The organism is Streptomyces sp. CB00316 (assembly GCF_001905595.1).
Classification (GTDB): Bacteria; Actinomycetota; Actinomycetes; order Streptomycetales; family Streptomycetaceae; genus Streptomyces.
Genome location: NZ_LIXI01000014.1, coordinates 57672 through 112764 on the forward strand (window position 1 = coordinate 57672; position 55093 = coordinate 112764).

At 72.8% G+C, this 55093-nt stretch carries 55 protein-coding genes and 3 pseudogenes (1 of these 58 running past the window's edge); 37 read left to right on the top strand and 21 right to left on the bottom strand.

All coding sequences use genetic code 11. The features are described 5' to 3' along the window. The 5 genes from AMK21_RS30730 to AMK21_RS30750 all read left to right on the top strand — a co-directional run. Window positions 1-356: the final stretch of a class I SAM-dependent methyltransferase gene (locus tag AMK21_RS30730; RefSeq protein ID WP_073882433.1), read on the top strand. Its footprint begins 556 nt before the window's first position; the window shows 356 of its 912 coding nt (coding positions 557-912); its start codon lies off the left edge, out of view; the stop codon is at window positions 354-356. Window positions 357-863: 507 nt separating this feature from the next. Next, entirely contained in the window at window positions 864-2123 is a 1260-nt protein-coding gene (locus AMK21_RS30735) for a polyprenyl synthetase family protein (protein WP_079181280.1), read from the top strand. After that, window positions 2120-3625, top strand: coding sequence for a phytoene desaturase (locus AMK21_RS30740; RefSeq protein WP_073882434.1), 1506 nt, complete (start codon window positions 2120-2122; stop codon window positions 3623-3625). The genes AMK21_RS30735 and AMK21_RS30740 overlap by 4 nt, the downstream gene beginning before the upstream one ends. Next, window positions 3622-4644, top strand: a complete 1023-nt coding sequence (locus tag AMK21_RS30745; protein ID WP_073882435.1) for a phytoene/squalene synthase family protein — start codon at window positions 3622-3624, stop codon at window positions 4642-4644. Before AMK21_RS30740 ends, AMK21_RS30745 begins: the two co-directional genes overlap by 4 nt. Beyond that, window positions 4641-5651: a DUF5914 domain-containing protein gene (locus AMK21_RS30750; RefSeq protein WP_073882436.1), complete on the top strand. Its 1011-nt coding sequence runs from the start codon at window positions 4641-4643 to the stop codon at window positions 5649-5651. The genes AMK21_RS30745 and AMK21_RS30750 overlap by 4 nt, the downstream gene beginning before the upstream one ends. A 17-nt stretch (window positions 5652-5668) precedes the next feature. On the opposite strand, the gene AMK21_RS30755 is transcribed toward AMK21_RS30750, so the two are convergent. The 4 genes from AMK21_RS30755 to AMK21_RS30770 form a co-directional block, all read right to left on the bottom strand. After that, window positions 5669-7240, bottom strand: coding sequence for an FAD-dependent oxidoreductase (locus AMK21_RS30755; protein ID WP_073882437.1), 1572 nt, complete (start codon window positions 7238-7240; stop codon window positions 5669-5671). Then, complete coding sequence (locus AMK21_RS30760) at window positions 7240-7956, bottom strand: class I SAM-dependent methyltransferase (RefSeq protein ID WP_073882438.1); 717 nt, start codon at window positions 7954-7956, stop codon at window positions 7240-7242. The genes AMK21_RS30755 and AMK21_RS30760 overlap by 1 nt, the downstream gene beginning before the upstream one ends. Next, window positions 7953-9164, bottom strand: coding sequence for a lycopene cyclase family protein (locus AMK21_RS30765; protein ID WP_073882439.1), 1212 nt, complete (start codon window positions 9162-9164; stop codon window positions 7953-7955). The genes AMK21_RS30760 and AMK21_RS30765 overlap by 4 nt, the downstream gene beginning before the upstream one ends. Window positions 9165-9271: 107 nt before the next feature. Beyond that, the gene (locus AMK21_RS30770) at window positions 9272-9706 is read right to left on the bottom strand and encodes a hypothetical protein (RefSeq protein ID WP_073882440.1); all 435 of its coding nucleotides are present in this window, start codon (window positions 9704-9706) and stop codon (window positions 9272-9274) included. Window positions 9707-9884: 178 nt separating this feature from the next. Here AMK21_RS30770 and AMK21_RS30775 point away from each other — a divergent pair, with 178 nt between their 5' ends. Both AMK21_RS30775 and AMK21_RS30780 read left to right on the top strand, forming a co-directional pair. Further along, window positions 9885-10391: a helix-turn-helix domain-containing protein gene (locus tag AMK21_RS30775; protein WP_073882441.1), complete on the top strand. Its 507-nt coding sequence runs from the start codon at window positions 9885-9887 to the stop codon at window positions 10389-10391. Further along, window positions 10384-10749 carry a DUF4180 domain-containing protein gene (locus AMK21_RS30780; RefSeq protein WP_073882442.1) on the top strand — a complete coding sequence of 122 codons (366 nt, stop codon included), beginning with the start codon at window positions 10384-10386 and terminating at the stop codon, window positions 10747-10749. The genes AMK21_RS30775 and AMK21_RS30780 overlap by 8 nt, the downstream gene beginning before the upstream one ends. Window positions 10750-10820: 71 nt before the next feature. On the opposite strand, the gene AMK21_RS30785 is transcribed toward AMK21_RS30780, so the two are convergent. Next, a complete protein-coding gene (locus tag AMK21_RS30785) occupies window positions 10821-11804 on the bottom strand; it encodes a sporulation protein (RefSeq protein ID WP_073882443.1) in 984 nt (327 codons plus the stop codon). Window positions 11805-12049: 245 nt separating this feature from the next. On the opposite strand from AMK21_RS30785, the gene AMK21_RS30790 reads away from it, so the two are divergent. The 5 genes from AMK21_RS30790 (at window position 12050) to AMK21_RS30810 (ending at window position 16101) form a co-directional block, all read left to right on the top strand. Then, window positions 12050-13387 (top strand): hemolysin family protein, encoded by a 1338-nt coding sequence (locus AMK21_RS30790; protein ID WP_073882444.1) that lies wholly within the window; start codon window positions 12050-12052, stop codon window positions 13385-13387. Then, window positions 13384-14400: a hemolysin family protein gene (locus tag AMK21_RS30795; protein ID WP_073882445.1), complete on the top strand. Its 1017-nt coding sequence runs from the start codon at window positions 13384-13386 to the stop codon at window positions 14398-14400. The genes AMK21_RS30790 and AMK21_RS30795 overlap by 4 nt, the downstream gene beginning before the upstream one ends. A gap of 104 nt (window positions 14401-14504) precedes the next feature. Then, window positions 14505-15125, top strand: coding sequence for an L-threonylcarbamoyladenylate synthase (locus AMK21_RS30800; protein ID WP_018512796.1), 621 nt, complete (start codon window positions 14505-14507; stop codon window positions 15123-15125). A 6-nt stretch (window positions 15126-15131) separates the two neighbouring features. Beyond that, entirely contained in the window at window positions 15132-15764 is a 633-nt protein-coding gene (locus AMK21_RS30805) for a hypothetical protein (protein ID WP_073882446.1), read from the top strand. A gap of 112 nt (window positions 15765-15876) precedes the next feature. Then, window positions 15877-16101, top strand: a complete 225-nt coding sequence (locus AMK21_RS30810) for a hypothetical protein (protein ID WP_030080623.1) — start codon at window positions 15877-15879, stop codon at window positions 16099-16101. Between the two features lie 29 nt (window positions 16102-16130). Here AMK21_RS30810 and AMK21_RS30815 read toward each other — a convergent pair whose 3' ends face one another. From AMK21_RS30815 to AMK21_RS30825, 3 genes are all read right to left on the bottom strand, one after another. Continuing rightward, window positions 16131-16706 carry an ATP-binding cassette domain-containing protein gene (locus AMK21_RS30815; RefSeq protein WP_383849664.1) on the bottom strand — a complete coding sequence of 192 codons (576 nt, stop codon included), beginning with the start codon at window positions 16704-16706 and terminating at the stop codon, window positions 16131-16133. Between the two features lie 180 nt (window positions 16707-16886). After that, window positions 16887-18365: a polyprenol phosphomannose-dependent alpha 1,6 mannosyltransferase MptB gene (mptB, locus tag AMK21_RS30820; protein WP_073882447.1), complete on the bottom strand. Its 1479-nt coding sequence runs from the start codon at window positions 18363-18365 to the stop codon at window positions 16887-16889. 214 nt (window positions 18366-18579) lie between these two features. Further along, entirely contained in the window at window positions 18580-18849 is a 270-nt protein-coding gene (locus tag AMK21_RS30825) for a hypothetical protein (RefSeq protein ID WP_073882448.1), read from the bottom strand. Window positions 18850-19042: 193 nt separating this feature from the next. Here AMK21_RS30825 and AMK21_RS30830 point away from each other — a divergent pair, with 193 nt between their 5' ends. The 5 genes from AMK21_RS30830 (at window position 19043) to AMK21_RS30850 (ending at window position 25390) form a co-directional block, all read left to right on the top strand. Continuing rightward, window positions 19043-19870, top strand: coding sequence for a PP2C family protein-serine/threonine phosphatase (locus tag AMK21_RS30830; protein WP_073882449.1), 828 nt, complete (start codon window positions 19043-19045; stop codon window positions 19868-19870). A 66-nt stretch (window positions 19871-19936) separates the two neighbouring features. Then, the gene (locus tag AMK21_RS30835; RefSeq protein WP_199863313.1) at window positions 19937-20932 is read left to right on the top strand and encodes an MASE1 domain-containing protein; all 996 of its coding nucleotides are present in this window, start codon (window positions 19937-19939) and stop codon (window positions 20930-20932) included. Window positions 20933-21202: 270 nt separating this feature from the next. Then, the gene (locus AMK21_RS30840; protein ID WP_073882451.1) at window positions 21203-21397 is read left to right on the top strand and encodes an antitoxin; all 195 of its coding nucleotides are present in this window, start codon (window positions 21203-21205) and stop codon (window positions 21395-21397) included. Window positions 21398-21615: 218 nt separating this feature from the next. Further along, window positions 21616-23226: a sigma-70 family RNA polymerase sigma factor gene (locus tag AMK21_RS30845; RefSeq protein ID WP_073882452.1), complete on the top strand. Its 1611-nt coding sequence runs from the start codon at window positions 21616-21618 to the stop codon at window positions 23224-23226. A 253-nt stretch (window positions 23227-23479) separates the two neighbouring features. Next, complete coding sequence (locus tag AMK21_RS30850) at window positions 23480-25390, top strand: FUSC family protein (RefSeq protein ID WP_420712531.1); 1911 nt, start codon at window positions 23480-23482, stop codon at window positions 25388-25390. Here AMK21_RS30850 and AMK21_RS30855 read toward each other — a convergent pair. Both AMK21_RS30855 and ctaD read right to left on the bottom strand, forming a co-directional pair. Continuing rightward, on the bottom strand, window positions 25294-25635 hold the full coding sequence (locus AMK21_RS30855) for a hypothetical protein (RefSeq protein WP_073882453.1): 342 nt from the start codon (window positions 25633-25635) through the stop codon (window positions 25294-25296). The two genes, AMK21_RS30850 and AMK21_RS30855, sit on opposite strands and share 97 nt — an antisense overlap. 44 nt (window positions 25636-25679) lie before the next feature. Continuing rightward, entirely contained in the window at window positions 25680-27410 is a 1731-nt protein-coding gene (gene ctaD, locus AMK21_RS30860; protein WP_073882454.1) for a cytochrome c oxidase subunit I, read from the bottom strand. A gap of 161 nt (window positions 27411-27571) precedes the next feature. Here ctaD and AMK21_RS30865 point away from each other — a divergent pair, with 161 nt between their 5' ends. Beyond that, window positions 27572-28285, top strand: coding sequence for an NADPH-dependent F420 reductase (locus tag AMK21_RS30865; protein WP_267893944.1), 714 nt, complete (start codon window positions 27572-27574; stop codon window positions 28283-28285). Window positions 28286-28401: 116 nt separating this feature from the next. Here the strand turns inward: AMK21_RS30865 and AMK21_RS30870 are convergent, their stop codons facing one another. The 3 genes from AMK21_RS30870 to AMK21_RS30880 are packed head-to-tail and all read right to left on the bottom strand — an operon-like array spanning window position 28402 to window position 29992. Then, complete coding sequence (locus AMK21_RS30870) at window positions 28402-28752, bottom strand: hypothetical protein (protein ID WP_073882456.1); 351 nt, start codon at window positions 28750-28752, stop codon at window positions 28402-28404. Then, the gene (locus AMK21_RS30875; RefSeq protein ID WP_073882457.1) at window positions 28749-29435 is read right to left on the bottom strand and encodes a hypothetical protein; all 687 of its coding nucleotides are present in this window, start codon (window positions 29433-29435) and stop codon (window positions 28749-28751) included. The genes AMK21_RS30870 and AMK21_RS30875 overlap by 4 nt, the downstream gene beginning before the upstream one ends. After that, entirely contained in the window at window positions 29426-29992 is a 567-nt protein-coding gene (locus tag AMK21_RS30880) for an RNA polymerase sigma factor (RefSeq protein WP_073882485.1), read from the bottom strand. The genes AMK21_RS30875 and AMK21_RS30880 overlap by 10 nt, the downstream gene beginning before the upstream one ends. 276 nt (window positions 29993-30268) lie before the next feature. Between AMK21_RS30880 and AMK21_RS30885 the strand changes: the two genes are divergently transcribed. From AMK21_RS30885 to AMK21_RS30915, 7 genes are all read left to right on the top strand, one after another. Further along, entirely contained in the window at window positions 30269-30793 is a 525-nt protein-coding gene (locus AMK21_RS30885; protein WP_073882458.1) for an Asp23/Gls24 family envelope stress response protein, read from the top strand. 4 nt (window positions 30794-30797) lie between these two features. After that, complete coding sequence (locus AMK21_RS30890) at window positions 30798-31025, top strand: hypothetical protein (protein WP_073882459.1); 228 nt, start codon at window positions 30798-30800, stop codon at window positions 31023-31025. Then, window positions 31022-32032 (top strand): DUF6286 domain-containing protein, encoded by a 1011-nt coding sequence (locus AMK21_RS30895; protein WP_073882460.1) that lies wholly within the window; start codon window positions 31022-31024, stop codon window positions 32030-32032. Before AMK21_RS30890 ends, AMK21_RS30895 begins: the two co-directional genes overlap by 4 nt. 37 nt (window positions 32033-32069) lie before the next feature. Further along, on the top strand, window positions 32070-32663 hold the full coding sequence (locus tag AMK21_RS30900) for a hypothetical protein (RefSeq protein ID WP_073882461.1): 594 nt from the start codon (window positions 32070-32072) through the stop codon (window positions 32661-32663). A gap of 193 nt (window positions 32664-32856) precedes the next feature. Next, window positions 32857-33372, top strand: a complete 516-nt coding sequence (locus tag AMK21_RS30905; protein WP_073882462.1) for an SRPBCC family protein — start codon at window positions 32857-32859, stop codon at window positions 33370-33372. A 118-nt stretch (window positions 33373-33490) separates the two neighbouring features. Further along, window positions 33491-33979, top strand: coding sequence for a hypothetical protein (locus AMK21_RS30910; protein ID WP_073882463.1), 489 nt, complete (start codon window positions 33491-33493; stop codon window positions 33977-33979). 73 nt (window positions 33980-34052) lie between these two features. Continuing rightward, entirely contained in the window at window positions 34053-34280 is a 228-nt protein-coding gene (locus AMK21_RS30915) for a hypothetical protein (RefSeq protein ID WP_073882464.1), read from the top strand. A 50-nt stretch (window positions 34281-34330) separates the two neighbouring features. Here the strand turns inward: AMK21_RS30915 and AMK21_RS30920 are convergent, their stop codons facing one another. Next, window positions 34331-35416 carry an enoyl-CoA hydratase/isomerase family protein gene (locus tag AMK21_RS30920; RefSeq protein WP_073882465.1) on the bottom strand — a complete coding sequence of 362 codons (1086 nt, stop codon included), beginning with the start codon at window positions 35414-35416 and terminating at the stop codon, window positions 34331-34333. A gap of 254 nt (window positions 35417-35670) precedes the next feature. Here AMK21_RS30920 and AMK21_RS30925 point away from each other — a divergent pair, with 254 nt between their 5' ends. Then, the gene (locus tag AMK21_RS30925) at window positions 35671-37824 is read left to right on the top strand and encodes a SpoIIE family protein phosphatase (protein WP_073882466.1); all 2154 of its coding nucleotides are present in this window, start codon (window positions 35671-35673) and stop codon (window positions 37822-37824) included. A 414-nt stretch (window positions 37825-38238) separates the two neighbouring features. On the opposite strand, the gene AMK21_RS30930 is transcribed toward AMK21_RS30925, so the two are convergent. The 3 genes from AMK21_RS30930 to AMK21_RS30940 form a co-directional block, all read right to left on the bottom strand. Continuing rightward, complete coding sequence (locus tag AMK21_RS30930) at window positions 38239-38727, bottom strand: GNAT family N-acetyltransferase (protein WP_073882467.1); 489 nt, start codon at window positions 38725-38727, stop codon at window positions 38239-38241. A gap of 40 nt (window positions 38728-38767) precedes the next feature. After that, window positions 38768-39811 (bottom strand): DUF6397 family protein, encoded by a 1044-nt coding sequence (locus tag AMK21_RS30935; RefSeq protein WP_073882468.1) that lies wholly within the window; start codon window positions 39809-39811, stop codon window positions 38768-38770. 128 nt (window positions 39812-39939) lie between these two features. Next, window positions 39940-40353: a roadblock/LC7 domain-containing protein gene (locus tag AMK21_RS30940; RefSeq protein WP_030565389.1), complete on the bottom strand. Its 414-nt coding sequence runs from the start codon at window positions 40351-40353 to the stop codon at window positions 39940-39942. Window positions 40354-40493: 140 nt separating this feature from the next. On the opposite strand from AMK21_RS30940, the gene AMK21_RS30945 reads away from it, so the two are divergent. Then, window positions 40494-40922, top strand: a complete 429-nt coding sequence (locus tag AMK21_RS30945; protein ID WP_073882469.1) for a PPOX class F420-dependent oxidoreductase — start codon at window positions 40494-40496, stop codon at window positions 40920-40922. Window positions 40923-40947: 25 nt separating this feature from the next. Here AMK21_RS30945 and AMK21_RS30950 read toward each other — a convergent pair whose 3' ends face one another. Then, complete coding sequence (locus AMK21_RS30950; RefSeq protein ID WP_073882470.1) at window positions 40948-41571, bottom strand: GTP-binding protein; 624 nt, start codon at window positions 41569-41571, stop codon at window positions 40948-40950. A 235-nt stretch (window positions 41572-41806) separates the two neighbouring features. Here AMK21_RS30950 and AMK21_RS30955 point away from each other — a divergent pair, with 235 nt between their 5' ends. The 6 genes and pseudogenes from AMK21_RS30955 to AMK21_RS30985 all read left to right on the top strand — a co-directional run. Then, complete coding sequence (locus tag AMK21_RS30955; RefSeq protein WP_073882471.1) at window positions 41807-42172, top strand: ArsR/SmtB family transcription factor; 366 nt, start codon at window positions 41807-41809, stop codon at window positions 42170-42172. 60 nt (window positions 42173-42232) lie between these two features. Further along, window positions 42233-44124: pseudogene (locus AMK21_RS30960) on the top strand (HAD-IC family P-type ATPase); the annotation flags it as partial. A 91-nt stretch (window positions 44125-44215) separates the two neighbouring features. Beyond that, entirely contained in the window at window positions 44216-44380 is a 165-nt protein-coding gene (tatA, locus tag AMK21_RS30965) for a Sec-independent protein translocase subunit TatA (protein WP_073882486.1), read from the top strand. Window positions 44381-44588: 208 nt separating this feature from the next. Next, window positions 44589-45164: a TerD family protein gene (locus AMK21_RS30970; RefSeq protein WP_018512829.1), complete on the top strand. Its 576-nt coding sequence runs from the start codon at window positions 44589-44591 to the stop codon at window positions 45162-45164. Between the two features lie 167 nt (window positions 45165-45331). Beyond that, window positions 45332-45931 (top strand): class I SAM-dependent methyltransferase, encoded by a 600-nt coding sequence (locus tag AMK21_RS30975; RefSeq protein WP_073882472.1) that lies wholly within the window; start codon window positions 45332-45334, stop codon window positions 45929-45931. A 199-nt stretch (window positions 45932-46130) separates the two neighbouring features. Next, window positions 46131-46475, top strand: a pseudogene (locus tag AMK21_RS30985) (PadR family transcriptional regulator); the annotation flags it as partial. On the opposite strand, the gene AMK21_RS30990 reads toward AMK21_RS30985, so the two are convergent. Continuing rightward, window positions 46455-47363 carry an oxygenase MpaB family protein gene (locus AMK21_RS30990; protein WP_073882473.1) on the bottom strand — a complete coding sequence of 303 codons (909 nt, stop codon included), beginning with the start codon at window positions 47361-47363 and terminating at the stop codon, window positions 46455-46457. The pseudogene AMK21_RS30985 and the gene AMK21_RS30990 sit on opposite strands and share 21 nt — an antisense overlap. Before the next feature lie 229 nt (window positions 47364-47592). Between AMK21_RS30990 and AMK21_RS30995 the strand changes: the two genes are divergently transcribed. Continuing rightward, complete coding sequence (locus tag AMK21_RS30995) at window positions 47593-48456, top strand: hypothetical protein (RefSeq protein ID WP_079181281.1); 864 nt, start codon at window positions 47593-47595, stop codon at window positions 48454-48456. A 66-nt stretch (window positions 48457-48522) separates the two neighbouring features. Here AMK21_RS30995 and AMK21_RS31000 read toward each other — a convergent pair whose 3' ends face one another. Together AMK21_RS31000 and AMK21_RS31005 are read right to left on the bottom strand one after the other, a co-directional pair. Next, the gene (locus tag AMK21_RS31000) at window positions 48523-48705 is read right to left on the bottom strand and encodes a hypothetical protein (RefSeq protein WP_073882474.1); all 183 of its coding nucleotides are present in this window, start codon (window positions 48703-48705) and stop codon (window positions 48523-48525) included. A 117-nt stretch (window positions 48706-48822) separates the two neighbouring features. After that, window positions 48823-49884 carry a fatty acid desaturase family protein gene (locus tag AMK21_RS31005; protein ID WP_073882475.1) on the bottom strand — a complete coding sequence of 354 codons (1062 nt, stop codon included), beginning with the start codon at window positions 49882-49884 and terminating at the stop codon, window positions 48823-48825. A gap of 257 nt (window positions 49885-50141) precedes the next feature. On the opposite strand from AMK21_RS31005, the gene AMK21_RS31010 reads away from it, so the two are divergent. The 3 genes and pseudogenes from AMK21_RS31010 (at window position 50142) to AMK21_RS31020 (ending at window position 55069) form a co-directional block, all read left to right on the top strand. After that, window positions 50142-53051 (top strand): DEAD/DEAH box helicase, encoded by a 2910-nt coding sequence (locus AMK21_RS31010; RefSeq protein WP_073882476.1) that lies wholly within the window; start codon window positions 50142-50144, stop codon window positions 53049-53051. Next, window positions 53048-54362 (top strand): annotated as a pseudogene (locus tag AMK21_RS31015) (SWF or SNF family helicase). Before AMK21_RS31010 ends, AMK21_RS31015 begins: the two are co-directional and overlap by 4 nt. Window positions 54363-54487: 125 nt before the next feature. After that, on the top strand, window positions 54488-55069 hold the full coding sequence (locus AMK21_RS31020) for an N-acetylmuramoyl-L-alanine amidase (RefSeq protein WP_073882477.1): 582 nt from the start codon (window positions 54488-54490) through the stop codon (window positions 55067-55069). Window positions 55070-55093: the final 24 nt, after the last annotated feature.

The following is a 55093-nucleotide window of genomic DNA, read 5'->3' on the forward strand; positions in this document are numbered from 1 at the left end:
TGCTGTTCTATCTGCCCCCCGCCGCCGAGAGCTACCTCATCGATACGGTGGACCGGCTGAGCACGGGGGGAAGCGCGCTGGCCTTCGAGGTCAAGCTCGACAAGGACCTGCTGGAGTACCGCGACAGCCCGCTCTACACGTCGACGCACCGCCAGCTCGGCATCGACCTGCTGGACCTGTTCGACAGGGAGCCACGGCCCGACTCCGCCGGGGATCTGGTGGACAAGGGCTGGTCCACCGCGGTCCACACCCCGTTCGACTTCACCCGTCGGCACGGCCGCGGTCCGCTGCCCGAGCAGAACGACGCGCTGGCGGGCAACCGGTGGGTGTTCGCGGACAAGCCGCTGCGGACGTAGACGCGGACCGCGGCACCCGGGGAGGTCCGTCACCGTCGTGCGTCGCGCAGGCGGAGAAGGTACGTGGCCGTCAGCGCGACGGCACGGTCCCAAGGACGGCAAGCTCGGGACCGGCACCCACTACGTCGACGTACGCTGACCCGCGTCGGCCCGTACACCCTCCCCGGACGGCCGGTCACCGCAGGCAACTCGCCCCCAGGTGACCGGCCGTCCGGCCGTTCGCCCCGCCTCGCGCCGTCAGGCCCCTACGAGAGCCACGAGCCCGCTCCCCCGGTTCGCACAGGCCGCTTCCCGTAGGCCGAACGGGCGGGCCGACACCTCCCGGGCCAGCTTCCCGGGTGTTTCTCCGCCGGAAGCATGCCGCTGTCGTGATCGTCTCTGACCACCGCTCTCCTTCCCCGCTCGGCCCACGCGCCCGATCAGTCCTGCCTCACCGCATCCGAACGGGGTACGTGTGCGGAAGGAGTGGCGAACGGTTCGCCGCCCACCTGACCGGAAGGACGTGAGATGGCCCGCATCCCGGCCGTGGAACACTCCTTCGCCGCCTGCCCGCTCCCGGCGGCCCCCGGAGCGTCGGCCACGGCGGCAGGGGCCGTCGACGCGGACGTGGCAGGCGCCGTCCTGCGCACCGCACGAGCGGTCCTCGCGGAACGGGTCGCCCAGGCGTCCGAGATCGACGCCTCGTTCTCCGGGGACCTGGCCGGGCGGGTCGCCGACTTCACGCTGGACGGGGGCAAGCGGATGCGCCCCCGGCTCCTGTGGTGGGGGATGCGGGCCTGCGGTTCGGCGGACCCCGGTGCCACCGCGGCCGCGCTGCGACTGGGGGTCGCGCTGGAGCTCATCCAGACCTGCGCGCTCATCCACGACGACGTGATGGACCGCTCGCGCCTGCGCCGGGGCAAACCCGCCGTGCACATCGGCCTCGCGGGCCGGGCGGGTCTGTCCCCGGACTCGGAGCGGGGCTCCGCGTTCGGCACCTCCGCCGCCGTACTGGCCGGGGACCTCGCACTGGCCTGGGCCGACGACACCGTCGCGGAGACTGCGCTGCCCACCCCCGTACGACAGCGGATCGGAGCCATCTGGCGCTCCCTGCGGACCGAGATGGTCGCGGGTCAGTACCTGGACCTGCACGGCCAGGCCACCGGTGGCTCCTCGGCGGCGCGGGCGATACGGACCGCCTGTCTCAAGAGCGCCCTGTACTCCGTCGAGCGGCCCTTGGCGATCGGGGCCGCCCTGGCCGACGCCGATGAGCGCACCACGGCCGCACTGCGTTCGGCCGGCCGGTGCGCCGGGATCGCCTTCCAGCTCCGGGACGATCTGCTCGGGGTCTTCGGAGACCCGGCGCGGACCGGGAAACCGTCCGGCGACGACATCCGTGAGGGCAAGCCGACCTACCTCCTCGCCGTCGCCCGGGAGCGGGCCGAGGCCACAGGCGACGAAAGGGCGCTGGCCGTCCTCGGCCAGGCCGTGGGCAACGCCGGCGTCACCGAGGGGGGCCTCGCCGACGTACGCGGAGTCTTCGAGGCGACCGGCGCACGCGCCCATGTGGAGCGGAAGGCGGAGCGCCTCCGCGACCACGCCGTACACCGTCTGGGCGAGGCCGTCGACGTGGACGCACACGGCGGCCGGCAGCTGCTCAGCCTGCTGCGCACCGTCTCCGGAGACCCGTCCGGGCACGGCTCCGCCACCCCCGACGACCCGGGCGGGCACGACAGCCCGGCAGCAGCCCGGGCCCTGTCCGCGACCGAAGGAGGAGGTGTCCGGTGATCACGGTCAAGGGGCCCGTCGACCACGTGGTGGTGGTCGGCGCCGGTCTGGCGGGGCTCGCCGCGACGCTCCACCTCCTCGGCGCGGGCCGCCGGGTCACGGTGGTCGAGCGGGACTCCGGGCCCGGTGGCCGGGCCGGGCTGCTGGAGTCGGGCGGCTTCCGCATCGACACCGGTCCGACCGTGCTGACCATGCCGGACCTGGTGGATGAGGCCTTCGCCGCGGTCGGGGACCGGCTGGCCGACCGGCTGGAGCTGATCCCGCTGGACCCCGCCTACCGGGCCAGGTTCGCCGACGGGTCCCAGCTCGACGTGCACACCGACGGGGCCGCGATGGAGGCCGCGGTCGAGCAGTTCGCGGGGGCCCGGCAGGCGGTCGGCTACCGGCGGCTGAGGGTCTGGCTGGAGCGCCTCTACCGGGTGCAGATGCGCCGTTTCATCGACGCCAACTTCGACTCACCGCTCCAGCTCGCCCACCCCGACCTCGCGCGGCTCGCCGCCCTCGGCGGTTTCGGCCGACTCGACGCCCGGATCGGGCACTTCGTCTCGGACGAACGGCTGCGCAGGGTCTTCTCGTTCCAGGCGCTGTACGCGGGTGTCCCGCCGGCCCGGGCGCTCGCCGCGTACGCGGTCATCGCGTACATGGACACGATCGCCGGGGTGTACTTCCCGAAGGGCGGCATGCACGCGCTGCCCCGGGCGATGGCCTACTCGGCCGCCGACGCAGGGGCCTCGTTCCGGTACGGGCAGACCGTGACCCGGCTGGAGCGTTCGGGTGAACGCGTCACCGCCGTCGTCACCGACCAGGAGCGCATCCCCTGCGACGCGGTGGTCCTCACCCCCGACCTCCCCGTCACCTACCGGCTCCTCGGCCGCAGCCCGCACCGGCCCCTCAGCCTGCGCCATTCACCGTCGGCGGTGATCCTGCACGCGGGCACGGACCGCACCTGGCCGGATCTGGCGCACCACACCATCTCGTTCGGCGCGGCCTGGAAGAGCACCTTCCGCGAACTCACCCGGACCGGGGAGCTGATGTCGGACCCTTCCCTCCTCATCACCCGGCCCACCGCCACCGACCCCTCCCTCGCCCCGCCCGGCAAACACCTCCACTACGTGCTGGCGCCCTGCCCGAACACCGAGGTCGGGCCGGGCGTACGGGAGTGGCGGGAGCTGGGGCCCCGCTACCGGGACGAGCTCCTGGCCGAGCTGGAGCGCCGCGAGATGCCCGGGCTCGGCGCGGCGATCGAGGAGGAGGGGCTGGTCACGCCGGTCGACTGGACCGCCCAGGGGCATGCGGCGGGCACCCCGTTCTCCGTGGCCCACACGTTTCCGCAGACCGGCCCGTTCCGCCCGCGCAACCTGGTGCGGGGCACGGTCAACGCCGTCCTCGCGGGATGCGGCACCACGCCCGGCGTAGGCGTGCCGACCGTCCTGATCTCCGGAAAGCTGGCCGCTCAGAGGATCACCGGCCCCCGTACCGACTGGAGAGGCACTGCTGCATGACCGTCCGTGAACTCGACGCCGCCGGCATCCACGATCCCGCCCTCCGCGCGGCGTACGCCCGCTGCCGCGAGCTCAACGCGCGCCACGGCAAGACGTACTTCCTCGCGACACGGCTCCTGCCCGTCGACCGGCGCCCGGCCGTCCACGCCCTGTACGGCTTCGCCCGCTGGGCCGACGACATCGTGGACGATCTCGACTCCACGGCCACCCCCGGGGAGCGTGGCCGCGCCCTGCTCGCTCTGGAGGCCCAGCTGGAGGCAGGGCCGCGGCGGGGCCAGGCCACCGAGCCGGTGATCCGCGCGCTCGCCGACACCGCGCGGCGCTACGGCATCGACCGGCGGCACTTCACCGACTTCCTGGCCTCCATGCGCAGCGATCTGACGGTCGGCGGGTACGCCTCGTACGAGGAGCTCGGCCGGTACATGCACGGCTCCGCCGCCGTGATCGGCCTCCAGATGCTGCCGGTGCTCGGGACGGTGGGGCCACGCGAGGAGGCCGCTCCGCACGCGGCCGCGCTCGGGGTCGCCTTCCAGCTGACCAACTTCCTGCGGGACGTGGGCGAGGACCTGGACCGGGGCCGGCTCTATCTGCCGGCCGAGCTGCTGGCCTCGCACGGGGTGGACCGGGAGCGCTTCGAGTGGAGCCGGAGGACCGGGGCCCGGGACGCGCGGATCACCGACGTCCTGCGGGCCGCGGCCGCCCGCAACCGGGCCGTGTACCTCGATGCCCTGCCCGGGATCGCGATGCTCGCCCCGGTGTCGCGGCCCTGCATCCGTACGGCGTTCGTGCTGTACAGCGGCATCCTCGACGCGATCGAATCCGACGGGTACGCGGTCCTGCACCGCCGGTCGGTCGTGCCGCGCCGACGGCGGGCGGTGGTGGCGCTGGACGGGCTGGTGCGGGCGGTCGCCGCACGCGCGGTGAGCCGCACTGGCGGGGAAGTACCGGTCGCGGGACCCTCCTGTTCCTCACCGTCGTCCCGGCCGCGCGAGGCCCCTGTACGGGAGGAGGCGGTATGAGCCCCGCGGCGGGACGCCCCGGCCGTATTCCGTTGCGGCTGCGGCGCGCGCCCGTCCCGTGGGAGCGGCAGGCGCCGACGTGGCGGGAGGCGAAGCCGGGGCTGATCGCGGACGCCCTCAAGCGGGCGCAGGCCCGGCCGTCCGGCAACTGGTACGTCATCGGCGCCTCGCGCGACCTTCCTCCGGGCCGGACCCTCGGCGTCACGGTCGGCTCCACCGAGGTGGTCGCGTGGCGGGACGGCGAGGGGAAGCTCCGCACCGGACCGGGAGCGTGCCCGCACCTGGGGGCGCCACTGCGCGACAGCCCCGTCCGCTGCGGCACGCTGGTCTGCCACTGGCACGGGCTGGCCCTGGACGGCGGGCCGTTCGCCGGGTGGGAGCCCTACCCGGCCTTCGACGACGGGGTCCTGCTCTGGGTGCGGCTGGACCGGGTGGGCGGCGAGACGCCTTCGGAGCGGCCGTACGTTCCGGTCCGGCCGAGGGTCCGGGACGCCGTGGAGGCGGTCTACGCGGGCGTAGGCGGCTGCGAGCCGGAGGACGTGGTGGCCAACCGCCTCGACCCGTGGCACGGGGCGTGGTTCCACCCGTACTCCTTCGTGGATCTGACGGTCACCGGGACGCCCGCCGACTCCCCGGATGACGACGACGGGTTCATGGTCGACGTCTCCTTCAAGGTGGCCGGGCGCCTGGTCGTCCCGGTCAGGGCGCGGTTCACGGCGCCCGAGCCCCGTACGGTCGTCATGCACATCGTCGAGGGCGAGGGTGCGGGGTCCGTGGTGGAGACGCACGCCACTCCCCTGGCCCCGGACGAGCGGGGGCGGCCCCGCACCGCCGTGACGGAGGCGCTGGTCGCGGCGTCGGACCGTCGCGGGTTCGCCGTGGCCCGGGCGGCCGCGCCGCTGCTGCGCCCGCTGATGCGTGCCTCGGCCGGCCGGTTGTGGCGGGACGACCTGGCGTACGCGGAGAGGCGTTGGGAGCTCCGCGCCGACGGACGTTTCCCGGGCTGAGGTCCGCGGCCCTTACGTCAGTCGGCCCCCAGCGCCGCCAGTCGGCGCATCGCCGCCGAGCGCCCCGCACGCGGGACGGTCCAGAGCGTCTGCCCGCGTACGCCCCACCGCTCCAACAAGGCGTTCGCGGCGAGGAATCCGCTGGTGGCCGCGCGTTCCATCAACGCCACCGGCAGCCCGGTGCGGACCATGTCCCCGGCCACCATGACGGCGGGGTCGGGGCTGCGCACGCCCGGCCGGTCCCGGTAGCCGCCCACGGGGAACATCGGGCAGTCCGCCCGCCATTCGTGCCGCTCGTCGACGATGCGGGCGCTCTGCGTCTCCGGGTAGATGCGGTGCAGTTGCCGAAGGGCCTCGGTCTGTACGGCTCCCCGGTCGGCGTCCGGTGCGACGGCGTACGCGTGCAGTTCGACGACCGAGCCCTTGGTGCGCCGGGCCCAACGGGCGGCCTCGCCCTCCCAGCGTTCCAGGACACTGACGTTGTCCAGGGGGCCGTAGCCGCTGGTGCCCAGGAAGCCCGGCCGGTCGTACGCCACCGGCCGGTCGAGCCAGAGCCGGGACACCAGGAACGGCGGTGCGGTGCGCAGCCGTTCGATCCTGGCCCGCCACTCGGCGTCGCCCAGCTCCGGCGAGGCGCCGACGACGCGGCGCAGGCCGCCGCTGTCCAGGGCCAGGACGAGGGCGTCGTACCGCGTGGTGCGGTCGTCCGTGGTGACGTCCAGCCCGCCGTCGGGCAGCGGCCGCACCCGGCGGACCGGTGTCCGTGTCCGTACGTCGACGCCGTGGCCTTCCAGGTAGCGGTGGAGCGGGTCCCACAGGGCGGAGGGGAACGGCTCGTCGGGGACGTCGAAGAGCAGGCCCTCGCTGGAGCCGAGGAAGTAGATGTGGAACATCAGTACCAGTTCCGCCGCCGACAGTTCGCGCGGGTCGGCGAAGAAGCTGCGGGAGAACACCTCGAACGCCAGGTGGTGGGCGGCTTCCGGGAAGCGGATGCGGGTGAGGAAGTCATGGGCGCTGACGCCGTCGAGGCGGTCGTAGACCTCGGGCACACGGACGTCCAGCAGCGGGAGGGCGGCGCGCGGGTTCATCCGGGCCAGGTCGCGCAGGCCGAAGGTGGGGCTGAGGGCGACGAAGCCCAGGGCGCTGAGGGGAGGGGTGCGCGGCACCCGGGCGAAGCTGTCGTGGAGGCCGGAGCTGTGGCGCAGGGGGTAGTCGGGGAGCCGGGTCAGCGAGTCGAGGCCCGGGTCGACCCGGCGCAGCAGGCCGCGCAGGTTGTAGTACTGCCGGAAGAAGGCGTGGAAGCCCCGGCTCATGGTGACGTCCGTGCCGTCGGCGAGCTCGGTGGGCCAGCCGGCCAGCCGTCCGCCCAGGCTCGGTTCGCGCTCGTGGAGGGTGACGCGTACGCCGCGCTCAGCCAGCAGGGTCGCCGCCGCGAGTCCGGCGATGCCGCCGCCGACGACCGCCGCGGTGGGGGCGGCCTGTCCCGTGAAGCGGGCGCGGCCTCCGGGGGCGGGTACCACGGCCGCCTGCCGGTCCCGGCCGCGCCGGTGGCCTGTGCCGCTGTCGCTGTCGCTGTCGCGCAGGAACATCACGCCTCCTCCCCCGCGCGGCCCACGAAGGTGTGGGTGATCCCTCTCTGCCAGCCGGGCAGCGGGAGGACGCGTACGTCGGTGAACCCGGCGCGGCGCAGCCGCCTGGCGAACGCGGGTGCCGTGTCGAACTCGACGACACTGCGCCGGAGATGGCGGTAGAGCTCGGCGTCCCCGGCGAGGCGCCCGGCGGGCTGGATGACCGTGGCGCAGACGGTGTTCCACACGGCGCGGTGGACGGGCGATCCCCCGAGCGTGTACTCGTGCACGGCGAGGCGGCCGCCCGGGGCGAGGAGGCCGCGTACCAGGTCGAGGGCCTTGTACGGGTCGGCGAGGTTGCGGAAGAGGTAGCCCGCGAACACCGCGTCGAAGGAGCCGGGGTGCAGCCGCGCAGCCAACTCCTCGACGGGGGCGTGCACGAAGTCGACGTCCTCCGGCCAGCTCTTCGCCGCGGCCCGGTCCAACATGCCGGCGGAGGCGTCGACGCCGGTGATCCGGGCGTACGGGGCGGCGGCGAGGAGCGCGGCCGTGGAGGCACCCGTACCGCACCCCAGGTCCAGCACGCGCAGCCCGCGCCCGCCGTCGGGCAGCCCCAACCGGCGGGCGGAGCGGCGCAGGTGGGCATGGTAGCCGGGGCTCGCCGCGACGAGGCGGTCGTAGGCGGCGGAGCCGTGGTCGAAGGCCGCGGACAGTTCGTCGTCGCGCAACAGGGTCATGGGGTGCTCTTCTCGTGGCCGGTCGGCGGGGGCGGGGGTGGTTCGCGTCTGGTCAGGAAAGGGAGTTCGACGACGGTCCGCAGCATGGGGGCGACCGGGGTCCGCAGGCCGATCAGCAGGTCCTCGTGAAAGTGTGAGCCGCCGTCCAGGAAGCGGAGCAGCCGTTCGCCGGGGACACCGCTGAAGAGCCGGGTGAAGAAGTCGGAGCCGTCCACCCGGCCGCTGTCCAGCGCCCGCAGCATGACCGCGTCCATCGCGCGGGGCCGGACCCCGTACGGCGCGGGCATCCTCAGCCCGCGGCCGGCTCGGAGCCGGTCGGCGACGGACCGGCTCTGCCGCTGCACGGCCGCGAAGGTGTACCCGGTGGAAGGTCGGGTCGCGCCTCCGGCGGTGCCGATGCGGTGCACGGAGCGCCCGGCGCGGCGCGGGAAGTGACCGTCCGTCATGGGGATGACACCGCGCTCCTGCGCGGTGACCTGGAACTCCCCCAGTTTCAGGACCTCCTGGGTGTAGTGGCGCAGAGCCCGCCGGTAGCCCTCGGTGTCCAGCGGGGCGGGCGAGAACTCGGTGTACTCGACCAGGGCGGTCTGCGGGTCGAGCGGCAGGACGTAACCGAACGAGAGACCTCGTGCGGGCTGCGGCGTACGGAAGTCCATCAGGTCGGCGGTCGTGGGGTCGAAGGAGGGGCGCTCGGTTCGGACGAACCAGCCCATGAAGTGCTGGAGCAGGGTGGTGCGGGCGGGCGGCAGACGGCGGAGCGGGCGGGAGTCGAAGACCCGGCGGCCGCGTACGAGAACCCGGCCGTCCTGCGCCAGGACTTCGCCGCCGTTGGGTGCGTCGCGTACGGCGGTCACCGTGGCCTCGATCCGGCGGAAGGACGCGGCACCGGAGAGCCGCCTGCCTACCAGGGCCTCGAAGGCGTCCGACCGCAGCATCTTGTAGCGGTAGGGGGACGGGTCGGCCACCGTGGCGGTCCCGTCGGCCGCCCGCACCCGCAGCCGCGGCCAGGAGGCGGCGAGCGCGGATTCGTAGGTGCCGCCCGGCGGCTCCCAGTAGCACCAGGTGCGCGGCGGGGGCCTCAGGGGCCCCGGCGGGGCGTCGACGAGCACGACCGACAGCGGGACGGCGGCGCCCGGCGCGCACAGGTGGTACGCCAGACTCAGCCCGGCCGCTCCGGCGCCCACGATGACGACGTCGGGGTCAGGCACGGCTCCCCTCTCGGTTGGACGGGCACGGATCCCTCCGGCTGGACAGGTACGGAATCCTTCCGCACCGAGGGGCCGGACGGATGCGTGCGACGCGCCGTGACTCGGCCTCAGGTGGCGCTGTGGTCCGGGTGCCCCCGGGTGCGCCGGGCTTCCTTCATCTCGGCCTCGTACAGGTGGTCACGGCCCTCGGCGAGTTCGCGCCGGATCTCCTGCTCGGCCGTCCGGAACACGTCGTAGTACGTGGTGTCGTACTCCTCGACGATCTGGAAGGTCCAGTGGCCGGGGATGACGTTGCGGCCGAGGATCTCCCGCTGGACCCGGTCGGCCTGCTCCCCGTGCCCCGCCTCGCGGAGCAGCCGTACCGCGTCGTCGAGGCCGAGGTCGGCGCTGCCGGTGAGCTGATGGAACGTGTAAAGGGCGCCGCGGGCCCGTTCGGTGGTCTCCAGCGCCTTCGAAAGGGCGCCGAGGGCCTCGACGGTCGTGTCGGTGACTCCGTCGGGGCGTTGGTGCCGGGGGTCGGGGGGCCGGGTTTCGGCGTTCATGGATCTCCTCGTCGACGTCGACGTCCGAGCGGCGGGTCACCTCCCACCTTCCTCATCAAGGGCTCACCACACCTGCCGTGAGCTCCACCCGGACCAAGAGGTCCCTCTTTTCCTCTATCACTCCTCATAGCTCCCTTAAAGTTCCTCAGAAGGGACGTTTGAGGTAGTCTTCGGAAGCATGGAGAGTGAGGAACGCGAGCTGTACTCGATCGGCGAAGTGGCCGAACGGCTGGGTCTGCATGTGCGGACCGTCCGGAACTACGTGCGCGACGGGCGACTCAAGGCTGTCCGGATCGGCAAGCAGTACCGGATCAGCCGGGCGGACTTCGAGGCTCTGACCAGCAGTTCGAGCGCCGCATCAGCAGACGCGGCACCCGGTGCGACGGCCTCCGGTGCCGGCGCCGGGCGGGGACACCTGGAGGTGTCGAGCATCGTGCAGATCGACGCGATCGGCCCCGCGGCCGCGCACCGGCTGAGCACCTTCGTCACCGCGAGCGCGCAATCCCCCCGGGACGCACCGGATCCCCTGCGCGTCCAGACGGTCCACGACAGGGAACGAGCCCGGATGAAAATCGTGATTCTCGGCGGCGCTGCGGCCACCGCCGAACTGCTGCACCTGATCGACGGCGTACTCGGCCCGGAGAACGGGCTGCTCGACGGCGGAGACGAGGCGCACCGTGCCTGACCTCCTGATGGACCACCACGGCACACCGGTGCTGGCCTGTTCCACGGACGGCCCCTCCATCTCCACCGCGCAGGACGCGCTCGACCAGCTGATCGGGCCCGCCTTTCAGGGCGCCGAAGTGGTCGCGGTCCCGGTGGAGCGGCTGGACGACCGCTTCTTCGACCTGAGCACCGGGGTCGCCGGCGCGATCCTCCAGAAGTTCGCCAACTACCGGCTCCGGCTGGTCGTCGTCGGGGACATCACCCGCCATCTGGCGGCGAGCTCGGCCCTGCCCGACCTCGTGCGCGAGGCCAACCAGGGCCGGGACATCTGGTTCGTGACCGACCTGGAAGCCCTGGCCGCCCGCCTGGCCGGGTAGCGCGCCCGGGCGGTGCGGCCCCGCGCGGACCGGCGCGCCTGTGGGCCGTCAGCGCGGGGCCGCACCAGGAATCACTCCTCCTCGCCGCCCTCCCCGTCGTCGTCGCCCTCGAAGGCGTCGCCGATCTCGTCGATCACCTCGGCGGCGACCATTGCGCCGACGACACCGACGGCGGCGCCCGCCGCGACTCCGGCCACCACCGCCCCGGTGCCGGGGCCGGAGCGGAGGTGGTCGTCGTGGTGGCCGCTGCCTTGGGCGTACGGGTACGGCGCCGCGTGAGTCGCGTGGGCGCCGATCACCTGCTGCAGCCAGGCGTCGACCTCGGCGTTGCGGTCGGCCTGCGGCACGGCGTGGTGCGAGGTCGTGAAGCGGTGCACCGTGTCATGGCCCTCGGAGAAGAGCCCGGCCCGCTTGTCCGCCTCGATCACGACCTCCAGGCCGTCCGGCGCGGCGAGGAACGTCACCTCGATCTCGTTCACCGCGTGGGCCTCGCCGGCGGGCGGCACGATCTCGATCTCCTGGTAGCAGGGCAGCCGCTGACCGGTCCCCCGGATGTGGCCGAGCTCCAGATCGGCCGACCTGAAGCCGTATCCGAGCTGCCCGAACGCCTCCAGGACCGCCTCCTGGGCGGGCAGCGGGCCCACCGCGAGCGCGTCGAGGTCGCCCTTGTCCCGCGCTCCGGCCACCTCCAGCTCCGTACGGATCCCGAGAACGGGGCCCAGCGGCTGGCCGTGGAGCTGTGTGACCGGGGTCTCCCAGGGCAGCGTGACGGTGAACGGCACGGCGTGTTCGGCGTCCTGCGCGAGCCGGAATCCACCGCCGACGGTGAACCGTTCGAGGACGACCGTGGAGTCGCGCTCCTCGTCGTGGCCCTCCACCTCGACCCGGGCGACCAGGAGGAGGGAGATCCGTTCGACCGTCACATCCGCCCCGCCGCCGCGCAGTCGGACCTCGCCGGAGAGCGGTCCGCCGGGAACGGCGGGGGCGGGCTGCAGAACGGTGTCGACCGAGGGACCGCCGACTCCCAGGGCTCCGAGCAACTTCTTGAACACCATGTCCGGCGTCCACTCCTTCTTCGTGTGGCGAAAACACCTCTCTACCCAGCCGACCCCTCCTGTGATGCGCGCCACTCCCCATTGCTTTGCGCCCCCTTTACTATCTACAGGGCGGGTTTTCCTCCGCCCCGACGTCGAGCCCGACGACCCGAACAGAGAAGGAGCTGCGGTACCGCAATGGGTGAGCCTCCCAGTACGAACCGTGTCATCCCCGCCCCGGCACACCAGGGGACGGAGGTGACACGGTGAGCGAAGTACTCCTGCTCCTTCTCGCCCTCGGTCTGACTCTGGCGTGCGCGGTGTTCGTCGCGGCAGAGTTCTCGCTGACCACCATCGAGCGCAGTGAGCTCGAACGAGCCGCGCAAGCCGGTGAACGCGGCGCCGAAAGCGCGCTCAAGGCCGCCAAGCGGCTCACGTTCCAGCTGTCCGGCGCCCAGCTCGGCATCACTGTGACCTCCCTGGTCATCGGCATGCTGGCCGAGCCGTCGCTGGCCGTGCTCCTGCGCTCGCCGCTGGAGTCCGTCGGCCTCCCGGCCGGCGCGGTGCCCACGGTCGCGACCCTGCTCGGCGTGGCGCTGTCCACCGTCGTCCTCATGGTCGTCGGTGAGCTCGTCCCGAAGAACTGGGCGATCTCCAGCCCGCTCGCCGTCGCCAAGGTCGTGTCCGGCCCGCAGCGCGCGTTCACGGCCTGCTTCGCCCCGCTGATCCGCCACCTCAACGACACGGCGAACCGCGCGCTGCGCCGGTTCGGCCTGGAGCCGGCCGAGGAGCTGGCCTCGGCCCGTACCCCGCAGGAGCTCATCGCCCTCGCCCAGCACTCGGCCCGCCAGGGCGCCATCGAGCAGGACTCGGCCGAGCTCTTCGTCCGCACCCTGCACCTGGCGGAGCTGTCCGCCGAGAACGTGATGACGCCCCGCGTGGACGTGCGGGCCCTGGAGTCCCACGCCACCGCGGCCGACGCCGCCAACCTCACCCTGGCCACCGGCCTGTCCCGCTTCCCGGTCTACCGCGACAGCCTGGACCACGTCATCGGTACGGTGCACATCCGCGACGTGCTGGCCCTGGAGGAGTCCGAGCGCGCCCGGACCCCGGTCACCGCCCTGGCCACCGAGCCCCTCCTCGTACCGGACTCGCTGCCCGTGGACCGGCTGCTGGCGCAGATGCGCCGGCACCGGACCATGGCCGTCGTCATCGACGAGTACGGAGGTACGGCGGGGGTCGCCACCGTCGAGGACATCGTCGAGGAGGTCGTCGGAGAGGTCCGCGACGAGCACGACCCGCACGAGCGCCCCGACCTGGCACCCGCCGAGCCGCTCGGCGACGGCCGCCAGGTCTGGGAGGCCGAGGGCAGCATCCGGCTGGACCAGCTCGACCGGATCGGCTTCCGGGCACCGGACGGCCCGTACGAGACGCTCGCCGGGCTGCTGGCCAACCAGCTCGCCCGCATCCCGGCCCGCACGGACCGGGTGGAGGTCGACGGCTGGCAGTTCGACGTCCTCGACATCGAACACCACCGGGCCGACCGGGTGCGGATCACCGCGCCCGCCCCGGCCCTGACCCTCGTGGAGGAGGACGCCCGATGACCACCGTTCAGCTTCTCATCGGCGCGCTCACGCTCCTCACGAACGCGTTCTTCGTCGGCGCGGAGTTCGCCCTGATCTCCGTGCGCCGCAGCCAGATCGAACCGGAGGCCCGGCGCGGCAGCCGGAGGGCCAAGAGCACCCTGTGGGGCATCGAGCACCTGTCGGCCGCCATGGCCACGGCCCAGCTCGGCATCACGATCTCCTCGCTGGTGCTGGGCGCGGTCGCCGAACCGGCCATCGCCCATCTGCTGGAGCCGCCGTTCGACGCGATCGGCGTGCCGGACGCGCTGGTCCACCCGATCGCCTTCGTCATCGCGCTGACCCTGGCGACCTATCTCCACATGCTCGTCGGCGAGATGATCCCGAAGAACATCGCGCTCGCCGCGCCCGTCGCGACGGCCCTGGCGCTGGGCCCGTCCCTGGTGGCCCTGACCCGGGCGCTGCGCCCGGTCATCTTCGGGATCAACGCGTTCGCCAACATGCTGCTGAGGCTGCTGAAGGTGGAGCCGAAGGACGAGGTCGCCTCGGTCTTCACCGACGACGAGCTGGTCCGTCTGGTGAAGGACTCCAGCGACGCCGGTCTTCTCGCCCCGGCCGACGGCGAGCGGCTGCGGGACGCCCTGGAGCTGGGCACCCGGCCGGTCGGCGAGGTGCTGGTCCCGCTGAACCGGACCGTCACCGTCAACCTCGGCATCACCCCGCAGCAGTTGGAGCGGGCCGCGGTCGCCTCGGGCTTCTCCCGGCTGCCGGTGACCGGGCCGGACGACGGAGTGCTGGGCTACCTGCACATCAAGGACGCCCTGGGGGTCGCGGAGCGCACCAAGCCGCTGCCCAGGAGCGCGATCCACCCGGTCATCCGGGTCGAGATCGACACCCCCCTCGACGACACCCTGACGGCGATGCGCGCGGCCGGTACGCACCTCGCCGCCGTCGCCGGTGACAAGGGGACGGTCATCGGCTTCGTGACGATGGAGGACGTCCTGGAGGAGCTCGTCGGCCCCGCCACGGTCTGACCGTACGAGAGCCCACGGGGGAGGCGGTCCGGTGTTCCGGGCCGCCTCCCCCTCGCGGTGCCCACCGTCCGGACGGGCCGCTTCCGAACACGTAAGCTCGGCGGATGGCCAAGTACTTCGACGTGCACCCCGAGAATCCCCAGCCGCGCACCATCAGCACGGTGGTCGACAGCATCCGTTCCGGTGCGCTCGTCGCGTATCCGACCGATTCCTGCTACGCGCTGGGCTGTCAGCTGGGCAACCGCGACGGCATCGCCCGGATCAGGTCCATCCGCAACCTCGACGACCGCCACCACTTCACGCTGGTGTGCCACGACTTCGCACAGCTCGCGCAGTTCGTCCGCGTCGACAACGACGTGTTCCGCGCGGTCAAGGCGGCCACACCCGGCAGCTACACCTTCATCCTCCCTGCGACGAAGGAGGTGCCCCGCCAGCTGCTGCACCCGAAGAAGAAGACGGTCGGCGTCCGTATCCCCGACCACGTCGTGACCCAGGCGCTGGTCGCCGAGCTGGGTGAGCCGCTGCTGTCCAGCACCCTGCTGCTGCCGGACGAGGAGGAACCGCTGACGCAGGGCTGGGAGATCAAGGAGCGGCTCGACCACGAGGTGGACGCCGTCATCGACTCGGGCGACTGCGGCACCGAGCCGACCACGGTGATCGACTTCTCCGGTGACGAGCCGGAGATCGTACGCCGTGGCGCCGGCGACCCGTCGCGCTTCGAGTAGGCGGCCGTGGCGGGCGAGCGGTTGCGGTTCGACGGCTGGATCGCCGGTGTGGGGACGTCTTCGGGCACCCGGCTGGTGGTGGGGCACTGGCCGCGTTCGCCGTTCGGGGCGTTCAGCGACGTCATGGTCGAGCATCCCGGCGGCGAGCGGGTCCTGCTGGCGCCGTCCCGGCCGGTCGCGGACTTCGTCGCCGCCACGTACCGCTTCGACCGGATCGAGGTGGTTCCGGTCTCCGTCACCGGCTCCGTCTCCCGCAGCGGGCACGTCTGGCTCGTCGAGGCGGGGCCGCTGCGCCTGCTGCTGCGGGCGGGACGCCGGACCGCCCTCGGCCGGCTGCTCTGCGCCGTACCGGCCCCGCTTGTCCGCAGCCCGCTCTGGGCCGCGCTGTGCGACGTACCGGCCCGGCTGCTGATGCCCGGCGTACGCACCCTGGGCCGGGCGGGCCCGGGACGGCGGGAGTGGTACGGGGCACGGGACCTGCGGCCGGTCCAGGCCGCCGACGCGGTCCTGGACGGCGTGGGCCTGGGTCCTCTCGCCCCGCTCGATCCGCCCGTCGCCTTCGGGTTCGGCTCCGCCCCTCGCACCCCCGCCCTGGTGCGCGTCACCACAACGGTGGAAATCGGGGCCGCCCTGCGGTGAGGGCCTCCCCCGGGCCCCGGCAGGGCCCGGCCGCTCCCCGACGGTCCGCTGCCGCTCGCGGAGCGGTCGGGCAGCGGATGCGAGGGGGCAGGGCGCGTCGCAGGGTGGACCCATGGCAAATCCCCCGATCGTCATCCACCGGCCGACCCCCTCGGGCGGCCGCCGGGTGACCGTGCACTACGAAGGCCGGGACGAGATACTCGGGCTGGCCCACAGCGACCACGACGTGATCGTGTTCCTGAGCGAGGCCGGCCTCGAAGAGGCGGACCGGCTCCTCGACAACCCGGTCTGGGTGGAATGGCGAGGCGGGCGGGCCCACCGCTACGAAGCGGCCTGACGCAGCACTCCCAAGGCGCCGCGCCCGCGTCACGCCGGTGCGGGATCGGAGCTGTTGAACAGCTCGCGGACCTCCTCGGCGTCGGTCTCCCGCAGCTCGTCGTCCAGCAGGATCCAGCGCGTGATGCCCACGGACTCCAGGAACGGCAGATCGTGGCCGGCGATGACGAGGGCGCCCTCGTAGGACTCCAGGGCGCTCGTCAGCTGCAGCACGCCGACCAGGTCGAGGTTGTTCGTCGGCTCGTCCAGCAGCAGCTGCGGGGCGGGGGCGGCGAGCATCGTCGCCGCGAGCGCTGCCCGGAAGCGTTCACCGCCCGAGAGGGTGCCCGCCTGCTGCTCCGCGCGGGCGCCCTTGAAGAGGAACCGGGCGAGCTGGGAGCGGATCTGGTTGTCGGTCGAGCCGGTCCTCGTGCAGCCCGCGCAGCCGGTCCCCCGACTCCTGGGCGGAGCGCTTGCGCTCCCCGGCGACGATGCGCGGGGCTTCCGCTGACCGTCGAGCTTCTTGTCGTGGCGCCGCCGGCGGGCGACCTTCGTCCGGGTCTCCTCCAGCTCGCGCCGTGACTGACGACGAGTCAGTCCTGCGAAGGTGAGGGACGGCTCAGCAATGAGGTCGCATCCACGCGGAAGTCACGGGCGGCAGACATGCCGGCAGCGTCGTGACCGGTGTACGGGCCAGGCCGCACCGCGTGATGATCGCGGACCTCAGATGCGCAACGTCCACCTCTATAGGAGACAACAGGATGTGATGAGCGTAACGGAGGCCCGCGTGGGGCGTCGAGGGATTGGCTACGCGGTGGTCTTCGGGGCCTCGGTGCTCAGCGGGGCGTCCAGGTCGCCGCCACGCGGTCCGGGCACCCGTGCGGTCTCCGGGAGGAACGGGGCACGGCGGAGGACAGAGGTGGCGACGAGGGCCGCGATTGCGGCGAGGGCGAACCCGTAGGGCGGGGTGGCTCCGGTGGGGTGGGTCTCGTAGACGAGCGCCGCCGACAGCACGACGAGGACCGCGGGGATCCGGCCGTGCTGCTGGGTGGCGGCCACGACCACGAGCCCCCACAGCAGGTACCAGGGCTGCACCATGGGCGAGAGCGCGACCAGTGCCAGCAGTCCCAGGCCCAGGGCGTGGACCGGTGGGAGGCGGCCGTTCATCGACCTCCTTGCCAGGACGAAGATCACAGCGACCGCCGCTGCCAGGCCGAGGGTCTGCACGGCGGACTTGACCGGTTCGGGGTCGGTGCCCAGGAGCAGGCGACCCAGCTCGCCCAGGCCCAGGCCGAGGTCGCTGACGACGGAGAGCGCCGTGTGGATGTTGCCGGCGACGCCCTGGGTCCTGAGCCAGCCGAAGCCGGTGCCGCTGACCAGGGTCGCCGATCCGGCGACGGCACAGGCGACGAGGCCGGGCGCGAGGAGTCCCTTGGCCCACCGCCGTCGCTGCGGCCCGGTTGCGGAGGCGTGCACCAACACGCCGATGAACAGCAGCGATACGGCGGCCGGGGACTTGACCATCATCGCGAGCCCGACGAGGGCGCTGCCGGAGACCCATCGGCCGCGCAGCGCGAGCCCGAGCCCGGCCAGCATGAGGCCGATCATCAGACCGTCGTTGTGCATGCCCGCGACGACGTGCATCAGCAGGAGCGGGTTGAGCGCCCCCAGCCACAGGGCGCGGCTCTCGCTGGTTCCGTGCTCCCGGGCCAGCCGGCGCAGGGACCAGACGATGAGGACCAGTGAGGCGAGCGCGATCAGCCGCATCGCCAGGACGGCGGGGACGATCGTGCCGCCGGTCGTCTTCGCCACGGCGGCGGAGAGCAGGAGGAAGAGGGGGCCGTACGGGGCCGGGGTGTCGCGCCAGTGGTTGCCGACGCTCGCCGCCGCGTCGCCGCCGATTCCGGCGGGATCCAGGCTGGAGGGGCCGACGGTGTAGACGTCGTGGCCCTCGATGGCCATGGCGCCCTGGGCGATGTAGCTGTAGACGTCGGCGCTGTAGAGCGGGGGCGTGAGCAGGAACGGCGCGGTCCACCAGGCCAGGGTGGTGAGCGTCTCGCGTACGGAGGAGGCGGTCCTGCCGTACTGCCACCAGGCGACGACGAGCACGGTGAGTCCGGCATAGGCGAGGACGGCGGCCGCCGTCCTCGCGGTGGAGCCGTGGTCGACCCACAGGCCCCAGGGGTCGTGGGCCGGCAGTTTCCCGGAGATCCAGCCACCCACGGCGGTCGCCAGGGCGGCTGCCGCGCCCAGCCGACGGTATCCGCCGGCACTCAAAGCCCACATGACCGGAGAACCTATCGGACTGCGTGGACCACCCTCTCCCCCTCCCCCGGTCCGCGGACGCTGCCAGGCAGCCCCCGGAGCGGTTCCGGGCGCTGGCACCACGGGCCCGCGCGGCTGTGGGCCGCCTGGCACCGTACGGATCTGCCGCCGATCGTCGGCGCGTGCCGGGCGACGGTGCTCGACGCGGCGCCCTCGTGCCCCCCTCCGGCCGCTCCTAGCGCACGTCGCCCCGCCAGTCCCACTGATGGCCGTCGACCGAGCGGGGCCCGTACTCGGCACGGCCGCCCGGTCCGTAGGCGCCTATCTCCGTGACCAGTCCGGCCCCCTCACGCAGGGCCGTCTCGCTCCAGCCGGTGACGTCCAGGAGCAGCCCGTCGAGCGGGCCGCCGACCAGCTCCCGGTAGTCGTGGCCCGGCTTCGGGCCGGGGTGCGGATCGTCGTGGTCGGCGCCGTACACCCGTCGCTGCCTCATCAGCTCGTCCATGCAGGCAGCATCCCACCGGCCACTGACAACGGCCCGGCGTGCGGGGCCATCCGGCAGGCGGCAGGCCCGCGGCGCAGGGCCGTCCCCTGGCGTCCCGTCCGGGAGACCGGGAGTGATCTCGCGTCGTCGGTGAAGTCGCCGCCGGGGGGTGGGCACCATATGATTCAGGGACTCACGCACCGCGGAGCAGCCCATGAACCGGCGTCGGACTCCCCGCTCGGTAAGCGCCGAGGATCTGCTGACCTCGTTGCAGAGCCTCACCGCCCGCGCTCGGCGGGAGGTGGAATTCCACCAGGCCAGAGTGGAACTCGCACAGGCCCTTCAGCGCGACATGCTTCCGGCGACCCTTCCCGAGCTCCCCGGTCTCCGGTCCGCGGCACGGTACGCGCCCGCCCGTGACGGCCTGGACATCGGCGGTGACTGGTACGACGGCTTTGTGCTGGCAGATGGTGCCCTGGGGTTCGCGATCGGTGACGTGCAGGGGCACGACGTGGAGGCGGCCGCCTTCATGGGGCAGGTCCGCATCGCGATGCGGGCGATCGCGGGGACGATTTCCGACCCGGGTGAGGTCATGGGCCGGACCAACGACCTCCTGCTGTCCGTGGACTCCGGGCTCTTCGCGACCTGTACGTTCCTGCGGCTGGACCCGCACACCTGGGAGCTGCACAGTGCGCGGGCCGGGCATGTGGCCAGCGTCTGGGCGACCGTCGACGGGCGGTCGGGCGTCACGGAGGACCCGGGAGGCCTGCCGCTGGGCATCCAGACGGGCGAGAGGTATCCCGTCACCCGGCGGACCCTGGACGCGGACGGCGCGATCGTGCTGCTCACCGACGGTGTGATCGAGGGCCCGACGCTGCTGATCGAGGACGGCCTCGACCGGGTGCGGCGGCTGGTCGCCGCCCATGCCGGAGAGAGCGCGGACGCTCTGGCCGACGGGGTGCTGGGCGCGGCGGAGCTGACGGGCCACGAGGACGACGCGGCCGTACTCGTCCTGCGGCACGCCTCGGCCCGAGCACGGTGACGCCGAGGGTGGCGGGGCGCGTGTCACCGGCTGCCTCCTCCGCGCGGCCGGTGTCTGATGAGTGCTGTGATCCGCAGCAAGGAAGCCAGACGTCGGGCCGTGTACGTGGCGCAGATCCTGGGCGTGACCGGTGCCTACTACCTCTCGGGGCGGCTCGGGCTGACCCGCCAGGTGGTGGTGGACGGCGCCGTGGTCACCCCGCTCTGGCCGCCCACGGGGATCGCGCTCGCCGCCCTGCTGTACTTCGGCGCCCGGATCTGGCCGGGCATCGCCCTGGGGGCGCTGTTCACCGTCTCCGCCATCGGTGACGCGTTCACCGTCTCCCGTCTGGGCATCGTCCTCGGCAACACGCTCGCGCCGCTGGCCGCCTACGCCCTGCTGCGCAGGGTGGGTTTCCGCAGCGAACTGGCCCGGTTGCGGGACGGGGTCTACCTGGTCTTCCTGGGCGCCTTCGCCGGCATGCTGATCAGCGCCACCGTCGGCAGCGTGACGCTGATGCTCGACGACAAGGTATGGCCGGGGCGGTTCTGGCTGGTCTGGTCGTCGTGGTGGGCCGGGGACGCCATGGGGGTCCTCGTGGTCACCCCCGTACTGCTCGTGCTGAGCCGGGTGCGGTGGCCGAGGCTGTCCGACCGGTGGCCGGAGGCGTGCCTTCTCGCGGTCGTCGTGGTCGCGGCGGGGTTCTTCTGCACCCGGAGCTCGCTCTCCATGATCTACCTGGTGTTCCCGGTGATCATCTGGGCGGCGCTCCGGTTCCAGCTGCCCGGCAGCGCGCCGTGCGCCCTGGTGCTGTCGGTACTGGCGATCACCGCCGGTACGGACGGGCTGGGGCCGTTCGCGGGCCATACGCTCATGGAGATCATGGCCAACCTGACCGTGCTCAACGGATGCGTGGCGCTCACGGCGCTGCTGCTCGGGGCGATCGTGGCCGAGCACCAGAACATCCGCCGCGAGACGGAGCACGCGGTGGTGGAGCTGGAAGCGCTGGTGGAGCAGCTCGCCCCGCTGCCGGGACCGCCCTCCGCCCGGTACGACGACGACCCGCCGCACTCCGGTCGGTGACGGCCGCCGTACTCGCTTCAGTAGGGCAGCGGCCGGCCGGAAGGGGTCCGCAGATCGAGCGGGGGCGGCCCGGACGGGGGCGGGGGTCGACGGACAACGATGCGGATGCGGCCCATGGCCACCACCTCCTCCAGGTGACCGGTATCTGCCCAGTCGGCTCGGCTTCACACTTCCCGTCCACCGTGCGGACTCCTCGGGCGCCCGGATGCGCGCCGGGCCGGGTGCGGTGACCCTTGACGGGTGGGGGCGCAGAGGCGAGGAGGATCAGGCATGTCCGCACTGGACAGGATCAAGAAGATGCTCAAGGGCCACGAGGACCAGGCAGGCAAGGGCACCGACAAGACGGGAGACGGGGTCGACGGCCGCACCCAGGGCAAGTACAGCGGCCAGGTCGATTCCGCCCAGGACAAGCTCAGGCAGCAGTTCGGTACGGAGCGCGACCAGGACGGACCGCCGCGCTCCTGAGCGCCACCGCCGGTGACCAGCCGGGCCCTGCCCGTTTCAAACAGCTCGTAACAGCTCGTAAGGGGTCCGTGCCACGGGACACGTCCTGTGGCACGGACCCGGTGCGCGCGGCCGAAGAAGTCCGGGGCGATCATCGGATTCTTGTTATCGTCCGGCCCGCACCGCATCTCCCGAGTGTGGGAAGTGACAGCACCGGACCCCGGAAGAGTGAGCACAGCATGGGCAAGGATCACGGGACGGCCTTGATCGCGGCGGCGCGGAACGGCGACCAGGAGGCCAAGAACCGGCTCGTCGCGGCGTATCTGCCGTTGCTGTACAACGTCGTCGGCCGGGCGTTGAACGGGCACGCTGACGTCGACGATGTGGTGCAGGAGACGGTGCTGCGGATGCTGCGCAGCCTGCCGGAGCTACGTGATCCGGAGAGGTTCCGTTCCTGGTTGGTGGCGATAGCCATGAACGAGATACGCCGGCACTGGCGCGAGGGCCAGTCGGGGACGGTCTCCGCCGGCCGGCTGGACGACGCGTACGACCTGGCCGATCCGCGCGCCGACTTCGTCGAGCTGACCATTCTCCGGCTCGGGCTGACCGGGCAGCGGCGCCAGGTGACGGAGGCGACGCGATGGCTGGACGAGGATGACCGCGCCCTGCTGTCCCTGTGGTGGCTGGAGACGGCGGGCCAGCTGTCGCGGGCCGAGGTCGCGGCGGCCCTGGAGCTCTCCGCGCAGCACACGGCCGTACGCGTCCAGCGGATGAAGGCGCAGTTGGAGGCGGCCCGGCTCGTGGTGGGCGCGCTGGCGGCCGACCCGCCGTGCGTGCTGCTGGAGGGCATCCTGGCCGGCTGGGACGGGATCCCGTCCGCCCTGTGGCGCAAGCGGCTGGCCCGCCACGCCCGTGAGTGCACCGTCTGCTCGGGCCACGGATCGGGGCTCGTACCGGCGGAGGGGCTGCTGGTGGGTCTCGCGCTGGTCCCGGTGGCCGGTGCCGTGGGCGGGGCGGTGGCGCCCGAACTGCTGACGACGGCCGCGCACCTCACCGTGGACTCCGCGGCCGGGGGCGGACGGGCCGAGCGCAGGCGGGGTCAGGTACGGCGGCGGCGCCGCAACTCGGCCATCGCCGCCGTGGTCGCCGTCGCGGCACTGGGTACCGGTGGCGCGGCCGTGCACCTCTACACCGACGGCGAGGAGCGGGATGCGACGACCCTGAGCGCCGGGGCTCCCACCGATGGCGCGACCCTCCCCACGGCGGCCGCCCCCTCCCCCACGCCGACGGCACCGTCGCCGTCGGCCTCGGCGTCATCCGCTTCGCCCTCGGCCAGTGCCTCGCCGTCGAAGAGCCCTTCGCGCAAGCCGGAGCCCAAGCCCTCGCCGACGAAGAGCACCCGGCCCCCCACCCCTAGCACGGCCGCCCCGGCCCCGAAGCCGCCGCCCGCTCCCGCTCCCGCACCTCCGGCGTCGGACGGCGGCCAGGTCCTGGAGATCGTCAACACCGAGCGGGCGAAGGAGGGCTGCGGTCCGGTGACCTCCAACGACCTGCTGGCGACGGCGGCGCAGCGGCACTCCGCCGACATGGCGTCCCGCGACTACTTCTCGCACACCTCCCCCGACGGCACCGACCCGGGCGACCGGATCACCGCGGCCGACTACCGCTGGAGCACCTACGGCGAGAACATCGCCAAGGGGCAGCGGACCCCGGCCGACGTGATGCAGGCGTGGATGGACAGTCCGGGCCACCGCGCGAACATCCTGAACTGCTCCTTCAAGGAGATGGGCATAGGGAAGGTGGACTCCGGCGGCGGGCCTGTGTGGACGCAGAAGTTCGGCGCGCGCTGAGCACCGCGCGGTGATCTTTCACCTGGCGGAAACGCGGGAGAAGCACCGCCTCCGCCTCGGTGTTCCAGACTGGTAGCAGCGCCCAGGCCGATGGTGTCCGCCGGCGGATCCCCCTTCCCCTGCGGACTGGAGCCCGGTCGTGTCCCCCGTCTTCCCCTTCGCCTCCCGGCCGCTGCCGCTCTGGCTCGGCCATGTCCTGCGGACCCAGCGCGGGCCTGTCCACGGTGGTGCGGTGGTGCGCGGGGCGCTCGCCATGCTCCCGCTGCTTCTCGCGGTGGCCGCCGACCGGCCGACGGCAGGCGTTCCGGCGGCGCTGGGGGCGATGTTCGCCGGGATCAACGACCGCCCGGGCGGCCGCCGTTCGTCCGTGTCGCGGGTGGGGGTCCCGGCGCTCGCGGGCGCAGCCGGACTGCTGATCGGCTCGCTGCTGCCCGCGGTCGGTCCGCCGGGGGCCGCGAGGTTCGTCCTGCCGTTGCTGCTCGGTGCGCTGGGGCTGCTCGCGGGGGCGCTCAGCTCGACGGGTCCCCTCGCCTCGGCGTGCGGCACGCAGTTGCTGGTCGCGGCGGTGATCGGGGCGGGCATGCCCCTGCCGGAGCCCGGCCGGGAGCGGGCGCTGCTGTTCCTGGCGGGGGCGGGGTGGGCGCTGCTCCTGCGGCTGGTGCTGCCCACGCGGCGGCGGACCTCCGGCGGCCCGTACCGGTACGACGGTGAGCGCGAGGCGGTGGCCTCCGTGTACGCGGCGGTGGCCGGGCTGCTGCGCGCGGCGGGCGGCACCCGGGCTCCGGCCCGCCGGGCGGCGCTCACGGCCGCACTCGACCAGGCGCAGGACGCGCTGGCCGGGCCCCGGCTGCGGCGGCACGCGAGCTCGACGGCAGAGCGACGGCTGCACGCCCAGTACGCGGCGGCGCTGCCGCTGGCCGAGGCGGCGACGGCGCTGGCCTGGGCCGGTGAGCCCTTGCCCGACCGGGTCGCGGAGGGGCCGCTGCGGCTGGCGCACGCGGTGCGTACGGGGAGCGCCTGCGGGCCGCTGCCCGCGCCGGCGCGGTCCGGGGCGGGGCTCCGCGCCCTGGACGACGCCCTCCTGGCGGCCGCGGAGTCGTTCGACCACCGGCCCGGACAGTCGCTGCGGACCAAGCGCGGGCGCCCGGGTCTCGTCGCGCTGCCGCGCAGGGCCTTCGGGCCGGCGGGGCGTGAGTACGGGTTCCGGGTGGCGCTGTGCTGCGGGGTCAGTGCGGCGGTGGCGCTCGGCCTGGACCACGAGCACTGGTACTGGATGCCGGCCACAGCCGTGTTCCTGGTGAAGCCGGATCTCGGGCCGCTCGTCTCCCGGGTGCTGAGCCGGGCCGCGGGGACGGTCGTGGGGGCCGCCGTCTTCGCGGGGTTCTTCGCGCTGGTGGCCGGCCCACTGCCCACGGTCGCGGCCGTCGCGCTGTGCGGAGCGCTGATCCCCGTCGCCACCCGGCACTTCGCGGCCCAGACCGCGGTCGTCACCGTACTCGTGCTCTCCCTCGTCCTGCTGGCGGGCGAGCCGCAGGCCGCCTGGGGCCGGGTCGTGGAGTCGTCGACGGCCTGCGCGATCGTGCTGCTGGTGGGGCATCTGCCGCTGCCCGGGCAGCGGGGCAACCGGGTGCGGGACGCGGTGGACACGGCGGTGGCGGCGGCGCACCGGTATCTGCGGCACGTCCTGGCCCACCCTCAGGACGGCGCGGGGCGCGCGGTACTGCGCCGCGACGCCTACCGTTCGCTCGCCGTGGCACGGTCCGCGCTGGACCTCTCTGCGGCCGAACTCCCGCCGGTCGCCGGGCGCACGGCCGAGTTCGAGGAGGTCGCCGGTGCTCTGGAGCGTCTGGTGGACACGACGACGGCCTGTGCGGTCCACCTCCACGACCGCAGCGCCGCTCTGCCCCCCTCGCACGCCCAACGGATCGCGGAACAGCTGGCCGCCCTCGATGCGGCGCACCGCGCCTCCGCGCGTTCCGAGGTACTGGTCCGACGGCTCCCGCCGACCGCTCGCGCGGGCCGGGGCCCGGTGCGGCCACGGCCGGGCCGGGGCGGGTCCCGGCCGGTTCAGCGCAGCAGCAGTGTCAGTGACGTACCGATGCCGGTGACCGCGCCCACCGCCACGACCGAGAGCGCGACACAACGGGCCCGGAGCCGCTCGTAGCGGGCGGTGTACTCCCCGCGCAGTTCGGCCGCCCGGTCACGGACGCGGGTGAGTGACTCGCGGGAGACGGCGACCCGGTCGGCGAGGTAGACGCGTTCGACGTCATCGCGCTGGGCGGTGGTGAGCCAGGGCAGTTCGCCGCTGAAGCGGCGCGCCTGCGCTCGCGCCCTCTCGACCTCGGCGTTCCACAGCAGGTAGCCCTCCAGCTGGGCCAGGCCGCGGGCGCTGTCCTTGTCGGGGTTCACGCGTCCTCCTCTCGTCGGGCTCTGCGGGTCGGGGCGGGCCACGGTCACTCCTGCTTGTCCCCCGGTGCCACGGTGGCGGAGGCGTCGGGCCGGTTGGCGGCCTCGTCGATCGCCCGCAGCGACGGGTGGTGCAGGTCGAACGCCGGGGATTCGGAGCGGATCCGCGGCAGGGTGACGAAGTTGTGGCGCGGGGGCGGGCAGGAGGTCGCCCACTCCAGCGAACGGCCGTAACCCCACGGGTCGTCCTCCACGATCGGCTTGCCGTACTTGGCGGTCTTCCAGACGTTGTAGAAGAACGGCAGGAGGGAGAGGCCGAGCACGAAGGAGGCGATGGTGGAAACCGTGTTCAGTGCGGTGAATCCGTCCGCCGCGAGATAGTCCGCGTAACGGCGGGGCATTCCCTCGGCACCGAGCCAGTGCTGCACGAGGAACGTTCCGTGGAAGCCGACGAACAGCGTCCAGAACGTGACCTTGCCGAGCCGCTCGTCCAGCATCTTCCCGGTGAACTTCGGCCACCAGAAGTGGAATCCGGCGAACATCGCGAAGACCACGGTGCCGAAGACCACGTAGTGGAAGTGCGCGACGACGAAGTACGAGTCCGAGACATGGAAGTCCATCGGCGGCGAGGCGAGGATGATGCCGGTCAGACCGCCGAAGAGGAAGGTGACGAGGAACCCGATCGACCAGAGCATCGGGGTTTCCAGGGAGATCGACCCCTTCCACATGGTGCCGATCCAGTTGAAGAACTTCACCCCGGTCGGCACGGCGATGAGGAAGGTCGTGAACGAGAAGAACGGCAGCAGGACCGCACCCGTGACGAACATGTGGTGCGCCCACACCATCGCGGAGAGTCCCGCGATGGCGATGGTGGCGGCGACCAGACCGATGTAGCCGAAGACCGGTTTGCGGCTGAAGACCGGGAAGATCTCTGTGACGATCCCGAAGAACGGCAGGGCGATGATGTAGACCTCGGGATGGCCGAAGAACCAGAAGAGGTGCTGCCACAGCAGCGCTCCCCCGTTGGCCGGGTCGAAGACATGAGCGCCGAACTTGCGGTCCGCCTCCAGGGCCAGCAGGGCGGCGGCCAGGACCGGGAAGGCGAGCAGGACCAGGACACCGGTCAGCAGGACGTTCCAGGTGAAGATCGGCATGCGGAACATCGTCATGCCGGGGGCGCGCATGCAGATGATCGTGGTGATGAAGTTGACCGAGCCGAGGATCGTTCCGAAGCCGGAGAAGGCCAGACCCATGATCCACATGTCGGCACCGATGCCCGGCGAGCGGACCGCGTCGTTCAGCGGCGCGTAGGCGAACCAGCCGAAGTCGGCGGCGCCCTGCGGCGTGAGGAAGCCGGCCACCACGATGAGCGAGCCGAAGAGGTACAGCCAGTACGCGAACATGTTCAGCCGCGGGAACGCCACATCGGGCGCACCGATCTGCAACGGCATGATCCAGTTCGCGAACCCGGCGAACAGCGGCGTCGCGAACATCAGCAGCATGATCGTGCCGTGCATCGTGAACGCCTGATTAAACTGTTCGTTCGAAATCAGCTGGGTTCCGGGGCGCGCGAGTTCGGCGCGCATCACCAGGGCCAGCAGTCCTCCCACGCAGAAGAAGGCGAAGGAGGTGACGAGATAGAGCGTCCCAATCGTCTTGTGGTCCGTGGTGGTCATCCACTTGATGACGACGTTGCCCGGCTCCTTGAGCCGTACCGGCAGTTCGTCCCCCTCTGCGGCATCGGTCTCCACCGGTTGCGAGATGCCCCTCGTCGTCACTGCGACGCTCCTTCGGTCAACGGCCCGTATGGACTCGGCGACCAGGATGGACCCGCGGCGATCGGTCCGGTGGGACATCCCTCCCCGTCCCCCGCGAGCGCCCGGCAAGGACACTCAAATGGCCCACACCGCCCGGAATAGCTCACCGGGCAGCGCAGTTGGTGAAGCGGCAGAACCACTTCTTCCCACTCGGCAGGTACCGGAAGGTCGGATCAATGAAGATCGGCATCATCGGAGCGGGCAACATCGGGGGCAACCTCACCAGGCGGCTGACCGCACTGGGACATGAGGTGTCGATCGCCAACTCGCGCGGCCCCGAGACCCTGAGCACCCTGGCCGAGGAGACGGGAGCCACTCCGGTGGCCGCGGCCGAGGCGGCACGGGGCGCCCGTATCGTCGTCGTGACAGTCCCGTTGAAGGCCGTGCCCGACCTGCCCGCGGGCTTCCTGGACGGGGCCGCGGAGGACGTCGCGGTCATCGACACCGGGAACTACTACCCGCAGCAGCGCGACGGCAGGATCGCCGCCATCGAGCACGGGCTGCCGGAGAGCCGGTGGACCGAGCAGCAGATCGGGCACCCGGTGATCAAGGCGTTCAACGGGACGTACGCGCAGGACATCCTGGACCGGGGCGCTCCGCAGAGCAGCCCCGCTCGGCAGGCGCTGCCGGTGGCCGGGGACGACCCGGCAGCCAAGCGGGCCGTCCGCGACCTCATCGACGAGCTCGGCTTCGACACGGTCGACGCCGGTGGCCTGGACGAGTCGTGGCGTCAGCAGCCCGGGACTCCGGTGTACGGCAACCAGGGCGACGCCGACGCCATCGTGAAGGCACTGGCGGAGGCGTCGCCGGAACGCACGGCGCAGTGGCGCGCCTGACGGTGCCATGGCGGAGGCCGGGCCGTCCGGGCCGTGACCCCGGGTGGCCCGGCCGCTGTCTCTCCCCCGTCGTCTCCCCCGGGCTCTCCTCCGTCTCCCCGGCCGGGGCCCGCCGCTCAGACCACCCCCGTCACCGTCACCCGCACCGAGACCGACGGCTCGGCGCTGACCGCGGCCAGGGTCGCGGTGTGCACGGCGCGGGTGACGTCGAGGGCACGGTGGCCGCGGTGCAGGACGAGGCGGATGTCGATGTGCCAGGCACCGGTGGCCTCGTCCCGGCTCACCCGCACCCCCTGCGCCCGCGCCCCGGGCCCCGCCGCGAGACGCGGGGCCCGGTCGGCCACCCGCGTCCGCAGCAGGTCCAGGACGCCGGGGCGCAGGAAGGCGACGCCGGGGACGTCCTGAGCGGCCCCGGCCGCCGCTTCGGCGAGCCGGTCCCGGAGCCGGAATGTGTCGGCGGTCCTCACGCTGCTCCTCCTGTGCCGTGGCGCTCGTACTCGTCGCCGTCCTCGTCCTCGTCCTCGTCTTCTTCTTCGTCGTCGTCGTCGTCGTCGTCGAGGATGTCCACGACCAGGACGTCGGCCGCACCGAGGCGGATGCCGATGTCCTGGTCGGCGACAGCGGCGATCCGTGCGCGTACGGCGTCGGCCAGATCCGGCAGTGACCGGTCCAGGCTCGCCGCGACTTCGACGCGTACGTGGACCGGGCCCGCCGGGTCGGCCGGGTCGAGAGGGGCGATCCGGCAGCTTCCGGCCCGTACCCCGGGCAGCGCGTCGACCGCAGCCCGCAGCAGCCGCGCGGCCGCCGCCTCGACGATCCAGTGGTCCTCCTCCGGTTCCCCCAGGGGAAGCGGGCGCCCGGGGCGCAGTTCGAGCCGGACGAGGTCCATCACACGGGCCGTGACCTCGGCCGTGGTCGCCTCGGGCACTCCCGGCTCCTCGGTGCAGGTACGGCGTACGACCTCGCCCAGGCCGGTGAGTTCGCCCAGGGCCGCCGAGCAGTGCGGGCAGGCGAGAAGGTGGGGGTCGTCGGCTGTCCGGCCGGCGTCCCAGGCGTCCCAGACGTCGCTCAGCAGACGCCCGCAGGCAAGCCGCTCCTCCTCTTCGTACCGGCTCTCCTCCGGCCGGTCGGGGTTGGCGCTCATCGCCATGCGCTCATCGCCTCCGTCAGGTAGCGGCGGGCCCGGAAGACCCGGCCGCGGACCGCCTGCAGACTGATTCCGACCGTGTCCGCGATGCTCTCGTACGACAGCCCCTGCATCTCGCGGAGCACCCAGCAGACACGTTGTTCGGGCGACAGGCCCGCCATCGCCGCTGCCAGTGCGTCGGCCGCGGCCCGCGACTCGACGGCGCGGGCGGGGGACGCCTGGTGTTCCGGGGCGGCCTGCTCGGGCACCGAGTCGAGGTCCGCCGCCGGCCTGCGGGACCGGAGCCGGTTGAGGCAGCGGTTGGTGACGATGCGGTGGAGCCACGTGTGGAAGGAGGCGTCCCGGCGGAACTCGGGAAGTTTGCGCCAGGCGCTGACGAAGGCGTCCTGAACGGCGTCCTCCGCGTCCGCACGGTCCCCCAGGAACCGCGTCGCGAGTTGCAGCATGGCGGGGCTGTGCCGCCGTACGAGCGCCTCGAACGCCTCCTCGTCGCCCTCTCCGGCCCGTACGACCAGCAGCGCCTCGTCGGCCCGGACACCCTCCGGCGCCCGTTCCGTCATCTGATTCCCGTCGCCGGGCACGGACCAGCCCCTCCCTCAGTCGGTTCCACGACACCTTCTCGGTCCTGATCGGTCCTGTCGGTTCTTTCCGTCGGGCACCTCTCTTTGCCGTTGGACACCTCGCACGGCGGAACGTCACGCACCGGTGTGCCCCGGACTGCGATGCCTGATCGGGGGTCGGCGGAGAGTTTCCGGGAACCCGCGTGACGAATCGGCGCACAGCGTGTCCAACGAGATGTCAGGCGATACGAGCCGAGCGATACGCGAGGAGATTCCATGACCACCACCCAGACAACCGCAGCCGTTCCCGCCGCGGGCACGGGACCGGGCTCGGGCGGACCGAAGGAGAGCGGCGCGGCCGGCGGTACGACGACCGTGGGGCGCGGGGCCACCGGCGCGTCCGAGCCCGCGGCGACGCGGGGCCGTACCTCGATCGCCGACACCGTCGTCGTGAAGATCGCGGGGATGGCGGCCCGGGAGATCCCGGGGGTGTACGACATGGGCGGCGGTCTCTCCCGCACGCTCGGCGCGGTACGTGACCGCGTGCCGGGCGGCCGGCCGAACGTCGGCCGGGGCGTCAAGGTCGAGGTGGGCGAGCGTCAGACGGCCATCGACCTGGACCTCGTCGTCGAGTACGGCGTCGCGATCGCCGATGTGGCGCGTGACGTGCGCGAGAACGTCATCGCGGCGGTTGAGCGGACGACGGGCCTGGAGGTCGTCGAGGTCAACGTGACCGTGAACGACGTGCACCTGCCCGAGGACGACGACGAGGCCGCCGTGGCCGAGACCCGCGTGGCGTGACGGCGTGACACGGAGGGTCGACGGACCCGGCCCCGCGGAGGGTGTGCCGGGCCGGGACGTGATCGGGGCGGCCGCGGGCATGGCGCTGGGGTTCGCCGGCTGGTTCGGCGGGTTCGGGGCGTTCCTCGTGGTGGCCGCGCTCGGCGCGCTGGGATGGTTCGCCGGTCACCTCGTGGACCGGGGCACCGGTCTGCGGGAGTTCCTCGACTCGCTGGTGGGGAGGCGGCCATGACGGTCCCGGCCGGTGGGCGCGGTACGACGACGGTGGCGCCGCGGGCGGTCCGGCGGATCGCCGAGCGGGCCGCCGCCGAGGCGCTGCCCGACGGCGGGACGGTGCTGCGGGGTTCGGCCGGGGTGCGCGGGGCCTCCGCGCGGATCTCGGTCGGCGTGCGGCTGCCCTATCCGGTGCGGGCCGACGAGGCCGCGCGGCGGATCCGGGAGCGTGCGGAGGCACGGACGGCGACCCTGACGGGTCTGGCCGTGCCCCGCGCCGAGGTCCGCGTCGACGCGCTGTCGGTGAGCCCTGCGCCGGTGGTCCCGGAGGCTGTGGAGGTGGCCCCGGGCCCGGACGGTGGCCGTCCCGGCCCCCGGATCAGGGCGGAGCGGCGTGTTCCCGCGGCGGTCCTGGCGGCCGTGGGGGCCGTGGCGTGCGGGCTGCTGCTGGCCGATGTGGTCGCGGTCCGGTTCGGCGGCGCCCCCGCCGGCTGGCGTACGGCGGTGCTCGACTGGGCGACGACCCATGGGCCGACGGACTCCGCGGTACGGATCGGTGGGGTGGTCGCCGCGGTCGCGGGCGCCTGGCTGCTGGGGTGCGCGCTCCTGCCGGGGCTGCGGCGACGGCTGCGGATGGCGGCGCCCGGCCCGGGGGTACGGGCTGCGCTGGACCGTTCGGCGGCGGCCCGGATCCTGCGGGAGCGGGGTCTCGGCGTCCCCGGGGTCGTCCGGGCGCGGGTGACCGTGCGCCGGCGGCGGGCGGGGGTACGGACCGGTGTGGGGTACGGCGACCCGGCGGAGGTACGCGCCGAGGCGGTCCGGGTGTTGGGCGCGGCCCTGCTGGAGCTGGGCCTGGCCCGTCCGCCCGCGCTGCGGGTCCGGGTACGGCGCGAGGCGGGCCTGTCGCCGCCGGAACCGGAGGAGTCGATGGAGCCGACGGCGGTGGAGGGGCCGGAAGCCGTCGTGCGATCGGACGCGGCCGTGGAAGGCGTTTCGGGCCGTCCTCGGGACGGCGGAGAGGCATGAGTGACGTGAGGGACGGCGGCGAGAGGATGTGGCGGGCGTGTCGGTGATCGGGCGTGGCGCGGTGAACCGGGTGCTGCTCGGGACGGTCGGCCTCGCCCTGCTGGGCGGCGGGGCTCTGCTGGCCGTCGGGGATGGTTCGGGGCTGGGCCGGTTGGGGCGCGAGGTGCCGGGCTGGTGGTCCGGGCGCGCGGCCGACGGGGTGCTGCTGGACCGCGACGGACTGGCCCGGGTGCGGGAGACCGGCTGGTGGACCCCTGCCGTGATCGCGGGGCTCGTCCTCGTACTGGCGCTGCTCCTCCGCTGGTTCGCCGGGCAGGTGTCGGCGTCCCGGCCCCGGTGGGTGGGCCTGATGGGCGCCGGTCTGACGCTGCGGCGGCGGGCGTGGGAGCGGGCGATGACCGCGCAGGCGGCCACGGTCGGAGGTGTCGCGCACGCCCGGGTACGCCTGGCGGGCCGCCCGCTGCGGGCGGTGGTGACGCTGGTCGTCGAGCCGGAGGCCCGGCCCGCGGAGGTGGTGCGCCGGGTCACCACCGGGGTGGTGGCGGACGCGCGTCGCTGCGCGGGCGTACGCGGCCTGCCGACCGACGTACGGGTCAGGGTGGCGAACCGGCGGGAGCGGCGCACGCGCTGAACCGTGGCGGGGCGGCCGCGGTTCCGGTGTGCAGGGGGGCGCAGGGGCGCGGGGCCGTCGTCCCGGTGTCGGACCGCTCCCGCACTCAACACGCTTGCTACTCGCGAGTAAGGTGTGAGCCCGGGATGCGGCGCCACGGTCCGTCCGGTCCCGGGATCCGGCCCGACGACGACCGTGGACGAGGAGTTGCGTCATGCCCCGCACCATGTCCGTGGCGGACAGCGTCGTCATCGACGCCCCGCCGGCTCACGTGTACGAACAGGTCAGCGACCCGACCGCGATGGGCCGTTGGAGCCCCGAGAACCGCGGGGCGACCGTAAGGGGAGAGCGGCGCGGCGCGTACGTCGGCATGGTCTTCGAGGGCCGCAACAAGCGCGGTGCCGTGAGCTGGACGACCCGGTGCACCGTGACGGCCGCCGATCCGGGCGAGCGCTTCGCCTTCCGGGTCCACGCCATCGGTGTCCGGCGGCCACGCCTTCCCGGACCCATCGCGACCTGGGAGTACCGCTTCGAAGCGGTGGACGGCGGCACCCGGGTGACCGAGACCTGGACCGACGACCGGCGCTCCTGGCCGGATTTCCTGGCCAACGGTTTCGATCGCGTCGCGACCCGGGGGAAGACCTTCGGGCAGTTCCAGCGCGGCAACATCCGGACCACCCTCGAGCGTCTCAAGGCCGCCGTGGAGGAGGACCTCCGAAAGGCCGCCTGAGCCGTACCGGTGGACACCGTCCGGCCGGGGGGGCCAACGGGAAGTGTCAGTGCCCCGGTGCACACTGGGGCACGTACGCGTGGTCCGAGCGCGGGGGGACGTATGGGCAGGGGGACTTATGGGCAGCGAGGAGGGCGTCGGCTTCGAGCCCGCGACCGGGGACGGACCGCCGCCCACCGGGGCCGCCGAGGTGCGCGCCGCCTCGGTGCGGACCGCCTTCGAGGGGCTGCTGCAGATCCGCCGTCTGACTGGTGACGGACGGGCCGGTCCTCCGGAGGCCGCGCCGGCGCCGTGGGAGCTTCATCGGCCGGTACGGGCCGTCGCGTTGGCCCTGGAGAGTTCCGGAGCCACTCCGTCCGCCGTCGACGCGTCGGGGCACCGGGTGTCGGCCGGGTACCGGGTGCGTGCGGGCGAGCCGGCCGGGTCGGTGCGGGTCGACTGGGCAGGGCCGCCGGGCAGCGGCGCCGCCCACCACGAGGAGGAGGCCTTGGCCGAGTGCGCCGACGTGTTGCGGCGGCTCGGCTGGACCGTCCTGCTCTACCGGGGTCCTCGCAGGCGGCGGTATCTGGAGGTTGAGCCGCCGGCGGGAGTTGCCGGGGTGCGGTAGCGGCACGGAGGGGCGTTGTCAGACCCGTGCGAGATGCTTGACGGTCCGACACCTCTGATCAGGAGACGCTGAGATGGACAAAGACGAGCTTGCCGCGGCGCAGGCGTACGTCCGCCTGCTGGAGGCCACCCGGGCCGCGCTCTCGGACCCGGAGGACGCGCCCCTGTACCTGCCGCTGCTCGCATCACCGATGCGGGAGGCCGACCGCGCCCTGCGCGGCGCGGGGTTGACGGGGAACGAGGACAGGCTGTTCGCTCTGGTGCGGGAGTTGCAGCCGAGCCTGTCCGGCGGCGACAGGTAGGCAGGGAGGCAGGGAGGCCGGCAGGGGAACACCGGCCCGGGGGCCCGGTCTCAGATCGTACCGTCGGCGGTGACCCCGGGGGCGAGACCGAGTTCCTGCTCATCCGGTCCGAGGGGGGCGAAGAAGCGGGCGACCGTGCTGTCGTCCACCTCGGCGAGGGCGGCCGGTTTCCACTGCGGATTGCCGTCCTTGTCGATGAGCCGAGCGCGTACGCCCTCCACGAAGTCCGGTTCCTCACGGATCCGGCCGGAGACGCGGAACTCCTGGTCCAGGACGGCTTCCAGGCTGCCGAGCCGGGCGGCCCTCCGTACGGCGGCGAGCGTGACCTTGAGCGCCAGGGGCGACCTTCCCGCGAGTTCCGCCGCCACGTCGGCCGCCGCGGGTGCGGAGCACGCCCGGAGCCGTCGGACGATCTCCTCGACGGTGTCCGCGGCGTAGCAGGCGTCGATCCAGTCGCGCTGCGCGGCGAGGTCACCGGCGGGCGGCTCCTCGGCGAACCCGTGCACCGTCCGCGCCACCTCGTCGGCGCTCGCCGCCCCGGCCAGGGCCTCGGTGAGCTCGGGCAGCCGCCGCGTGGGTACGTGGTGGTCGGCGAGGCCGCAGAGCAGGGCGTCGGCCGCCCCGACGGAACGGCCGGTGAGCGCCAGGTGGGTGCCCAGCTCGCCCGGAGCGGCGGCCAGCAGGTGGGTGCCGCCGACATCGGGCACGAATCCGATTCCGGTCTCTGGCATCGCCGAACGTGAGCGCTCCGTGACGATGCGGAGCGAGCCGTGGGCGGAGATTCCGATCCCCCCGCCCATCACGATGCCGTCCATCAGCGCGACGTACGGCTTGGGAAACCGGGCGATGCGGGCGTTCAGGCGGTACTCGTCGCGCCAGAAGTCCAGCGACGCACGGCCTCCCGCCCGGGTGTCGTCGTGGAGCGCCCGGATGTCACCGCCCGCGCACAGGCCGCGGTCGCCCGCTCCTGCCAGGACGACCGAGGTGACCGCCTCGTCCTGCTCGGCACCGGCGAGCGCCTCGTCGAGAAGCCGCACCATGGTGTGGGTGAGGGCGTTGATGGCGCGGGGCCGGTTGAGGGTGATGTGCAGGGAGCGCCCTCGGGTCTCCAGCAGAACGGGCCGGTCATCGATCATGTGTGCACTCCGCTCACTGGGCACGGTGGAGACATGGCGGACCGTCCGTCGCCGCCGGACGGTCCGTTCCCGCCCATTCTGCGACCGCCGGGGCCGCCCTCCGGACAGGGGGTCGGATCGGGCCAGGGGTTCCGGCACGGGGTGCGGCAGACTTCGGTGGTGCTCCGCTGTGGCACTCCGGTGCGAGCGGCTCGACAATTGAGGCCTACGGGGCGCGTCGCCGCGCGCCCCGCCGGACGACCTCCGGAGCATGCATGACCGACCACGAACGGCGGCAGGACGCCGAAGCCGCTCCGCTCCGCCGGATCGACCGGAGGACCAACGGTGAGATCGGGCCGACGGAACGCCTCGCCATGAACCGGACCGGCAGCTTCGACTGGGATCTCGATGCGCGGACCCTGGACATCGACGACGCGGGGCTCGCGGTCTTCGGTGTGGACCCGGCGACGTTCGACTCACGGCCCGGTGCGCTGGTGGAGCGGCTGGAGCCGGCGGAGCGGGCTCGGCTGGACGTCACGATCGACGAGGCCATCACGGGCGGCAGCAACTCCTACAGCGTCCACTTCCGGGTTCCGCTGGACGACGGGACGACCCAATGGACCCATGTCCAGGCCCGCATCCTGCGGTCGAAGGACGGGAAGGCCCACCGGATCGTGGGGGTCGTCCGCGACGCGACGGCGGAAGTCACCCATTCGGCCTTCGTCCTCGATCTGGAAAAGCGCAGGCAGCGTCAGACCAACATCGTCGAGCGCACGACCAGCGCGATGTCACGCGCGGTCACGGTGGACGATGTGACGGCCGCGCTCACGGGTCCGGGCGGGCTGGCGAGGCTGGGTGCGGACGGTCTGGCCCTGGGGCTGGTGGAGAACTCCTCGCTGAACATCGTGGCGCTGAGCGGTGAGTCGCTGGAGGCGCTCGACGGACTCGGCTCCGGGGACCTGGAGCGCAACCTTCCGCTGGCCGACGCGATCCGCAGCGGGCGTCCCCGGTTCATCACATCGCTGGCGGCGCTGGCCCGGCGCTATCCGGTGCTGGAGCCGCATCTGGGGAAGCTCCGGTTCCGGGCCGCCGCCTATCTGCCCCTGGTAGCCCAGGCCAGGTCGCTCGGCGGGCTCGCCCTGTTCTACCGGGAGCGCACCGTCTTCAACGCCGATGAGCGGATCCTGTGTCTGGGCCTCGCGGCCATCGTGGCGCAGTCGCTCCAGCGGGCGATGCTCTTCGACGAGGAGCGGGAGTTCGCCACCCAGCTCCAGTCCGCGATGCTTCCGCCCCGCATACAGGACATCGAGGGCGGCGAGATCGCGGTGCGCTACCACGCCGCGTGGAGCGGACGACAGGTCGGCGGCGACTGGTACGACGTGATCGCGCTGCCCAAGAACCGTTACGGGCTCGTCGTCGGGGACGTCCAGGGGCACGACACCCATGCCGCCGCGATCATGGGCCAGTTGCGCATCGCCCTGCGCGCTTACGCCGCCGAGGGGCATCCGCCGGCGACCGTGCTGGCCCGGGCCTCGCGCTTCCTCTCCGAACTGGAAACCGACCGCTTCGCGACCTGCACCTACGCCCAGGTCGACCTGGCGACGGGGGCGGCACGGGTGGTGCGGGCCGGGCACCTCGGGCCGCTGATCCGGCACACGGACGGGCGGGTGGGCAGCCCGCAGGTGCGCGGTGGTCTGCCGCTGGGCATCTCCACGGAGTTCGAGGACGAGGAGTACCCGGAGACCCGGCTCGATCTGGTGCCCGGGGAGACGTTCGTGCTGTACACGGACGGCCTGGTGGAGGAGCCGGGCGCCGACCTGGACGCGGGGGTGGAAGCGCTGCGGAACGAGGTGAGCGCGGGGCCAGCCGGGGCCGAGGCGCTGGCCGACCACCTCTCGGACCGGCTCTGGGAACGATGGGGGTCGGGGGACGACGTGGCGCTCCTGGTCCTGCGGCGCAGCCCCGATGTGGGGTCCTCGCACGCGCCCCGGCTGCACCAGTACATCCATCAGGCGGACCCGGAGGGGCTGTCGGACGCCCGTGCGATCGTGCGCCAGGCGCTCGCCGACTGGGACATGGCCGAGTTCGCCGACGACGCCGAACTGGTCACGGGTGAGCTGCTGGTGAACGTTCTGCTCCATACGGAGGGCGGGGCGGTCCTGACCCTGGAGGTGCTGCCCGAGCCGGTGCGGCGGATCCGGCTCTCGGTGCAGGACCGGTCCAGTGCCTGGCCCCGTCGGCGCACCCCGGGAGAGACCTCGACGTCGGGCCGGGGCCTGCTCCTGCTCGACGCGGTCGCCACCCGCTGGGGGATCGAACCCCGCGGCGAGGGCAAGGCCGTCTGGTGCGAGATCGGTCCCGCTCCTCCGCCGGCCACCGCCCCTCCCCCCGGCACGGCGGAGCAGGTCCCGCCCGCCGAGCGGCGTTGACCGGGCAGCCATGCCGCATCACCTTCCGTGATGTGGCCCGCCCCTCGGCCGGCGGCTCCGGCGCCTCGCGCGACCCGCCGGCCGCTCACCGCCTCATGCGGGAGCGAGGCCGGGCACACGGGCGTCAGGCCTGGGTGGTACGCCGCTTGCGGCCGGTTCGGTGGGAGTCGGCTCGGTCGGCGGGGGCTCGGTCGGCGGCGGCGTGGGGGTCTCCCCCTCGCACACGTCGGCTGTCCTCTCGCCTTCGTACGAGTACTCGCCGCCCCTGCTGCCGTCCTTGACGACCAGTCGCACGGTCAGCTTCTCGGAGTGCTCGGGAAGTGTGAGCTTCTTGCTGAAACTCCTTGCCGAACGTCTCGGTGAGCAGGAGGTCCTAAAGGACCGGCAGGCGGCCGAAGCCGCGGCCCGGCAATCTCAGAGAGCCTTGTGCATGATGTGCAGGCCCACATAGCCCTCGGCCGGGTGGTGGAATCCCTCCGGAAGGGTGCCGATCACCTCGAAGCCGAGGGACTCGTACAGCTTGACCGCGCGGGTGTTCGTCTCGACAACCGCATTGAACTGCATCGCCCGGAAACCCGACATGCGGGCCCACTCGACCGAGTACTCGCACAGGGCACGCCCCACCCCCTTGCCGGAGTGGGCGGGGTCGACCATGTAGGTGGCGCTGGCGACGTGGGAGCCGTTGCCCATGTGGTTCCGGTTCATCTTCGCGGTGCCGAGGACCGCTCCCGCCTCGTCGACGGCGACGACCACGCGGCTCGGCGGGGCGACGAACCACCACCCCTGTGCGTCCTCCTTTCCGAGGTCCAGCGGGTAGGTGAGGGTCTCGCCCGCGGCGACGATCCCGTGGAAGAACGGCCAGATGGCGGGCCAGTCCTCGGTGATAGCTTCCCTGATCAACATGCGGCCATGATGCAGGACTCGAACGCCGGTCCGCGAACGGCTATCCGTCGCTCCGCCGGCGCCACCCCAGCCGGGCCAGCAGCCGTTTCCCGCCAGGCTCACGCAGACCGGAGGATGTTTCGCCGGCAGGGGATGACAGGGACGGCGCCGTCTCCACCACGGGCAGGGCCCGTGGTGGAGCCATGCAGGAGGTGGAGTCCGGGGCCGGTGTCATCCGCGCCCCGGGGTCGTCGCCCGGCCGTGGGGCGGGCCGCTCCTCGCGGGCCAGGTCCAGACCGAGCGTCAGGTTGACCCGCCGCCAGAGGATCTCGTCGGGATCGTCCGCCAGCATCAGCTCCCCCATGGTCTCCCTGGCCGCCACGGAGCCCGGCCGCCCGAAGACGGGCTCCGGCCTGACCCGGGCGAGATAGGCGCGCTCGTACGGGTCCTCCACCACCTCCGCCAGATGCGCGGAGTCCAGTGCCGACGCCTCGACCGCCGCCCGCGCCCAGGGGTCGGCGGTGCGCTTCAGCAGTCGGTCGATGCGCTGGCTCCGCCAGTTCCGCGCCCGCCGGTCGCCGCCCGCCTCCAGCATCGTGCGCATCCCGAGGGGCGTGCGGCCGGCTAGCAGGTCGGGTTCCCGCATCGCGAATGAGGCGAGCTCGTCCGCGAGATAGAGCCACACCACCGCGCGGTAGCGGTTCAGATAGAACGTGACCGGCGAGACGCAGCCCGCTCGGGCCAGCCGCGTGAACCGCGCGGGAACGATGCCGAGCAGAGCGGCACCCTCCGCGGTGCCGACGGTGCGGACGCGCTCGGCCAGCCCGTCGGGAAATCCCGGATCCTCGCGCAGCCGCGCGACTTCCCGCTCGTGCACCCGCGGCCGCCCGCCGCCGGACCCGGCGGTGACTGCGATCAGCCCCAGGTGCACAGCCAGCTCGAATTCGCTGCGCCTGAGCCCCAGTTCCTGCGCCGCACGGCCGGCGGCCACCGTGGCCGCCGATGTGCCGGGCGAGGTGTGTGCGCCCTCGTCCCGGCTTTCGTCGCCGCCCCGGACTTCGTACGCGCCCCCGGTCCGCGCGCGGATCGCTTCCTTGACTGTCATGGCCGTCCTCCCCGTGAGCTCGAATACTCTCCGTGATCACGGTAGCCCGACGGGGTCACCTCCGGTCCAACCTGTGGATAACTCTCCTCGGCCGGAGAGAAGACCAGGTCAGAAGAGGTCACAAGGCGTCAGAGAGGTTTTGCGTCCTCCGGTCCGCTCTGGCGGACGGATACGCCGAGGTGCTCGCCGACCCGGTTGACGAGCAGGGTCATCTCGTAGGCCACCTGCCCCACGTCGGCTTCGGCGGCGGTCAGCACACACAGGCAGCTGCCGTCGCCCGCGGCGGTCACGAAGAGCAGGGCCTCGTCGAACTCGACCATGGTCTGGCGGGCTCGCCCCGCCCGGAAGTGACGCCCCGAACCGCGCGCCAGGCTGTGCAGGCCGGAGGAGACCGCGGCCAGGTGTTCGGCGTCCTCGCGGGCCAGTCCGGTGCTGGCCCCGGTGACCAGGCCGTCGTTCGACAGCACCAAGGCGTGCCGTATGTACTGCACCCTGCTGGTGAGATCGTCAAGGAGCCAGTCAAGTCCCCGGTCAAGCGCCATCTGCTCGTCCTCCCCGTGCCTTCGTTCCCCGCGCCCCGCTACGCGCGTAAGCCTTGCGCACCGCCTCCGTACGGGCAAGCGCCCCCCGTCTCCCGGGGCGCCGCTTCGCGCCATGCGAGCAGCGGGCCCAGGATGGGTCCATGGCACATCACATGACCGATGAAGAGTGGCGGGCCTTCCTTTCCGAGGGCACTCGCACTGCGAAGGTGTCGACGGTGCGGACCGACGGCAGTCCGCATGTCGCGCCCGTCTGGTTTCTGCTCGACGGCGATTCGCTGGTCTTCAACACCGGCAGGAAGAGTGTGAAGGGCCGCAATCTGGAGCGCGACGGACGGGTCTCCCTCTGTGTCGACGACGACCGGCCGCCGTACGCGTTCGCCGTGGTTCAGGGGCGTGCGGAGCTGAGCGAGGACCCCGAGGAACTGCTGCGGTGGGCCACGCGGATCGCTGAGCGCTACGTGGGGCCGGAGGCCGCCGAGGAGTTCGGCCGGCGCAACGGTGTGGCCGGTGAGCTGGTGGTGCGCGTGCGGATCGACAAGGTGATCGCCCTGGCCGGCCTGGCCGACTGAACGGCCGCTCGCCGCCGGCGGGCGGTCAGCCGACGGCGTCCAGGAGCCGGGCGGTGTGCACACGCCCGGCGTACTCGATGGTACGGATCAGGACGTCTTTCCCGGAGTCCCGGTCGCGCGCGTCGCACAGCACGACGGGCGTGCCCCGGTCCAGGTCGAGGGCGTGCGACACGTCGTGCGCCGCGTAGGTGCGCGCCCCGGGGAAGCAGTTGACGGCGACGACGAACGGTATGCGCCGGCGCTCGAAGTAGTCGACGGCCGCGAAGCAGCCCTCCAGACGCCGGGTGTCGGCGAGGACGACCGCAGCCAGCGCGCCTTCGGACAGCTCGTCCCAGAGAAACCAGAAGCGGTTCTGTCCCGGTGTGCCGAACAGGTACAGAGACAGACCGGCGTGGATGGTAATACGGCCGAAATCCATCGCTACGGTCGAGGCGGTCTTCCGTACCGCCCCTTCCGTGTCGTCCAGGTCACGCCCGGCCTCGCTGAGCGGTTCCTCGGTCCGCAGCGGCCGGATGTCGCTGACCGCGCCGACCAGGGTCGTCTTCCCGGCTCCGAATCCGCCCGCCACCAGGATTTTCAGGGCCATCGCGGAGTCGTCCCCCTGGGCGCCGTGCGTGCTGTGCGCGTTTCCGACGTGCTCAAAGGACATCGATCACTTCTCCTGTGAGAGATTCTCCTGCGATTGAGCCGCACACCTCGGCGAACCCCGGTCCAGTCGCTCGGACATCACTGTCGGGACAGGATGGCAACCGTCTGCACGGTCCGAGAGGGTTGATCGTTCTTGATCGATGCAGACCTCGCCTGCACACTCCTGCCGCATCTCGTAGCTGTACGACACGGCCTCTACACTGGTTTCTTTCGGTCGCGGCAGGGAGAGAGCAAGCGTGTCGACAGGTACCGGCGGCGGTTTCCACGATCCGCCCGCCGAGGTGCTCGCCGAGGCCGCGGCCGCGTTCGGGCTCCTGGCGACACCGGCGAGACTGCACATCGTGTGGGCGCTTGCCCAGGGCGAGAGCGATGTGACGGGCCTCGCCGAACGGGTCGGCGGCACCCTCCCCTCGGTCAGCCAGCACCTGACCAAGCTCAAGCTGGCCGGTCTGGTGCGTTCGCGGCGTGAGGGCCGCAGGCAGGTCTACCTGGTCGACGACCCCGACGTGGTGACGGTCGTCCGGCTCATGGTCGGCCAGCTCGCCGAGCGCGCGGGCCACCCGGCCCAGGAGACCGTCCGCCTGCGTGAGCTCGGTGCCTGAGGGCAGCGCAGCCGCGGGATCCGGCCGGACCACGTCCGGCACACCGGCCCCGGTGACACCCTTCCCGGCCAGTCGGCGCCGGTGGCAAAACATCCCCTCGACGCACCGGACCCCGCGCTCGCCGGGACCGGGCCCTTCGCGCAGCCGCAGCTCTGCTTCCAGGGCAGCAGCGTGTCGTCCGGCAGCGGTACGGCGGTGATCACGGCCACCGGTGGGGCCACCCGGTTCGCCGCCGCGCACGACGGCCGGACCCGGCAGCGGGGTGCCAGCGCCTTCGACCGGTCGGTGCAGGGCATCTCCTGGACGCTGATCCGCTGACCGAGGACCGGCCCGTCGTCGAAGCGGCGGTCGACGGCGCGGACCTGCCCGATCCCGGCGTTCTGCGGTGGCCGGCGCTCAGCGCGCTGTGGACGCTCCAGCTGGCGGACCTGCCGGCCCCGGACGCCCTCGACGAGGCGGTGCTGGACGCCGCGGAGGAGGCCGAGGGCTGGGGGCCGACCACGTACGAGGGGGTGGCCGCGCTGCCCTTCGATCCGGTGCGGCGGGTGGCGACCGCGGTGCTCCGGCGGCCGGGCCGGCTCGGCATCCACACGCTGGTGACCAAGGGGGCCGTCGAGGCCGTGCTCGAACGGTGCGCGCTGGACGGGGACGAGCGGGAGCGGCTGCTCACCCTCGCCGCCCGGAAGGCGGATTCGGGGCTGCGCCTGCTGGCCGTGGCCCGCGCCGACCGGCCCGCCCGGCATGGTGCGTACACCCCTGCGGACGAGCGCGGTCTCACTTTTGTGGGCCTGGTCGCGCTGCGGGACGTACCCGCGCCGAGCGCCGCCGAAGCCCTGGACGTGCTGGCCCGGCGGGGCGTGACCGTCAAGGTGCTGACCGGCGACCACCCGGGTACGGCGGCCCGCGCCTGCGAGGATCTGGGCCTGCGCACGAACGCGGCGGGCGGGTACGGCGACGTGGTGACGGCCGAGCTGATGGACACCCTGTCGGACGCCGAGCTGGCGCGGGTCGCGGACCGGGCGACCGTGTTCGCGCGCTGCACGCCTGAGCACAAGGCCCGGATCGTCTCGGCGCTGCGGGCCGCCGGGCACACCACCGGGTTCCTCGGCGACGGCGTCAACGATCTGCCCGCCCTGCACGCGGCCGATGTCGGCATCTGCCCGCGCAACGCGGTCGATGTGGCGCGTGAGGCGGCCGACGTCGTGCTGGCGGAGAAGGACCTCACCGCGATCGACCGGGCGGTGCTGGCGGGGCGGCACAGCAACGGGAACATCGCCACCTATCTGCGCATCTCGCTCTCCTCCAACCTGGGCAACGTCATCGCCATGTTGACGGCCGGGCTGATGCTGCCCTTCCTCCCCATGCTCCCGGCGCAGGTGCTGGTGCAGAACCTCTGCTTCGACGCCGCGCAGCTCGCCTTCGCGTTCGACCGCCCGGGCGCGTCCGCCCTGCGCCGGCCCACGGTTCTGCGCTCACGTGACTTCCTGCGCTTCATCACCGGCTTCGGACTGCTCAACGCCGCCGCCGACCTCGCCACCTTCGGGGTGCTGGCCCTCGCTCTCCACAACGCGGCCGGGACCGACGGCGAGGCAGCCTTCCACGCCGGGTGGTTCACCGAGAACCTGCTGACCCAGGCCCTCGTCATGGTCCTGCTCCGGACCGGTCGCAGCGCCGCCGAACGGCGGGCCGGAGGACCTCTGCGAGCAGCGGCGGCCGGACTCGCCGTGGTCGGCGTCGTGCTCCCCCTGACCCCGCTGGGACCCCTGCTGGGGATGAGTGCCCTGCCGCCCCTCTACTACCTGCTGCTCGGGTCGGTGCTGGGCCTGTACGCGGTGGGGCTCACGGCGGCACGGAGGCGTTACGAGCGGCGCCGTACGGTCGGCGCCGAGCTGGAGCGTACGGCCGGCGCCGAACCGGAGCAGGGCGTACGGAAGGCCGGCGCGGAGCGCTGAGGGGGTGGCTGTCCGGCCTTCGAACGACAGTTGTACAGTTGCGCAATGCGGCAACTGTTGCCGCATGGGCGAGGAGAAGGGCGGGACCAGCATGTTGCGTAACAGCCTGGAGCCCTGGCACCTGTTGATCCTGGCCGTCGTGGTGATCGTGCTCTTCGGCTCGAAGAGGCTGCCCGACACCGCCCGCGCCCTGGGGAAGTCGGTGCGCATCCTCAAGAGCGAGGCGAAGGCCATGAAGGACGACGAAGCCCGCTGATCCCGGCTCAGACCCCGGGGTCCGGTGACCCGGACCGGCTCTCGGCCGCCGCTCACTTCAGGGCTTGCGCAATCCGGGAACCTTGAAGGCCGCGTGGGGCGTTCGTACCAGTAGCGGCCACATGTAGTGACAGCGAAGCAGCACGGATCGCAGGATCAAGGGATCGACCGATCAGACGTGCGGACCGACCGAACACTGGAGGACATTCATGGGTGTGAGCCTGGCGAAGGGCGGCAACGTCTCCCTGTCGAAGGAGGCCCCCGGCCTGACGGCCGTGACGGTCGGCCTCGGCTGGGACGTACGGACCACGACCGGGGCCGATCACGACCTGGATGCCAGTGCGCTGCTGTGCTCCGCCGCGGGCAAGGTCCTCTCCGACGCCCACTTCGTCTTCTACAACAACCTCAACAGCCCCGACGGTTCCGTGCGCCACACCGGTGACAACCTGACAGGCGAGGGCGAGGGCGACGACGAGTCGGTAGAGGTCGACCTGGCCTCGGTCCCCGCGGAGATCGCGAAGATCGTGTTCCCGGTCTCCATTCATGACGCCCAGAGCCGGGGCCAGAGCTTCGGCCAGGTGCGCAACGCGTTCATCCGCGTGGTGAACCGGGCCAACGGAGTCGAGCTGGCCCGCTACGACCTGAGCGAGGACGCCTCCACCGAGACCGCGATGGTCTTCGGTGAGCTGTACCGGCATGGCGCGGAGTGGAAGTTCCGCGCCGTGGGCCAGGGGTACGCCTCGGGGCTCGCCGGCATCGCGTCCGACTACGGCGTCAACGTCTGAGCAGCACCTGCTGCCGGCCGCGGACGGACTCGGGATCGTGGCTCGGGGTCATTGCTCGGCAACGCGGCCCCGGCACCCGGCGCCCCGCCCTCAGGCGGGTAGCGCCGGAGCCCGGGCCGTCGCCGCGTGGCGTTCCGTACGGGCTCCGACTGCGCGATCATGTCCGCATGACCGATGACCACACCCATGTACTGGACTTCTTCACCCCGCGCGCGACCGACTGGGACAGCCGGTTTCCCGACGACGGCCCGGCCTATGCCGCCGCGGCCGGTCTGCTCGGGCTGCGGCCGGGGGACGCCGTGCTCGACGCGGGCTGCGGTACCGGCCGGGCGCTCCCGGCCCTGCGCGCGGTGGTCGGCCCACGCGGCACCGTGCTGGGCGCCGATCTGACACCCGCCATGCTGGAGGCGGCCGTGCGGGCGGGGCGAGCGGAGAGCGGCACGCTGATCCGGGCCGATGTCGCGCGGCTGCCGCTGCGTGACGGGGCGTTGGACGCGGTGCTCGGGGCCGGGCTGATCTCACATCTGGCCCGCCCCGAGGCCGATACGGCGGAGCTCGCGCGGGTGGTGCGGCCGGGCGGTGTGCTGGCCCTGTTCCACCCGATCGGCCGCGCCGCCCTGGCCGCGCGGCACGGGCGCGCCGTCACCGATGACGACCTGCGGGCCGAGCCCAGGCTGCGGGCTCTGCTGGCCGGTTCCGGATGGCGGCTGGACTCCTACACCGATGAGGACGACCGCTTCCTCGCCCTCGCCGTACGCCAGGCCTGAGGGAACACGAACCCTGGCGCGTTGCCGTGCGCAAGCTCTGGTATCGGTACGGAACAGCGCCCCGCAGCCTCACACGGTGCCGCCCACGTGGCGGCCGCCAGCACATCGGGGCGGTCGAACGTGACATCGTGCCCGGCACCGGGCGCCTGGATCACGCCTACCCCCGAGGCCACCAGCTCGGCGACGCCGGGCAGGGCACCGCTCAGCGTCCCCTGGAGGAAGCGCCGCTGCGGGCCGGGCGGAGCTGCGCGACCGGCCGGCCTGCCCGGAGCGAGCGGACATCACCGACGAGAACCGGTGGTTCGTCCTGCTGGCCCTCCTCCGGCATCTTCCGGAGCCCTCGGGGCACCCGGAGGTGCTGCGGCGGCGACTGGTGTTCCCGGAGGAACCCGGGAGCTTCTTCTACGACGGTGACCGGCCGCTGCGCGCCGAGGAGCTGGAGGACCCCTTCCGCAAGGGCGTCCTCACCGTCGCGCGGGCGACCGGTGAAGCGGAACTCGGATGGTTGCGGACCACCCTGGAGTCACTCGACGGGCACGTCTGACGACGGCCGGTGGCCGGGAGCCGGGCAGCCCCGGACCCCCGGTGTGGGGAACGTACCGAGCGCGGCGACCTCGTAACCGTCCGGGTAGCCCTTGATCTCCGGGTTCTGGCGCGCGTAGCGCGGCGTGCGCCGGGGCGGCAGGAGGCGGACGGCGCGAGCCCGTAGCCGCAGGGCGCCCCGGGTCAGCCCCCGGGCCACTGGCCCGGGGCGCTCGTAACGGAATGCCCGCAGCAATGAGTCGTCGAGGAGCGCCAGGCTTGCGCCCCGGACCAGCGGGGCGAGCGGTGCCGGGTACCAGGAGCCCATGAGTGCGAGGGTCGCGTCGGAGACCCGGCGGGCTCCTTCGTCCCAGCCGAAGTGTTCGTGCTCGTAGGTGTCGAGGGTGCGCTCGAAGTCCTCGTAGGTGTGTGGGAGGTCCTTGATCCCCATGCGGGCGCCCAGCGTGCGGTAGTAGGCGGCGAAGGCCCGCAGCTCGTGGTCGGAGAGCCGACGCCAGCCGTAGTCGTCCAGCCAGCGCTTCGGCGTGACGACGAAGGTGCACAGGACGTACCGCATGTCGTCGTTGCTGATGTCGTAGCTGCGGTGCATCTGGTTGATCCGGCGGACGGCCGTGCGGCCCTCCTCGGTGTCGAATCCGTGCTCCACCACGGTGTCGAGAAGCAGGGCGGTGTCGTCGTACCGCTTCTGCGAACGCTCCGTCAGCTCCGCAGTCTCGTCGAGGAGCCGACCGATGCTGGGCACGGCATAGGTGCGGTAGAGGGCCAGTTCGAGGGCGCGGGTGATGTCCCAGGGGAACTCGTAGGTGACGGTGAGGCGGTAGATCTCCAGGAAGTCCCGCTCCGGGTCGAGTCGCTGAATCTCCTTCAGCCGGTCGTACCGCTGAACCATGCTCTTCCCCTCGTTCGTCCGGAGCTCCGATGCTACGCGGATCGCCCCGTACGCCCCGGTGTTTCCCGGCCACGACGACCAGGTCGAGGGGCCCGCGGATCCGGCTCGGCGGTGCCCGCCGGGGCCTCGACGGCGGGGTTACCGAGTAGTTAAGGTGCGCCGACGGACGACGCGAGGCGGTCCCGGGCGACGGGTGGCCGAGCGGGGGATCAGGGACGAGGAGGACACTGTGGCCGGTGCGGACGCCGACGACGACGCGCTGCTGGTGCTGACCGCGGTGCTGCTCACTCCAGCCCGGTTCCCGAGCGTGCTGGGCGACGACTATGTGGCGGCGTGCGGCGCGCTCGCCCTCGAACCGTACGAGGAGGGCTACGGTCTCGTCCTCGGGCAGGACGGCGACGGGGCCCGCTGGACCGTGGTGGTCGAGGACGTCTCCCTGGTGGCCGTGGCCATCGCCGCGTGGGACTGCGGCATGGAGTACGACCTCTCCCCCGACGACCGCTCCGTGGTGTGCGCGCTGCCCGGCTGGCCGCTGGCCCTGGCTGTCGCAGCGCCCGGTGTGCCCGCCCCGCACGACCCGGAGACGGACGGGGTGGGCCCCGCGCCGTTGACTCCCCCGGACACGGGGTCCTGGGGCCCCGCGCAGCGGCGGCTCGGGGCCGACGAGATCGCGGAGCGGTGGGCGCTGTGGCGGGAGCAGATCGACGATGCGCAGTTCGTCCGGCCGGGCGGCGAGTCGGCCGGAAGAGCCGAGGACGGTGAGCCGGGAGACGAGGACACCGGCGCCGACGCGGACGCGGAACCCGGTGCCTCTGCGACCGGTCAGCACCCCGGCGTACGACGGGCCCTGGCGGAGGCCCTCGCCTACACGAAGGCTCCGCCACCACCCGGCCGGATCCGCTCCGGCTTCGCCTCAGCCGACGCACGCATCCTGCGGGTCGACGGCCGGGGGTGGTCGATGGTCGCCAGGACCGACGACATAGCGCTGATCCTGCTGGACGAGGTGCCGGGCGAGGTGTTGCCCGTCGGCCGCGGGCCGGCCCTGCCCGGTCTGCTGAAAGCCCTGGACGCGCTGGCTGCGCATCCGGCGTGACCGTGATGCGGAGCCGAGCCTCCGCTGCTGGTGGATTCCGAAGTCAGCTGCTGCGGAATCCCGGGCTCAGCGGCCGATCTCCTTGCGGTTGATCCTGCGGAGCCTGCGTCGCTGGGACGGGTCCAGCAGCAGATAACCCGCGACGGGGACACCGATCACCACGAGCAGGGCCCACCAGAATCCGATCAGGGGCCACAGGACGACCGCGGCCACCACCCCCGCGACAGCGACCTTCGCACCGTTCGACATGGTCCACGCCTCCTTAGCGGCCGACGCCGCTTCTGTCCTGTCAACGCGTCCGCGCGTCCTTACGTTCCCCCGCACGCCCTCCCCGTGACCGCCCGTCCCTGTCCCTCGTGACGACCTTCATCGCAGCGGCTCGCCTACCTCGCGCATATAGGCCAGCGCCTGCAGGTAGGACTCGACGAGTCCCGTTTCCGCGTACGGCATGCCGATGCTCCTGCAGTGCTCCTTGACCAGGGGCTGGGCCAGCCGCAGGTGGGGCCGGGGCATGCTCGGGAACAGATGGTGCTCGATCTGGTAGTTCAGGCCGCCGAGGAACCAGTCGGTGAGGATCGCGCCACGCACATTGCGTGAGGTCAGGACCTGACGCTGCAAGTGGCTCCAGCGGTCCCCGTCCGGGTCGGGCATCTCCATGCCCTTGTGGTTCGGGGCGAAGGCCATGCCCAGGTGGAGACCGAACAGCGCGTGGTGCAGCAGGGCGAAGACGAGGGCCTTGCCCGGCGACAGGACGGTCAGCAGCAGGGTCGTGTACAGCGCCAGGTGCGCGGTCATCAGCAGGGCCGACACCGCACGCTCCCGGCCCGGCTGACGGCGCAGGAACTGGAACCCGTAGATCTTCAGGGCTATGCCCTCGAGCAGCAGCATCGGGAAGAACAGCCGGGCCTGGTTGCGGGTCAGCCAACGGGCGAATCCTTCGCGCTGCGCCGCCTGCTTCTGGGTCCAGACCAGGGCGCCGACGCCGACATCGGGGTCCTTGTCGACGTGGTTGGGGTTGGCGTGGTGGCGTACGTGCTTGTCGTTCCACCACGCTTCGTTCATCCCGAGGAGCAGGTTGGCATGGACCAGGCCGATCAGCCTGCTCGTACTGCGGTCACCGGATATCTGGGAATGGCCCGCGTCATGGGCGACGAAAGCCGTCCGGGTCCACAGGACCGCCAGCGGAAGGGCGAGGAACAGGCTCCACCAGGTGTCGCCCAGCAGCACGAAGGCGGTGATCACCCCTCCCAGCGCCATCAGGTTGGCCGCGATGCTGATCGCGTACCGCCCGGTGCGTCGTTCGAGGAGACCCTGCCCTTTCACAGCACGCAGCAGAGGGGCGAAATCAATGCCGACAACCGGGACGCCGGTTCGTTCCGAACTGCTGGTATCGGCGGAATCCGCAGCGGTGGCTGTTGGCTGGGACATGAGGTCTCCGGTCTCTCAAACATAGGCGCTGACCTCGATAAACGTACGGGCCGGAGGCTCACGGCAGCCATGGCGCCACCACCCCGATCGTCCTGGGGCAGACCCCCGTACTCCGTGGTGGTGCCAGCCGCACCACCACACGGGAGAGGAAGAAGGGGTGAGGCAGATCACCACCAGGGGCCGCACGTCGCGGCTTCGGATGGAGTACCCTCGGCGACCCCGACCCACTAGTCAAATTTGAGGAATCTGACATCGCTGTGCACCGGCACCCCGCGGCAACGCCTTCCGAGATTTCAGAGCTGTCCCGCTGCTCCGCGGTCTTCATCCCCGCGGTTCCGTCCCGTACCGGCCTGATCGCCTTCTGGAACCCGGACGGTAGCACCCCTCCCGACGCGCCCGGGATCCTGTCGGAACTCACCGTGGCCGGAGCCGGCCGGCGGCGCCATACCGTGGCCGGCCTGCACCTTCCCGTACGGGAGGCCCTGCCGGTGCTGACCCGGGCGCGGGCGGACGGCCAGGCCTCCCCCGCCACCGCCTTCTGGGGCGCCGCCGCGCTGCTCGGCCTGCAGCTCGTCGCCCGCGGCCTCCTGCTGCCCGGGCTGAGCCCCAGCGACCACGACGCCTGGCGCGTCGGGCCGTTGGGCGCCGGGGACCTGGAGCGGATCCGGGAGCTCGCGGCGTCGATGCCGCCCACCGCCCACGCGGCCCCGCTGGAGACCGGCGCGACGGCGGACGGGCCGCTGCTGCTGCCCGAACCGGAGCGGCTGCTGCGGGCGTTCCTGGACGCGGTGGCGGACGGGCTGCCCCGGACCCCCGCCGCCGGATTCGCGGCGGCGGGCCCCGCGTTCGCCGCCCGGGAACCGCAGCACCTGCCCCAAGGGCGGTCCTGGGCCGCCGATGTGGCGGCCGGTCACGACGCGGGAATACGGCTCTCGTTGCGTATCGAGATCACGGGGGCGGCGTCCCCGGCCACCGAGGCCCCTCTTGATGACGACGCGGCGCCTTCGTTCCGTGCCGTCCTGCAGATCCACAGTGTCAGCGACCCCTCGATGGTCGCCGACGCGGCCGAGATCTGGGCGGGCGGCACCCGGAGCGCGGCGGCGTTCGGGCCGCGGGCCCGGATGGACGCCCTCCTCGCCCTGCGCCGTGCCGCCCGCGCCTGGCCGCCCCTGGCGCCGCTGCTGTCCGCCGCCGTACCGGACGCGGTGGAGCCGGCCGACGAGGAGGTCGCCGAGCTGCTGGGGCCCGCCTCGCGCGCCCTGGCCGCCATCGGCGTGCACGTGCACTGGCCCAAGGAGCTGGCGAGGAAGCTGACCGCCCGCGCGGTGATCGGCCCGGCCGACGGACAGGACGACAGCGGCGAAGAGGGTGACGTGCGGCGGGGGCGGACCGTCGCGGACACCCCGTCGTTCCTGTCCGCCGACGCCCTGCTCGCGTTCGACTGGCGGTTCGCGCTGGGCGACCGGCAGCTGAGCCGCGCGGACCTGGACCGGCTCGCGGAGTCCAGCAGACCGATCGTGCGGCTGCGCGACCAGTGGGTCCTCATCGACCCGGAGGAGGCGCGGCGGGCCCGGGAGACCCAGGACCGCAAGGTCACCCCCATCGACGCGCTGGGCGCGGCGCTGACCGGCTCCACCGAGGTGGACGGGCGCCGTGTGGAGGTGGCCGCGACGGGCTGGCTGGAGAGGTTGCGCAAGCGGCTGGCCGATCCGGAGTCGGCGGCTCAGCAGACGGTCGGACAGCCCGAGGCGCTGACCGCGACCCTGCGCGACTACCAGCTGCGCGGACTGAACTGGCTGAACACCATGACCTCGCTCGGCCTCGGCGCCTGCCTCGCCGACGACATGGGCCTGGGCAAGACGATCACGCTCATCGCCCTGCATCTGCACCGCCAGGGCGACCGGGACGCGGCCGGGCCGACGTTGGTGGTCTGTCCGACATCGCTGATGGGCAACTGGCAGCGGGAGATCGAGAAGTTCGCCCCGGGCACCCCCGTACGCCGTTTCCACGGCGCGTCGCGTTCCCTGGAAGGGCTGGCGGACGGCGAGTTCGTCCTGACGACGTACGGCACGATGCGTCTGGACGCGCCCCGGCTGGCGGCCGCCCCCTGGGGCATGGTCGTCACCGACGAGGCGCAGCACGTGAAGAACCCGCACTCGGCGACGGCGAAGCAGCTACGGACCGTCGGCGGCCGGGCCCGCGTGGCCCTCACCGGCACTCCGGTGGAGAACAACCTCTCCGAGCTGTGGGCGATCCTGGACTGGACGACGCCCGGGCTGCTGGGCCGGCTCGGAACTTTCCGTACCCGGTACGCCGCCGCCGTCGAGGGCGGCACGGACCCGGCGGCCGCCGAGCGGCTCTCGGCCCTGGTGCGCCCGTTCCTGCTGCGCCGCCGCAAGTGCGACCCGGGGATCGCCCCGGAGCTGCCGCCGAAGACGGAGACCGACCGTACGGTCTCGCTGACGGCCGAGCAGGCCGGGCTGTACGAGGCCGTGGTCCGCGAGACCCTCGCCGCGATCGCCGGCGCCGACGGCTTCGAGCGGCGGGGGCTCGTGATGAAGCTGCTGACGGCGCTGAAGCAGATCTGTAATCACCCGGCGCAGTACCTGAAGGAGGACCGGCCGCGGATCGCGGACCGGTCGGGGAAGCTCGAACTGCTGGACGAACTCCTGGACACGATCCTGGCCGAGCAGGGTTCCGTACTGGTGTTCACGCAGTACGTACAGATGGCGCGGCTGCTGGAGGAGCACCTGGCCGGGCGGGGGGTGCGTACGCAGTTCCTGCACGGCGGTACGCCGGTGGCGCGGCGCGAGGAGATGGTGAGCCGTTTCCAGGAGGGCGATGCTCCGGTGTTCCTGCTGTCCCTCAAGGCTGCGGGGACCGGGCTCAACCTCACGCGGGCCGGTCATGTCGTGCACTTCGACCGCTGGTGGAATCCGGCGGTCGAAGTGCAGGCGACGGACCGGGCGTACCGGATCGGGCAGACGCAGCCCGTCCAGGTGCACCGGCTGATCGCCGAAGGCACGATCGAGGACCGGATCGCGGAGATGCTCGCCCGCAAGCAGGGGCTCGCGGACGCGGTGCTCGGCTCGGGGGAGGCCGCGCTGACCGAACTGACCGATGCGGAACTGGCCGATCTGGTCGAGCTGCGAGGGGGCGCACGATGAGCGAGGACGACGAGCACGGCACGGGCACGGTGGATTCCGGCAGCGGAGCGGAGCGTACGTTCGCGCCGCTGCCTCCCCCGCCGGGCAGGGGTTTCGCCACCTCCTGGTGGGGCCGCGCATGGCTCCAGGCCCTGGAGGACACCGCCCTGGACGGTCAGCAGCTCAAGAAGGGGCGCCGGCTGGCCAGGGAGGGCGGCGTGGGGGCGGTCTCCGTACGCCCCGGCCGGATCACGGCAGTCGTGCGGGACCGGGACGGCACGGGCCACCGGAGCGATGTGCTGCTCCAGGAGCTGAACGACCAGGCGTGGGACCGCTTCCTGGACATGGCGGTGGACCGGGCCGGGCACATCGCCGCGCTGCTGGACCGGGAGATGCCGCCGCATCTGGTGGAGGACGCGGCGGGTGCCGGGGTGGATCTGCTGCCGGGCATCGGTGACCTGGACGGAGTGCACCTGCGGCACCTGGGACCACTGCCCCCACTCGGGCGCCCTGTGCTACCAGGTGGCGCGGCTGCTGGACGAGGACCCGTTCGTCCTCCTGCTGCTGCGGGGGCGCGGGGAGCGGCGGCTGCTGGACGAGCTCCAGGTCCGCAGCACCGCCCGAGCGGTGCGGGGTGCGGAGGGCGATGCGCCGGGGGAGGCGTACGGCGTCCCGGCCGACGAGGCGTTCGCCGCGGGCTCCATCCTGCCGCCGCTCCCCGTGCCGCCGCCCGTGCCCGAGGAGCCGGGGCTGCCGCCGTCGCTGGATACGGAGGCGGGCCCGCCGTCCGGCATCGACCCGGCGGCGCTGGAGGTCCTGGCCGCCGACAGCGCCGTACGGGCCCACCGGATGCTGCTGGAGGCGCTGGCTCCGGGGCACGAACGGCAGCCCATGGCGGCGGAGCTGACGCCGGAGCAGGACGCGGTACGGATGGCCGCCGACGCCCGCCCCGAGCCGTCGATCGCGAAGCGGCTGGCCGAGGGGAGCGGCCGGCCGCGCGCCGAGCTGGGGGCGGCGGTGAGCGCCTGGCGCTACGGAGGGGCAGCCGCGCTCGCGGTGCTCGACGAGGAGTGGGCCCCGGACGCGGACGCCCTCGCCCGGGCTCGCGCGCGGCTCGCGGCGGCCTGGGAGGAGGGGGAGCGGCCGCAGTTGCGGGCGACGCGGGCCCACTGGACGGTCGCGGGCGCCGATGTACAGCTCCGGTACGACCGCGACGGCCGGTGGTGGCCCTACCGCAAGGAACGCGGCCGCTGGGTGCCCGCGGGGCCTGCGGACGACGACCCGGCGAGCGCGCTGGCGGGGGCGTCGGCCGGGGGCGTGGGCGAAGGCTGAGGTCCGCGAGCAGGCATGGGGAACCGGAGCCTTCTTCCATACGTCATCAGCGGGAGACGGCTTCGGCCTCCTCTTCTCCCTTACGCGTCACCATTACAGCGACCCCGGCCTCCGATAGGAGTGCGATGCACCGCAGAAGGCTCCTTCAGGGGGCCGCCGTCACCGCGGCGGCGGCGCTCGTTCCGGCGTCGGCACGGGCCGTGACACCTTCGACCGCCGTCGCGGACCACCCGGCGGCTCTCTGGGCACCGGCCCACGGGGCGAACTACACCGTCCCCGCTCACCCTTCGGAGCGCCGCGTCGACCGCGTCGTCATCCACGTGGCCCAGCAGTTGTTCACCCCGACGATCGGAATCTTCCACGATCCGGCCAAGCAGGTCTCCGCCCACTACGTGGTGCGCTCCGGTGACGGTCATGTCGCGCAGTGCGTACGGGAGAGCGACATCGCCTGGCACGCGGGCGACTGGGACGTCAACGTCCGCAGCATCGGTATCGAGCACGAGGGATGGGTGGACCGGCCGGAGTTCTTCACCGACGTGATGTACCGGCGCTCGGCCCTGCTCACCGCGACGATCTGCGAGCGGCACGGCATACCCAAGGACCGGGCGCACATCATCGGCCACCACGAGGTGCCGGGCAGCGACCACACCGACCCCGGCGTGCTCTGGGATTGGGAGCGCTACCTCCGTCTCGTCAACGGCCCCTGAACCCGCGCCCATCACCCACCGCAG

What these genes read in the sequence shown, in the direction of transcription:
- AMK21_RS30910 (WP_073882463.1), top strand. Translation starts at nt 33,491, where the DNA reads ATGGGCAGCGAGGAGGGCGTCGGCTTCGAGCCCGCGACCGGGGACGGA.
- AMK21_RS30950 (WP_073882470.1), bottom strand. Translation starts at nt 41,571, where the DNA reads ATGTCCTTTGAGCACGTCGGAAACGCGCACAGCACGCACGGCGCCCAG.
- AMK21_RS30895 (WP_073882460.1), top strand. Translation starts at nt 31,022, where the DNA reads ATGACGGTCCCGGCCGGTGGGCGCGGTACGACGACGGTGGCGCCGCGG.
- AMK21_RS30775 (WP_073882441.1), top strand. Translation starts at nt 9,885, where the DNA reads ATGGAGAGTGAGGAACGCGAGCTGTACTCGATCGGCGAAGTGGCCGAA.
- AMK21_RS30875 (WP_073882457.1), bottom strand. Translation starts at nt 29,435, where the DNA reads ATGGCGATGAGCGCCAACCCCGACCGGCCGGAGGAGAGCCGGTACGAA.
- AMK21_RS30755 (WP_073882437.1), bottom strand. Translation starts at nt 7,240, where the DNA reads ATGTTCCTGCGCGACAGCGACAGCGACAGCGGCACAGGCCACCGGCGC.
- AMK21_RS30800 (WP_018512796.1), top strand. Translation starts at nt 14,505, where the DNA reads ATGGCCAAGTACTTCGACGTGCACCCCGAGAATCCCCAGCCGCGCACC.
- AMK21_RS30735 (WP_079181280.1), top strand. Translation starts at nt 864, where the DNA reads ATGGCCCGCATCCCGGCCGTGGAACACTCCTTCGCCGCCTGCCCGCTC.
- AMK21_RS30845 (WP_073882452.1), top strand. Translation starts at nt 21,616, where the DNA reads ATGGGCAAGGATCACGGGACGGCCTTGATCGCGGCGGCGCGGAACGGC.
- tatA (WP_073882486.1), top strand. Translation starts at nt 44,216, where the DNA reads ATGTTGCGTAACAGCCTGGAGCCCTGGCACCTGTTGATCCTGGCCGTC.
- AMK21_RS30785 (WP_073882443.1), bottom strand. Translation starts at nt 11,804, where the DNA reads ATGGTGTTCAAGAAGTTGCTCGGAGCCCTGGGAGTCGGCGGTCCCTCG.
- AMK21_RS30830 (WP_073882449.1), top strand. Translation starts at nt 19,043, where the DNA reads ATGAACCGGCGTCGGACTCCCCGCTCGGTAAGCGCCGAGGATCTGCTG.
- AMK21_RS30745 (WP_073882435.1), top strand. Translation starts at nt 3,622, where the DNA reads ATGACCGTCCGTGAACTCGACGCCGCCGGCATCCACGATCCCGCCCTC.
- AMK21_RS30925 (WP_073882466.1), top strand. Translation starts at nt 35,671, where the DNA reads ATGACCGACCACGAACGGCGGCAGGACGCCGAAGCCGCTCCGCTCCGC.
- AMK21_RS30920 (WP_073882465.1), bottom strand. Translation starts at nt 35,416, where the DNA reads ATGATCGATGACCGGCCCGTTCTGCTGGAGACCCGAGGGCGCTCCCTG.
- AMK21_RS30970 (WP_018512829.1), top strand. Translation starts at nt 44,589, where the DNA reads ATGGGTGTGAGCCTGGCGAAGGGCGGCAACGTCTCCCTGTCGAAGGAG.
- AMK21_RS30940 (WP_030565389.1), bottom strand. Translation starts at nt 40,353, where the DNA reads ATGGCGCTTGACCGGGGACTTGACTGGCTCCTTGACGATCTCACCAGC.
- AMK21_RS30930 (WP_073882467.1), bottom strand. Translation starts at nt 38,727, where the DNA reads ATGTTGATCAGGGAAGCTATCACCGAGGACTGGCCCGCCATCTGGCCG.
- AMK21_RS30750 (WP_073882436.1), top strand. Translation starts at nt 4,641, where the DNA reads ATGAGCCCCGCGGCGGGACGCCCCGGCCGTATTCCGTTGCGGCTGCGG.
- AMK21_RS31000 (WP_073882474.1), bottom strand. Translation starts at nt 48,705, where the DNA reads ATGTCGAACGGTGCGAAGGTCGCTGTCGCGGGGGTGGTGGCCGCGGTC.
- AMK21_RS30795 (WP_073882445.1), top strand. Translation starts at nt 13,384, where the DNA reads ATGACCACCGTTCAGCTTCTCATCGGCGCGCTCACGCTCCTCACGAAC.
- AMK21_RS30915 (WP_073882464.1), top strand. Translation starts at nt 34,053, where the DNA reads ATGGACAAAGACGAGCTTGCCGCGGCGCAGGCGTACGTCCGCCTGCTG.
- AMK21_RS30945 (WP_073882469.1), top strand. Translation starts at nt 40,494, where the DNA reads ATGGCACATCACATGACCGATGAAGAGTGGCGGGCCTTCCTTTCCGAG.
- AMK21_RS30990 (WP_073882473.1), bottom strand. Translation starts at nt 47,363, where the DNA reads ATGGTTCAGCGGTACGACCGGCTGAAGGAGATTCAGCGACTCGACCCG.
- AMK21_RS31005 (WP_073882475.1), bottom strand. Translation starts at nt 49,884, where the DNA reads ATGTCCCAGCCAACAGCCACCGCTGCGGATTCCGCCGATACCAGCAGT.
- mptB (WP_073882447.1), bottom strand. Translation starts at nt 18,365, where the DNA reads ATGTGGGCTTTGAGTGCCGGCGGATACCGTCGGCTGGGCGCGGCAGCC.
- AMK21_RS31020 (WP_073882477.1), top strand. Translation starts at nt 54,488, where the DNA reads ATGCACCGCAGAAGGCTCCTTCAGGGGGCCGCCGTCACCGCGGCGGCG.
- AMK21_RS30850 (WP_420712531.1), top strand. Translation starts at nt 23,480, where the DNA reads ATGCTCCCGCTGCTTCTCGCGGTGGCCGCCGACCGGCCGACGGCAGGC.
- AMK21_RS30810 (WP_030080623.1), top strand. Translation starts at nt 15,877, where the DNA reads ATGGCAAATCCCCCGATCGTCATCCACCGGCCGACCCCCTCGGGCGGC.
- AMK21_RS30935 (WP_073882468.1), bottom strand. Translation starts at nt 39,811, where the DNA reads ATGACAGTCAAGGAAGCGATCCGCGCGCGGACCGGGGGCGCGTACGAA.
- AMK21_RS30885 (WP_073882458.1), top strand. Translation starts at nt 30,269, where the DNA reads ATGACCACCACCCAGACAACCGCAGCCGTTCCCGCCGCGGGCACGGGA.
- AMK21_RS30880 (WP_073882485.1), bottom strand. Translation starts at nt 29,992, where the DNA reads ATGACGGAACGGGCGCCGGAGGGTGTCCGGGCCGACGAGGCGCTGCTG.
- AMK21_RS30760 (WP_073882438.1), bottom strand. Translation starts at nt 7,956, where the DNA reads ATGACCCTGTTGCGCGACGACGAACTGTCCGCGGCCTTCGACCACGGC.
- AMK21_RS30770 (WP_073882440.1), bottom strand. Translation starts at nt 9,706, where the DNA reads ATGAACGCCGAAACCCGGCCCCCCGACCCCCGGCACCAACGCCCCGAC.
- AMK21_RS30840 (WP_073882451.1), top strand. Translation starts at nt 21,203, where the DNA reads ATGTCCGCACTGGACAGGATCAAGAAGATGCTCAAGGGCCACGAGGAC.
- AMK21_RS30825 (WP_073882448.1), bottom strand. Translation starts at nt 18,849, where the DNA reads ATGGACGAGCTGATGAGGCAGCGACGGGTGTACGGCGCCGACCACGAC.
- AMK21_RS30905 (WP_073882462.1), top strand. Translation starts at nt 32,857, where the DNA reads ATGCCCCGCACCATGTCCGTGGCGGACAGCGTCGTCATCGACGCCCCG.
- AMK21_RS30975 (WP_073882472.1), top strand. Translation starts at nt 45,332, where the DNA reads ATGACCGATGACCACACCCATGTACTGGACTTCTTCACCCCGCGCGCG.